Here is a 57,671-nt window from a genome sequence, read left to right as displayed (position 1 = left end):
GCCCCCAGGACCACCTCGTAGCCGGCCCGATCGGCCGCTGCGACGATGTGCTCGACGATCTCGGCGTGAAAGCTGTTGCGGATATTGGTGGTGACGCCGATCAGGTGCGTCCTTCGTGCGGTCATCAGCGCCGCCGTCCGGTTCACCCGGTAGCCGAGCTCTTCGGCCGCCGCCAGCACCTTCTCCCGCGTCTCCGCGCTGGGCCCGGGCGCCTTACGGAACACCAACGACACCAATGCCTTCGAGACTCCCACCTTGTCGGCGATGTCCTGCATGGTCGGCCGATCCTGGCGCTGCGGCATCCACCGATGATCCGCGACCGACCTAGACCGGTCAAGCCCGACACACGATATCGGCGCGACACCCCCGGGTCAGCCGGAGTGCCGCGCCGACTTCGTCAGGGACTACTTGCGTCCGAGCTCGTGGGACAGCGCCTCGAGTTCGTCGCCGCCGGCCATCTGCTGGGTCAGATGCTCCAGCGTGATCTCGTCGAAGGTGCAGTCCAGCTTCTGGCGACCGCGGTTCAGCAGCACGAAGTGATCGCCGACCATGTGCGCATGGTGCGGGTTGTGCGTGATGAACACGACGCCGAAGCCGGCCTCCTTGGCGGCGGTGATGTACTTCAGCACCACGCCGGACTGCTTCACGCCCAGCGCGGCGGTGGGCTCGTCGAGGATGAGCACCCGCGCCCCGAAGAACACCGCCCGCGCGATCGCGACACATTGGCGCTGGCCACCGGAGAGCGAACCGATCGGCGCATCGACATCGGGGAGCTCGATGCCCATCTTGGACAGCTCGGCCAACGTGGTGGCCCGCATGGCGTTCGCATCCAGCGACCACGGGAACGACTTCTTGCGGACCTCCTGGCCGAGGAAGAAGTTGCGCCACACCGGCATCAGCGGCACCACGGCGAGGTTCTGGTAGACGGTGGCGATGCCCTTGTCGAGTGCATCGGCCGGCGAGGAGAACTTCGTCGGCTCCCCGTCGACCAGGAGTTCACCGTCGCTCTGCTGGTGCAACCCGGCGATGATCTTGATCAGCGTGGACTTGCCGGCACCGTTGTCACCGAGGATCCCGGTCACCTGCCCGGCGTGCACCCGCAGGCTGATGTCCTTTAGCGCGTGGATGTGGCCGTAGGACTTGCCGACATTGCGCAGCTCGACCAGCGGCGTCTTTCCGCCGGCCGATGCTTCGTTGCTCTGGGTTTCGACTGTCGCGGTCATCGGATCACTTCTTCGCTGCGTAGTTACGGAAGGCGTTGTTGGCGATCACCGCGAAAAGCAGCATGCCGCCCAGGAAGAACTTGAACCAGTCCGGGTCCCAACCCGCGTAGACGATGCCCTGGTTCGTCATCCCGAAGATGAACGCACCGATGGCGGCGCCGATCGCGGTGCCGTAGCCGCCGGTGAGCAGACAGCCACCGATGACCGCGGCGATGATGTAGAAGAACTCGTTTCCGATGCCCTGACCGGACTGCACGGTATTGAAGGCGAAGAGCAGGTGCATGCCCACGAACCAGGCGCAGAAGCCGACGAACATGAACAGGCCGATCTTGACCTTGGTCACCGGGATGCCGATGGCACGGGCGCTCTCGGCGTCACCGCCGACGGCGAAGATCCAGTTGCCGATCTTGGTCTTGAACAGCACCCAGGTGGCGACGGCGGTGAACACCAGCCACCACAGCACCGTCACCCGGATGCCGACGCCGAACACGGTGAACGTCGAGGAGAACACCTTCTGCGCCGAGTCCCAGCCGGCCATATCGCTGACGCTCTGGGTGGCGACCTGTCCGGCAACGAGTTTCGTGACGGCCAGGTTGATGCCGGCGAGCATGAAGAAGGTACTCAGCGTGATCAGGAAGCTGGGGATCTTGGTCTTCATCACCAGGAACCCATTGAAGAAGCCGACCGCCAGTGCGAGCACCAGGGCCAGCGCGGCGCCGACCCAGAGGTTGAGGTGCAGGTTGTAGGCCAGCATCGAGGCGGCCAGCGAGCTGAACGTCACCGCCACACCCGCCGACAGGTCGAACTCGCCGCCGATCATCAGCACCGCGACACCGCAGGCCATGATGCCGATGGTGCTGCTGGCGTAGAGCACCGTCGCCAGCGAGGAGGCCTCACGGAACGGAGGGGCCACGATGAAGAACGCGATGAAAATGCCGATCGCACCGATACCGGCGCCCATCTCGGGCCGGATCAGCAGACGCTGTAGGCGATTTCGTTCCTTGACGCGTTCGTCGCGAACCACTTTGTGGTCGGCGACGTCCAGCGCTTCCTGGGTGGTCATGTCTGCGCTCCTGGCTTCTAGCGAGTTCCGCCCTTGGCCAGTTCGGCCACGGCGTCGATGTTGGACTTGTCGATGAACGACGGGCCGGTCAGCGTCGCCTGCCCGCCCCCGATCAGGTTCTTGTTGCTCAGGTACAGCCACAGCGAGTCGATGGCGAGGTAGCCCTGCAGGAAGGGCTGCTGGTCGACGGCCCACTGCACGTCACCGTTCTGGATGGCGTCCACCAGCGCGGCATTGGTGTCGAAGGTGGTCACGTTCGCATTGCTGCCGGCGTTCTTCTTGGACTGCACGGCGGTCAGCGCGATCGGCGCCCCGAGCGCGACGAGGGTGTCGACGCTGGGGTCCTGCTGCAGCTTCGCGGTGATGGTCGCCTCGACCGACGGCATGTCCTTGCTGTTGACGTTCAGGATCTCGGTCTGCCCCCCGAAGCCTTCCTTGACACCCGCACAACGGGATTCGAGGGCGACCTGGCCCTGCTCCTGAATGATGCAGACCACCTTCTTGGCGCCGTCGGCGTTCAGCCGCTCACCCGCCGCGATGCCCGCGAGCTTTTCGTCCTGACCGAAGTACTGCTGGACACCCATGTTCTTGAAGTTGTCGAAACCGGAGTTGAAGGCGACCACCGGGATGCCCCGGTCGAGCGCGGCCTTGACCGCGGGTGCCATCGCCTCGGGCTTGGCCAGTGTGACGGCGATGCCGTCCACCCCGCTGTCGATGGCGGCCTGCACCAGGTTGGCCTGGTTCGGCGCCTCCGGGTCGTTGGAGTAACGCAGTTCGATGTTGTCCTTCTTGGCCGCAGCCTCGGCGCCCTTGCGGATCAGATCCCAGAAGGAGTCACCGGGCACCTCGTGGGTGATCATCGCGACCGTCATGCGCGGGGTGTCGACGGTGCCGCCGCCGCCACCCTCTGCGGAGCTGTCCGGCCTGCCGCCGGTGGACGAACACGCCGCCATGCTCAACGCCAACATGCCCGCTCCGGCCAGAGCCGCAAGCCGCTTCAACGCCATCTTCTCTCCTCTTTTCACGATCGCCGTGCCGCCGGAGGCCCGGCCCGGTGGGCCGAGTGCCGGCCGCTACGCCTGCAGTCTTGATGTAATACGGCTCACACCGGAAAGTCAATACTTTGTCCTGACATTAGGACTGCAAGTCATTTGTTCGGCGGTGTTCCCGCAGGCCGCCGGCCCGGGGCGGCCGTCGAGCCGCGCACCACCAGCGTCGGCTCGCACACCACATCCACCGCGTCATCCGCCGCGTCGGCACCCTCGGACACACCGTCGAGACGGTCGACCAGGCGCCTCACCGCCGCGCCCGACAGCCCCATGGCGTCCTGGCGCACGGTCGTGAGGTTCACGTGGGCGAGCCCCGCCAACGGGCTGTCATCGAACCCGAGCACCGAAACCTGTTGCGGCACTGAGATACCTGCACGGATCAGCACGTCGATGACCCCGAGTGCGCAGCGGTCGTTGAAGGCGAACACCGCCGTGGGCAGCTCGCCGTCGGCCAGCATCCGGGCCGCCGCGGCAGCACCTTCGCGCTCGGTGAGCCCGCCGGGACGAACCTCCTCCACCACCCCGCCAACCCCGGCCGCGCGCCGATAACCCCGCAACCGTTCGGCAGCGCCCGGCGCCCGCCCGCCATCCAGGTAGGCGATCCGCCGATGGCCCAGCGCCAGCAGATGTTCGGTACCCAGGATCGCTCCCGCGGCATCGTCGCTGCGTACGGCGTCGACACCGCGGATCCGGCGGGCGAGCACGACCACCGGCAGGCGGTCGGCCAGCTCGCCCAGCTGCCGGGTCGGTGCCTGCGGGCCGATGAGCACCAACCCCTCGCACCGGTCATCCACCAGCGTGCGCAGCGCGCGGGGTTCGTCGCGGTGTGGGGTGACGCCGCTGAGTACCACGTCATAGCCGAGTCGCTCGGCCGCCACGTACACACCGTCGACCAGGTCGGCATGGAACTCCTGGCCGACCGCGAACGTCACTCCGATCAGCCTGGTGCGGTGCTGACGCAACCGGCGCGCACGGGGATCGGGCCGGTAGCCGAGTTCGTCAGCCACTTGGTGCACCCGGTCGCGGGTCTGCGCGCTGGCTCCCGGTGCGCCGCGCATGACGATCGAGACGAGCGCCCGCGAGACGCCGGCGCGCGCGGCGACATCCGCCAGAGTCGGCCTGCGTTCCACGGGATGATCCTAGATCGTTCTAGGAAAATCGTTGACGGAACTCGGCGAGCCGTTCTACCGTCACTAGAACGTTCTAGTAGATCGGAGTGCCCCATGGCCCCACCCCTGTCCTTCGGCCTCATCGGCGCCGGCTGGATCGGCGGCTTCCACGCCGAGACATTGGCCGCACGGCTGCCGAACACCCGGCTGGTCGCGGTCGCCGACCCGGTACCCGGTGCCGCAGAGAAGTTCTCGGGCGCGCGGGCCTATCGGGATCCGCTGGGGCTCATCGCGGATCCGGAGGTTCAGGCCGTAGCCATCTGCTCCCCCGCCACCAGTCACGCCGACCTGGTGGTCGCCGCCGCGCGGGCCGGTAAGCACGTGTTCTGCGAGAAGCCGATGGCGCTGACGCTCGATGACGCCGACCGCGCCATCGACGCGGCGCGCACCGCGGGCGTCGCCTTGCAGGTCGGCTTCAACCGGCGCTTCGCCGGCGACTTCGCGCAGATGCGGGCCCGCATCGATGCCGGTGCAATCGGCACGCCCCAACTGCTGCGGTCGCTCACCCGGGATCCCGGCATCTCCGCCGAGGTCGCGGCGCGGGTCAAGCCGTGGACGATCTTCAACGAGACGCTGATCCACGACTTCGACACCCTGTGCTGGCTCAACCCGGGTGCGCGGGCCACCGAGGTGTACGCCCAGGCCGATGCACTGGTTCACCCGCAGTTCGCCGAGCAGGGATTCCTCGACACCTCGGTGGTGCAGATCCGGTTCGACAACGGCGCATTCGCCGTCGCCGAAGCCAGTTTCCAGGCCGTGTACGGCTACGACATCCGCGGCGAGGTCTTCGGATCCGGCGGTGTACTGCAGGCCGGACGTGCACCCGAGCACGCCGGCCGGGTCAACACCGAACTGTTCGCCGATGCCTACACCGCGCAGTTCGCCCATTTCGCCGGGTGTGTACTGGCCGGCACCGAGCCCGCGGTCACCGGCGTCGACGCCCGCATCGCGCTGGAAATCGCCCTCGCGGCAAGGGAATCGGTCGAGACCAAGGCGCCGGTGGTACTGAACGGGGTGCGGGCATGAGACTCGCCGTGTGTTCAGAGATGGTCTTCACCGAACTGCCGCTGCTGGACCGGGTGCAGCGCATCCACGAGCTGGGTTTCGATGTCGAGATCTGGAGCTGGCACGACAAGGATCTCGACGCGCTGGCCGCGACCGGCGCGCAGTTCTCCTCGATGACGGGCTATCTGCACGGGGACCTGATCGATCCGGAGTATGCCGACGAGGTGGTGCGTACCGCCGAATTGAGCATCAAGGCCGCTGAGACGCTGGGTGTTCCGCGGCTCAACCTGCACACCGCCGAACTGGTCGACGGGCAGGCGGCCCGGCCGCGGCATCGTGCCACCGGCACGATGTGGGCTACCGCCCTGCGCACGCTGGAACGGATCGGCGATCTCGGCGCGGCCGCCGGGGTGACGTTCTGCGTCGAGAACCTCAACACCATCGTCGATCATCCCGGCGTGCCGTTGGCGCGGGCCAAGGACACGCTGGCACTGGTCGAGGGCGTCGGTCACCCGAACGTGAAGATGATGCTGGACCTGTATCACGCCCAGATCGGTGAGGGAAATCTCGTCGAACTCGTCCGCCGGTGCGGGCCGGCGATCGGCGAGATCCAGGTGGCCGACGTGCCCGGGCGGTGCGAGCCGGGAACCGGCGAGATCCACTACCCCGCTGTCGCACGAGCGTTGCGCGACACGGGATATGACGGCACCGTCGGCCTGGAGGCGTACGCCCGCGGTGACAGTACCGCCGCACTGCAGGCGTTCCGCGCCGCGTTCAGCTGAGGCGATTTCGGCGCGCTCGCGTTCGCATGGCCAACATCAGCGCGCCGAAATCACCGGGGTTGCGCCGCGTTCAGCTGAGGCGATTTCGGCGCGCTCGCGTTCGCATGGCCAACATCAGCGCGCCGAAATCACCGGGGTTGCGCCGTGTTCGGCTTCGAAGCGCTCTTCCAGTTCCTCCAGCGTGGTTCCCTTGGTCTCGGGCACGGTGCGCTGCACGAAGATCCATGAACCCACATTGACGGCCACGAAGAGCAGGAACGTACCGGTGGAGCCGAGCGCGGAGTTCAGCAGCGGGAACAGGAACGAGATGATCGCGTTGGTGCACCACAGCACGAAGACGGCGATCCCCATTGCGAAACCGCGGATGCTCAGCGGGAAGATCTCCGACAGCAGCAGCCACACGACGGTGCCGATGAACATCTGCACGAAGGCCACGAACAGGATCATGCAGGCCAGGATCACGTAGCTGCGCATCGTCGACGCCGGCAGCAGGAACACCAACGCCAGCGCGAGTTGTGAACCCGCGACACCGGCGAAGCCGATCAGCAGCATGAGGCGGCGGCCGACGAAACCGATCAGGATGATGCCGATGATCGTGGTGACCACCGAGGTGACGCCGACGGCGATGGTGGCGACCAGCGCGGCGCTGACCCCCAGACCGCTCTGCTCCAGGATGGTCGGCGCGTAGTAGTTCACGGTGTTGATGCCGGTGGCCTGCTGCACGACCGCGAGGCCGCAGCCGATGAGTACCACGCGACGGATCCACGGCACGTCACGGATGACGCTGAACGGCGCGGTCCGGTTCTTCAGCATGTGCGCGGTGTGTTCGGCGATGAGCTCGTACTCGGCGTCGGCTTCCGACGGTGCGCGGCTCAACCCCAGCACCGCGCGGGCCTCGGTCATCCGGCCCTTGAGGCCGTACCAGCGCGGCGAGTCCGGCAGCACCAGCATGCCCAGCAGCAGGGCGATGGCCGGCACGGTGGCCACCCCGAGCATCATGCGCCAGACGTGCGGGTCGTGAATCAGGTGATCCAGCAGGGCGTTGGTGGCGAAGGCCAGCATCTGCCCGGTGACGATCATCAGTTCGTTGATCGTCACCATCCGGCCGCGCCGATCGGCCGGCGCCATCTCGGCCAGGTAGAGCGGGCAGGTGACCGCCGCTGCGCCCACGCCGAGACCGAGCACGATCCGTGCGGCGACCATCAGCTGGACGTTGGGGGCGAGCGCGCAACCGAGTGCGCCGACCAGGAACAGGCCCGCGCAGACCAGCAGGCTGCGCTTGCGGCCGATACGGTCGGCCACCCGTCCGCCGAACAGCGCCCCGAGTGCGGCGCCCGGGAACAGCAGTGAGCTGACGACGGTCGCCTCACCGAATGCGCTGAGGTCGAGGTCGTCCTTCATGTAGAGCAGGGCGCCGGAGATGACGCCGGTGTCGTAACCGAAGAGCAGCCCGCCCAGGGTCGCGATGACCGTCAGCTTGGTGAGGAACTTGCCGGAACTGTGGGTCTCGGTCGTTGTCGCCATGAGAAAACTTCCTTGTGGACTAAAGCGCGTTACTAACGCGCGTTAGGTCTAATATGGGTGCCGACGCAGAACGTGTCAACCGTCACTTCCCGAGGAGATTGCGATGGCGAGCCCGCAGCGCCGGCCGACGATGACCGACGCGCGGCCTCGGCGGCCGACGACAGCCGACGCGCGGCCTCGGCGGCCGACGATGGCCGACGTCGCCACCCAGGCCGGGGTCTCCCGCACGCTGGTGTCGTTCATCCTCGACGGAAAGCCCGGCGCCAGTGAGGAAACCCGGCAGCGGGTGCTCACGGTGGCCGAGGAGATCGGCTACCGGCCGGACTCCGCGGCGCGACTGCTGGCCCGCGGCCGCAGCCGCACCCTGGGCGTGCTGATGGACGTGTGCCAGCTCTTCGAAGCCCAACTGGTCACCGGGATCTACCCGGCTGCCGAACACCTCGGCTACGAGGTACTGCTGTCGGCGAACCTGCCCGACCGCGATGAGGGCGTGCCGATCGACGCACTGCTCAGCCACCGCTGCGGAGGACTGATCCTGCTCGGCCCGTCCTCGGATGCGGACAAACTTGTCGCCCTGGCCGAGCGGGTCCCCGTCGTGGTGGTGGGGCGCCGGCTCACCGGCATCCCGCCGGAAACCCGGCTGACCACCGTGCGCACCGACGACGCGTCGGGCATCCGGGACGCGGTCGGCTATCTCGTCGAACTCGGCCACCGCGCCATCCACCACGTCGACGGCGGCTCCGATCCCGGTTCCGCGGACCGCCGCAAGGCCTATCGCGCCGCCATGCGCAAGCACGGACTCGCGGAGCACGCCAAGGTGATTCCGGGCGCGCACGACGAGGCGGCCGGCGCCGCGGCGGCGCGGGAGATCCTCGCCTCGGACTCGCACCCGACCGCGATACTGGCCGGCAACGATCGCTGCGCGCTGGGCCTACTCGACGGCCTGTCGCGCGCCGGCATCGACGTGCCCGGCGACATCTCCCTCATCGGCTACGACGACAGCCACCTGTCGGACAACCCGCGCATCGACCTCACCACCGTGCATCAGGACGCCGCCGAACTCGCCCGGCACGCGGTCCGGCTGGCCGTCGCCATGCTCGACGAAACGGCCGGCGCCGAGACGGATGTGGTCCTGGCGCCGCGCCTGGTGATCCGGGGCACCACCGCCGCGCCGCGTCAGCGGTCGACGAGCGTGGTCTCGAAGTAGTAGCGCGAGGCGCGATAGCAGTGACTGCCGAACTCGACCGCCCGGCCGGAGTCGTCGAACGCCGTCCGGCTCATGGTCAACAGCGGCGCACCGGCCTTCTCGTCGAGCAGCCGGGCCTCGTTGCGGTTGGCCGGCTTGGCGCCGATGCGCTGCCGGGCCAGCCGGATGTGCACGCCCCGCGCGCGCAGCGCCTGGTAAAGGCCGCTGGCTTCGAGTTCCTCGGCGTCCGGCGCGATCTCGACCGGCAGATGGTTGGTCATCACCGCGAGCGGCTCGCCGTTGGCGCGCCGGAGCCGTTGGATGGTGACGATCTCGTGGTCCTTGCCCAGGTTGAGCTCGGCGGCAATGTCCTCGTCGGCGATGCCGCACCGGTACTCGAGCAGCTGGGTCGTCGGGTCCTGCCCGGACTTGGCGAGATCATCGAACAGGCTGGTGAGCTCGACCCGGCGGTGCACGGGATTCTGCACGACCTGCGTGCCGACCCCCCGTTTGCGCACCAGCAGACCCTTGTCGACGAGTTCCTGGATCGCGCGCCGGGTGGTGGGCCGCGACAGCGCGAGCCTGCTCGCGAGCGCGAGTTCGTTCTCGAACCGGTCGCCGGGGGCCAGCTCGCCGTTGCGGATCGCAGCTTCGATGGCCTGGGCGAGTTGGTAGTAGAGCGGAACAGGGCTGGACCTGTCGAGCTCAACAGCTAAAGGCACGTCCACTCCGATCTCGGGGCAACTGATCAGACAGAGTAACCGAACCGTAGCACCATGACTGAAAGTTCGAATGTCAGGACAAACTATTGACATGAGTGAGTGACCCGAGGCACAGTCATAGAAGCAGAGCCCGCCCACGATCTTCGGGAGCCACAGTGTCCATTGAAGGGTCCATCGAGAGGTCCGCCGAAAGGCCGTCCGGCACGGAACCGTTCGACGCCATCGCCATCGGCCGCAGCGGCGTGGACGTCTACCCGCTGCAGACCGGCGTCGGACTCGAGAAGGTCGAAACCTTCGGGAAGTTCCTCGGCGGCAGCGCCGCCAACGTCGCGGTCGCGGCCGCCCGGCTCGGCAACCGGACGGCACTGATCTCCGGCGCCGGCGATGACCCGTTCGGCCGCTTCGTCCGCGACGAACTCGCCCGCCTCGGCGTCGACAACCGTTTCGTGCGCACCCACGGTGAATACCCCACCCCGGTGACCTTCTGCGAGATCTTCCCGCCCGACGACTTCCCGCTGTACTTCTACCGCAAGCCCTCGGCACCCGATCTGCGGATCAGCACCGAGGAACTCGACACCGACGCCATCCGCAGCGCCCGGCTGTTCTGGGCCACCGTCACCGGGCTGTCCGAAGAGCCCAGCCGCAGCGCACATTTCGCCGCGCTTGAGAGCCGGTCGCGCAGTCCGCTGACGGTCCTCGACCTCGACTACCGCCCGATGTTCTGGGCCACCCCCGCCGCGGCCACCGAGCAGGTGCAGCGCGCGCTGCAACACGTCACCGTCGCGGTGGGCAACCGCGAGGAGTGCGAGATCGCCGTCGGGGAGACCAGCCCACACAAGGCCGCCGACGCCCTGCTCGATCTCGGGGTCGAATTGGCCATCGTGAAGCAGGGCCCGCGCGGCGTGCTCGGCAAGACCAGGCACAGCTCGGTGACGGTGCCGCCCAACGACGTGGACGTCGTGAACGGGCTGGGTGCCGGGGATGCCTTCGGCGGCAGCCTCATCCACGGGCTGCTGCACGGCTGGTCGCTGGAGAAGACCCTGCGTTACGCCAACGCCGCGGGGGCCATCGTCGCCTCCCGCCTCGAATGCTCGACCGCGATGCCGACCGCCGTCGAGGTGGCCGATCTCGCCGAACAGACCGCTGTGGAGGCCGTCAATGTCTAGTCCCGCATCGGCCCCCGGCGTCGCCCGGGCCGAAACCTACGCCGACCTCACCGAGATCCGCACCGCCGATCCCGCCGCGGTCGCGCAGGCCTGGCAGGCCCGCACCACGCGGCCGACGGTCCGCGGCGACGGCCGGCTGATGATCGTCGCCGCCGACCACCCCGCCCGCGGTGCGCTCGCCGTCGGATCACGCCCGACGGCCATGAACAATCGTCTCGACCTGTTGGACCGGCTGCGTGCTGCACTCGCCGACCCGGGTGTGGACGGGGTGCTGGCCACCGCCGACATCCTCGACGACCTGGTTCTGCTCGGGGCGCTGGAGGACAAGGTGGTGTTCTCCTCCTTCAACCGGGGCGGGCTGGCCGGCTCCTCGTTCGAGCTGGACGACCGGATGACAGGTGCGACCGCGGCATCGACGGCGGCGGCCAACATGAACGGCGGAAAGATGCTGTGCCGCATCGACCTCGACGATCCGGGTACGGTGTCCACCCTCGCCGCGTGTGCACAGGCGGTCGACGAACTGGCCGCCCGCGGGCTGATCGCCATGCTGGAACCGTTCATGTCCTCCCGCGTCGACGGCAAGGTCCGCAACGACCTCTCCCCCGACGCCGTCATCAAGTCCGTGCACATCAGCCAGGGGCTGGGCTCCACGTCGGCCTACACCTGGATGAAGCTGCCGGTCGTCCCCGAGATGGACCGGGTGATGGAATCCACGACGATGCCCACCCTGCTGCTCGGTGGCGACCCCACCGACCCCGACGAGGCGTTCGCCAGCTGGGAGAAGGCGCTCTCGCTGCCCGCCGTCAAGGGTCTGATCGTCGGTCGCACCCTGCTCTACCCGCCTGATGACGACGTCGCCGGCGCCGTCTCGACCGCCGTGAAGCTGGTGCGCTGATGAAATCCAAGTGGTACATCCCGGCCGGCACCGCGCCCGCGCCCTACACCGTGGACGTCACCCCCGAATCGGCCGGCTGGGCCGAGTCCAGTCTGCACGTACTGGATCTCGACGCCGGTTCGGTCACCCGCAGCACCGGTGACAGCGAAGTGATGATCCTGCCGCTGGCCGGCGGCGGCACCGTCAGCTGCGACGGCGAGACCTTCGAACTGTCACCGCGCGCATCGGTTTTCGACGGCCCCGCGGACATGGTGTACATCGGCGTGGACCAGACCTACACGCTGGCAGGGCACGGCCGCGTCGCGATCTGCGGAGCGCGGGCCACCCGGTCGTTCCCGAATCGCCGGGTCGCCGCCGCCGACGTGCCCGTCGAACTGCGCGGGGCAGGCAACTGCAGTCGGCAGGTGCACAACTTCGGCACGGCCACCACGTTCGAGGCCGACTCGTTGATCGCCTGCGAGGTCATCACCCCGGGCGGCAACTGGTCGAGCTACCCCGCGCACAAGCACGACGAGAACACCGAGTTCGAGACCCAACTGGAAGAGATCTACTACTTCGAGATCGATCACAGCCCGGCCGGGACACCGGGTTTCGGCTACCACCGGGTGTTCGGCACCCCGGAACGCCCGATCGAGGTGCTCGAGGAGGTCCGCTCCGGCGACGTCGTGCTGGTGCCGCACGGCTACCACGGCCCGTCGATCGCCGCCCCGGGCCACCACATGTACTACCTCAACGTGATGGCGGGCTCCGGCCCGAACCGTGCGTGGCTGATCTGCGACAACCCCGACCACACCTGGCTGCGCGACAGCTGGGAGCACCAGGAAATCGATCCGCGCCTGCCGATGCGCAAGACCCAAGGAGCCTGACCCGTGGTTTCCACCGCGCCGAAATCGACCGAGAAGCTGGCCGACACCGAACCCACCGTGCGACTCACCGTGGCTCAGGCCACCATTCGATTCCTGGCCAACCAGTACGTCGAACACGACGGACAGCGCACCAAGTTCTTCGCCGGCTGCTTCGGCATCTTCGGCCACGGCAACGTGGCCGGCCTGGGACAGGCGCTGCTGCAGGACGAGGTCGAATCCTTGGAGGCGGGCTCCGAACCCGGACTGAAGTACGTGCTGGGCCGCAACGAGCAGGCCATGGTGCACAGTGCGGTCGCCTACGCCCGGCAGAAGGATCGGCTGCAGACCTGGGCCGTGACCGCGAGTGTCGGCCCCGGCTCGACCAACATGCTCACCGGCGCGGCGCTGGCGACCATCAACCGGCTGCCGGTGCTGCTACTGCCCGCCGACACCTTCGCCACCCGGGTCAGTTCCCCGGTGCTACAGGAGCTCGAGCTGCCGTCCTCCGGCGACGTCACCGTCAACGACGCCTTCAAACCGCTGTCCCGGTACTTCGACCGGGTGTGGCGGCCCGAGCAACTGCCCGCCGCGCTGCTGGGTGCCATGCGGGTGCTCACCGACCCGGTCGAGACGGGGGCGGCGACGGTGTCGATCCCGCAGGATGTCCAGGCCGAGGCGCACGACTGGCCGGAATCGCTGTTCGCCGAACGCACCTGGCACATCGCCCGGCCGTTGCCGGAGCGCTCGGTGATCGCCCGCGCGGCCGAGGTGATCGCCTCGGCCACCAAACCACTGATCGTGGCCGGCGGCGGCCTGCACTACTCGTTCGCCGAAGAAGCCCTGGCCGCGTTCTGCGAACAGACCGGGATCCCGGTGGCCGAGAGCCAGGCCGGCAAGGGATCGCTGAGCTACGACCACCCGCAGAGCGTGGGGGCCATCGGATCAACCGGTACCACCGCGGCCAACGCGCTGGCCGCCGAGGCCGATGTCATCATCGGTATCGGCACCCGCTACAGCGATTTCACCTCGGCCTCGCGGACCGCGTTCAACAACCCCGACGTGCGGTTCGTGAACATCAACGTGGCCTCGCTGGACTCGGTCAAGCAGGGTGGCATCAGTGTGGTCTCCGATGCCCGCGAGGCCATCGAGGCGCTCGGGCCGGCGCTGGCCGACTACACCGTCAACGACGAATACCGCAACCGGGTCACCGAACTGGCGAAAGAGTGGGAGGACACCGTCGCTTCTGTCTACGCGACCGAAGAGGGTGTTCAGCTCAACCAGAACCAGGTCATCGGTCTGGTCAACACGTTGTCCGATCCGCGGGATGTGGTGGTCTGCGCGGCCGGTTCGATGCCCGGTGACCTGCACAAGCTGTGGCGCACCCGGGACCGCAAGGGCTACCACGTCGAGTACGGGTTCTCCTGCATGGGCTATGAGATCGCCGGCGGCATCGGGGTGCGGATGGGCGCACCGGATCGCGACGTGTTCATCATGGTCGGGGACGGCTCCTACCTGATGATGGCCACCGAGATCGCCACGGCCGTGCAGGAGGGCGTCAAGGTCATCCCGGTACTGGTGCAGAATCACGGATTCGCCTCCATCGGTGGCCTTTCCGAGTCCCTGGGCTCGCAGCGGTTCGGCACCGACTACCGTTACCGCGGTCCCGCGGGACGACTCGACGGTGACAAGTTGCCGGTCGACCTGGCCGCCAATGCCGCAAGCCTGGGCGCCGACGTCATCAAGGTCGCCACCGCCGCCGAGTTCGCGGACGCGGTCAAGGTCGCCAAGGCCGCCGAGGTCACCACGGTGATCTACGTCGAGACCGACCCGCGGATCTACGCCCCGGACAGCTTCTCCTGGTGGGACGTCCCGGTCAGCCAGACCTCCACCCTGGAGTCCACCCAGCAGGCCTACCAACGCTATTCGGACTGGAAGAAAGTCCAACGCCCCCTCCTCCGTCCCTCTGATCGTTAAAAGGAAGCACCACATGTCGTCAATCCGCGTGGGATCCGCACCCGACTCCTGGGGCGTCTGGTTCCCCGACGATCCTCAGCAGACCCCGTACACCCGGTTCCTGGACGAGGTCGCCGAATCCGGTTACGAGTGGATCGAACTCGGCCCGTACGGTTACCTGCCCACCGACCCGCAGCAGCTGCTCGACGAGCTCGGCACGCGAAATCTGAAGCTGTCCGCCGGCACCGTGTTCGAGCACCTGCACCAGTCCGGGTCCCGAGGGGATGACGCCTGGAACTCGGTGTGGACCCAGATCGAGGACGTGGCGAAGCTGACCGCCGCGGTCGGCGGTAAGCACGTCGTCGTCATCCCGGAGATGTGGCGCGACCCGGCCACCGGCGCGGTACTGGAGGATCGCAACCTCACCCCCGAGCAGTGGCGGCAGAAGACCCAGGGCATGAACGAACTGGGCAGGGCCATGTTCGAGAAGTATGGTGTGCGTGCGCAGTACCACCCGCACGCCGACAGCCACGTCGACACCGAGGAGAACGTCTACCGCTTCCTGGACGGCACCGACGGCGAGTTCGTCAACCTGTGCCTGGACACCGGACACATCAGCTACTGCGGCGGCGACAACATCGCCATCATCCGCCGCGCACCGGAGCGGATCGGCTACCTGCACCTCAAGCAGGTGAACCCGGAGGTCCGCGCCAAGGTGGAGGCCGAGGACCTGCCGTTCGGCGAGGCCGTCAAGCTCGGCGCCATGACCGAACCCCCGCTGGGCATTCCGGAGATGCCGCCACTGCTCGCCGAGATCGAGAAGCTCGGCATCGACGTGTTCGCCATCGTGGAGCAGGACATGTACCCCTGCGAGGTCGACGCGCCGCTGCCCATCGCCAAACGCACCCGCGCATATCTGGGCTCGTGTGGCATCCCCTCCGTTCGTTTCAACTAGACCTGTAGGAGTACCGACTCATGTCCGAATTGCGTGTTGCCGTACTGGGTGTCGGCCTGATGGGTGCCGATCATGTGGCGCGAATCGATCGCAAGATCAAGGGCGCCCGGGTGGCAGTGGTGAACGATTTCATCGCGGAGAAGGCCGAGCAGATCGCCGCCGGCATCGACGGCTGCCGCGCCATCAGCGACCCGCTGGACGCGATCGCCGACCCGGACGTCGACGCGGTGGTGCTGGCCACCCCCGGTCCGACCCATGAGAAGCAGCTGCTGGCCTGCCTGGAGCACGGCAAGCCGGTGCTCTGCGAGAAGCCGCTGACCACCGATGTCACCACCTCCCTGGAGATCGTCAAGCGCGAGGCCGAGCTCGGTAAGCGCCTCATCCAGGTCGGCTTCATGCGCCGGTTCGACAACGAGTACGCCGCGCTGAAGGCCGCGATCGTGGCGGGCGAGCTGGGCACGCCGCTGGTGATGCACTGCGCGCACCGCAATCCGGCCGTCCCGCACGGCTTCGACAGCTCGATGGTGGTGCGCGACAGCCTGGTTCACGAAGTCGATGTCACCCGGTTCATCTTCGACGACGAGATCACCTCGATCCAGATCGTGAAGCCGGCCGCCAATCCGGCGGCCCCCGAGGGGCTGGCCGATCCACAGATCGCGATCCTGCGGACAGCCTCCGGCAAGCATGTAGACGTCGAGCTGTTCGTCACGACCGGTGTCGCCTACGAGGTGCGAACGGAGGTGGTCGGTGAGTTGGGCAGCGCCATGATCGGGTTGGACGTGAACCTCATCCGTAAGTCCGCACCGGGCACCTGGGGCGGGCAGATCACCCCCGGGTTCCGGGAACGATTCGGTCAGGCCTACGACACCGAGGTGCAGCGCTGGGTCGACGCGGTCCAGCAGGGGTGTCGAACCGGAGATTACACAGACGGTCCGAGCGCGTGGGACGGCTACGCCGCGGCTGCGGTGTGCGAGGCCGGCGTGGAATCGCTGGGCACCGGTCTGCCGGTCGAGGTCCAGATGGTCGACCGCGCATCCATCAAGGGGGCGTGAGATGAAGATCGCCCTGGATCCCACCCCGTTCCACCACGACTACGACCTGCTCGACTTCCCGAAGGTGGTCGCCGAGCTCGGTTATGAGTACCTGCAGCTGACCCCGCACCGGGACTTCATCCCGTTCTTCAATCACCCCCGCGCCGACGACGATCTGGTCGCCAAGTTCCGCAAGGCCTGCGCGGACGCGGGTGTCGGGATCGCCTCGGTACTGCCGGTGCTGCGTTGGTCCAGCCCGGACCCGGATGCCCGGGAAGCCGCGGTGCGCAACTGGAAGCGCGTCATCCAGATCACCGTGGATCTCGGTGTCAACGTCATCAACACCGAGTTCTCGGGCCGCCCGGAGAAGGCCGAGGAATCGGAGCGGGCGTTCTTCCGGTCCATGGAGGAACTGCTGCCGATCATCGAACGCGAGGGCCTCGACGTCCGGATCGATCCGCATCCGGACGATTTCGTGGAGGACGGGCTGGAGGCACTGCGCATCATCCGCGGTGTCAACTCGCCCAATATCGGGATGGTGTACGTGGCGTGCCACAGTTTCCACATGGGCGGCAACATGGCCGAGATCATCCGGGCCGCCGGTGACAAGCTGCGGCTGGTGCACGTCGCCGACACCATGGATCATCACCGCAGCCACGGGCTGCGTTACATCACCAACCCGCCGGGCAACCCGGTCCGGGTGCACCAGCACCTCAAGATCGGGGACGGCGACGTCGACTGGGACGTGTTCTTCGGCGGTCTGGCCGAGATCGGCTTCTACGACCGCGATGACACCGTGATGGTGTCCTCGGTGTTCGCCGAGGACGAGACCGCGCACGAGGTGTCCCGCTACCAACTCAAGACCATGACCGAATACGTCTCGAAGTACGGAAAGTAACCCCCCGCGAGCGTGCGTGTCTGCTGCGCGACACGCCGCTCGCGGCCAGAGTTTGTGCACGTTCGCTGGGAGGAGGGACACCGTGGCCGCACCCCGACTCGTGGCGTCCGCGTGGACCAGCGCCGGTGATGTGTCGCCGATGCACAACCCGGCGACCAGCCCGGTCCCCATCGCCGACCGGGTCGCGGCGATCGCCGAGGCGGGCTTTGTCGGGTTCGGGCTGATCGCCGATGATCTGGTCGCGGTGCAGGATTCGATCGGGTTCGCCGCCCTGGGCGATATGGCCGCCGAGGCGGGTCTGACGCACATCGAGATCGAATTGATCGAGCGGTGGTGGATCCCGCGCGGCCGGCTGGGACATTCCTACGATGTACGGGATCTGCTGTTCACCGCAGCCGACCATCTGCACCCCGCCTTCATCAAGATCGGGTCGGAACAGGGTGCGCGCAACACCGATCTCAGCGAGCTTGTCGTCCCGCTGCGCGAACTCGGTGAGCAGGCCCAGGCCCACGGCACCAGGATCGCGATCGAACCCATGCCGTTCTCGATCATCGATACCGTCCCGGCCGGTGCCGATCTGGCACACGCGGCGGCGCATCCGGCGGTCGGTCTGGTCATCGACGCCTGGCATGTGTTCCGCGCGGGCACCACGATCGGTGATCTGGCCCGGGCACTGTCTCCGGAGGTCATCGTCGGGGCGGAGCTGGATGACGCCGCCGAGGAAGTGGTCGGCACCCTGTTCGAGGACACCGTGCACAACCGGGAGTTGTGCGGCGACGGCAGCTTCGATCTGGTCGGGCTGGTGGATCTGCTGCGCTACTTCGGGTTCCAAGGCCCGTGGGGCGTGGAGATCCTGTCGCAGACGTTTCGCGAGCTGCCGGTCGCGGACGCACTGAAGCTGGCCGCGGAGTCCGCGCGCAGGGTGCTCTAGTCCCCGACCCCGACCCAGGCGCCGTTGGCGTGCATGGACTCGACGAGGGCGTCGGCCACCTGTGCGGCGCGCAGTGCGTCCGCCGCGCTCGCCACGGTCGACGGGCGGGCCTGCCGGATCGAGTCGATCCACTCCTGCAGTTCGAGACGGTACGCGTCGGCGTAACGAGGGATCCAGTCGGCGGGATAGTCGACGCCCCTGCGCCGTTCGGAATCGGTGACGACGTGGGCCGGCAGGGTCAGGGCGGACGCGCCGGTCTCCATGACCACCTCGCATCGGGTGTCGTACCCGTACCGGGCGTTCAGGAAGAGTTCGACCGTGACCAGCACATCGGATGCCGTCCGCAGCAGATAAATCTGCGGATCCTGCCTGGTTCCCGAGTGTTCCGATGTCCGGCCGTGCTGATAGCTCACCTCGACGATCGGCGAATCCAGCAGCCACGGCACGATGTCGAGTTCGTGGATCGCCGAATTCGTGATCGTGGAGGCGGAATCACCGCCCGGGTAGGTGCTGACCGTGCGGCTGACGCAGTGCGCGACCAGCGGTGCGCCGAACTGCCCGCCGGCCACCCGTTCGCGCAACGACACATAGGACGGGTCGAACCGGCGCATGAACCCGACGGTGATCAATTCGACCGAAAGATCCAGTGCCGCCTGCGTATCCACCAGCTGTCGGCTTTCCGCCGCGGTGGGGGCGAGCGGCTTCTCGCACATCACCGGTTTGCCGGCCGCCAACGCCCTGCGCACCAGATCGGCGTGGGTGTCGTCGCGGGTCGCGATGATCACGGCATCCACGTCGGGCGCTTCGATCAGTGCGGCGCCGTCGGCGTACACCTGGGCCTGCAGTTCGGCGGCTACCGCGCCGGCCACCGACCCGTTGAAGTCGCTCACCGCAACGGTATCCGCGCCGGACACCACCGTCGCGATCTTGCGGGCATGGTCGGCACCCATGACGCCGACCCCGACAACTCCCACGCGCACTGTCATGAGCGTGAGTATTACATACTAATGTCCTTACAAATAGCCTATTCTCGATTCATGACGATCACCGCCCTGCCGGAGCCCCGCACCCCCGATCCCCGGGACGCACCGAGCCTGCGTTGGGGCATCCTCGGCCCGGGCTGGATAGCCCACCGGTTCGTCGAGACACTGCAAGCGCGAACCGATCAGCGCGTGGTGGCGGTCGGATCTCGAGGCAAAGAGCGCGCCGAAGGCTTTGCCACGCGCTGGTCCGTGCCCGTCGCACACGGCAGTTACGAGGAGCTGTTCGATGACCCCGACGTCGACATCGTCTACATCGCCACCACCCACCCGAGCCACCGCGACAACGCCGTCGCAGCCCTGGATGCCGGCAAGCACGTGCTCGTCGAGAAGCCGCTCGCGGTGGACGCGGCCGGCGCCAGGGACATCGCGGCCGCCGCGGCGCGCAACAACCGGTTCGCCGGCGAGGCGATGTGGACGAAGTTCCTGCCCAAGTTCGACGTCATCCGACAACTACTGGACGACGGCGCACTCGGCGAGATCCTGACCGTGATCGCCGATCACGGCGAGTTCTTCACCCCCGATCACCGCATCTACGACGCCGGCCTGGCCGGAGGTCCACTGCTGGATCTCGGCACCTACACCATCGCGCTGGCACAATTCGTGTCCGATGGGTTCACAACCGTGCACGCGCAGGGCCAGGACGCGCTTCCGGGTTTGAACGGCCAGATCTCGGCCGTGCTGTCCGACGCAACGGGTAACCAGGCGTTGTTGCACACCACCATCCTGTCCGACACTCCCACGACGGCATCCATCATCGGCCGCGACGCGACCCTGCACCTCGACGGATCGTTCTACATGCCCGGTCCGTTCACGCTGACCCGGCACCGCGGCCACCCGACCGATCCGGGACGGGTGCTGCGATACGACGAGAAGCCCGGTGGCCACACCGATGGCCTGCACTACGCCGCGGTGGACGCGGCCCGCTCGATCGCGCAGGGCCGCACCGAATCGGCTATCCATCCGCTGCGTTACGCGATCTCGACGCTGGAGGTCGCCGACGAGATCCGTCGGCAACTCTCGACTCGCTAGGCCGGCAGGTTGTGCGGGGTGATGATCTGAATTGCCGATGACGCCTTCGGAATTGGTCCGGACAGCGCGCCGTGGTGCACCATGATCAGCCGGGCGACCTGGCGCATATCGGCGGCCAGGTCATGGTGCAGGACGGCGGTCAGCCGCCCGTCGGCCAACAGCTCACGGTTGGCCGGCGCCAGATCGTGCCCGATGAACGCTTCGCATATCCGTCCGGCGGCCGCGAAGGCCGATGCAATACCGGTGTTACCTCCGCCGATCGAATAGACCGCGACGACATCGGGATGAGCGGACAGAGCCGAGGCCACCAATGCCCGGCAGGTGTCATCGAGGCCGTCGGAGTTGGGAACGTCGACGATCCTGCGTCCTGGGTCGTAGTCCCCCAGCGCCGAGCGGAAGCCTCGCTCCCGCTCGCCCTCCCCGCGGAACAGTTCGCTGCTGGTGACCACCAGCACGGCACCGGGCCTGCCGCGCAGCGTCTGATGCATCAGGTAGGCAGCCGTCGCGCCGGCGGCCCGGTCGTCCATGCCGACGTGTGCGATGCGGGTGCTCGCCGGTATATCGGTCACCAGAGTGATCACCGGGACCCGCGCCGCCGTCAAGACTCCGATGGCACCGGCGACCTCGGGTACATCGGGCGCCTTCAGGACGACACCGTGACTCCCCTTACGCGCGATGGTATTCAGTCGGCTCACGAGATCCGTGATGTTCCAGTGCTCGTCGACGTGGAATCGGTAACGCAGCACGGCCGGTCCGAGGGCCGGCAGCTCACGCTCGAGGGCTCGCCGGACCAACGTGGAGAAGCGTTTGGGGGTGTCCATCACGACATCGACCATGAAGGCGCGCTCCGAGAGCCGCAGTTGGCTGCGCTGGCGCTCCAACTCGTCGACCGCGCGCTCGACCTGCTGCACCGTTCCCGCCCGCACCCCCGGGCGGCCGTTGAGCACACGGTCCACCGTCGCCTCGCTGACGCCGGCCTGCCGGGCGATCTCACGAATGGGAAACGGGTGGCGCATCGTGCATCGTTTCTGAGGTCGATTTGATGGGTTTGACCGGTTGTTCCGGTGCCGTCATCTTGTCATTCTCGAATCCATGACGACAACCATGACTGCCGGGACCGGCCGCATCTCCGAATCTGACTGCAACATCGATGATTTCGCTCAGCTCCTGGTGCAGGACACCGATCTGGCGGCCTACCCGTTCGCCGACGATACCCGCCGCGGGGTGCTGTTCTACTCCGCCGAGGCGATCCGCTCCCTGCGGGACCGGCGCGAGGAGATCGCCGACGAACTCGCCCGGGCGTTCCTGGACGGTCCCGGCATCGTCGTCGTCAAGGGCGCCTTCGGTGCCGAGCACGCGCTGGCCGAGACCACCGCACTGTTCACCCGGATCATCGCCGAGCAGCGGGCCTCCGGTGTGGTGGCCGGTGACCACTTCGCCAAGCCCGGCGCCAACGACCGGATCTGGAACGCGCTGCAGAAGCTCGCCCTGACCGCGCCGGAACTGTTCGTGCGCTACTACGCCAACGACATCCTGGCCCTGGTGTCCTACGCCTGGCTGGGCCCCATGTATCAGGTGACCTCGGCGATCAACGTGGTCAACCCGGGCGGGCAGGCCCAGAATCCGCACCGCGACTACCACCTGGGTTTCATGTCCACCGATACCGCAGCACGGTTCCGCAGGCACACCCATCGGTTGTCGCCGGTGCTGACGCTGCAGGGCGCGGTGGCTCACGTAGCCATGCCCTTGGAGTCCGGACCGACGATGTACCTGCCGTATTCGCAGCGCTACGAACCCGGGTACCTGGCGTTCAACCTGCCCGAGTTCCGCGCGTACTTCGACGCGCACCATGTGCAGTTGCCGCTGACGGCCGGCGATGCGGTCTTCTTCAATCCCGCTTTGTTCCACGCGGCCGGCACCAACTCCTCGACCGATATCGCGCGGATGGCGAATCTGTTGCAGGTGTCCTCGCCGTTCGGCCGGGCTCTTGACGCGGTGGACCGGGAGCGGATTGTCAACGCCATCTATCCGTCGCTGCAGATGCTCGACGCCGCTGCCCGTGAACACGTGATCGCCGCGGCCGCCGAGGGTTACGCGTTTCCCAGCAACCTGGATCTGGATCAGCCGATCTCGGGCCTGCACGGCGAGACGCAGGCCGAGTTGGTCCGCCGGGCTCTGTCGGCGGGTATGAGCTCGGGTGAGCTGGCCGCCGAGCTGGGTGCGCTCACCGCGCGTCACACCGCATGACTCAGCGGCGCACCGGGTCGGGGGCCACCCAGGACCCGGTGCGCACCGACTCGGTGATGGCTTCGATGATCTGTGCCGCCGCGACCGCATCCCAGATCGTCGCGCCGACCGGTGTAGCCGTTTCGATCGACTGCAGGAAGCGGTGCGCCTCGATGACCTTGAGTTCGTCGTAACCCATTGCCATGGCCGATCCCGGCTGGAACGCCGCATACTCACCGTCGCCGGGGCCGACGAACCGGGTGGTCACCGACTGGTCCTGGTACGAGGATCCGGTGCCGACACGCAATTCCCCGATCCGCCGAAAATCCCATGCGACGAATCCGGCGGTGCCGTGGATTTCGAAGCCGTAGGCATTCTGCTCCCCCACCGCGACCCGGCTCGCCTCGACACCGCACCGGGCGCCGGAGGCGAGTCGCAGTTGGGCGAACACATAGTCCTCGTTCTCGACGTCGCCGCGCGGGCCGCCGCTGGCCAGCTGATGACCGGCGGTAGCACCAGCAGGTTCGGGCCGCTGCCCGATGAACGTGGCGGTGTCGGCCACCACCGCATCGACCTCACCCAGCAGATGACGCACCAGATCGATTGCGTGCGAGGCCAAGTCACCGAGCACGCCGTTGCCTCCGCGATCACGCTGAAAACGCCAACTCAACGCACCGTCGGGGTGGGCGGCATAGTCGCTGAGGAAGTAGAAGCGGGCGTGCGTGACGTCTCCCAGCTTGCCGCCGGCGATCAGTTCCCGCGCGGCCGCGACGGCGGGTGCGTTGCGGTAATTGAAGCCAACCGCGGTCTGCACACCCTTGGCCTTTGCCGCTTCGGCCACCTCCAGGGCATCTGCGGCGTTGAGGCCCACGGGCTTCTCGATCCACAGGTGCTTGCCGGCATCGACGACGGTGGTGCCGATCTCGCGATGCAGGAAGTTCGGCGCGGTGACGCTGACGGCACGGATGCCGGGATCGTCGATGAGAGCCTTCCAGTCGGTGTACGCGGAGGCGGCGCCGAACTGCTGGGCGGCCTTCTCGGCCCGGCCCGGTGCGTCATCGGCGATCGCCACCAGCGCGGGTGCGGAGGCCTCCGGATAGTGGTGCCGCACCCGCGCATAGGCCTGCGCGTGCACGCGGCCCATCCATCCGAAGCCGATGACGCCGACGGGGGTGACGCTGTTCATGGCCGAAGACTAGCCACGACACCCGACATATGTCCATACGTTAAGACAAATGGCCACGGTCCGGCGGGCACGGCGGGTTGCCTAATCGGGCGGGCTCGCATAGGACAGTGTGGTGACCGAATCGCGAGCGCAGTCGCCGCCTGGTTTACCCCCGCAGATCTGGGAACAGGACTTCGAAGCCGTACTGCCCCGCCATCGCCACGATCTCTCCCGGGATCAAGTGCGCGCAGCACAGCTTGCGAGGGTCCGGGTGGCCACGGTGGAAGTAGTGGCCGAACGGGGTTACGCCGGCGCGAGTGTCCGCCAAATTTCTTCTCGCGCAGGCATTTCCACGAAGACATTCTATGAGCTCCATCCCGATAAAGAGGCCGCTTTCCTGGCGACCTACGTGGCCGTCGACATCGTGGTGGAGCGCATGCGGGTGGCGGCCGGTGCGGCGCAAACGGCCGCCGAGGTCGTCCACGCCGGGTTGACCGCCTACCTGGGCACGCTGGCAGCCCAGCCGGCCTTCACGCAGAGCCTGGTCATCGAGGCGGTCGCTTCCACCGATCGGATACGGGCGCGTCGGTCCCAGGGCCTGGCCGACTTCGCCGCCACGATGGTGGACAACCTGCGTCGCGTTCGCGGACCCGCCGGCCCGGACCCGGCACCGAACCCCACGGAGCGCGCGCTGATCATCGGCGCACTGGGTGGGGTCAACGAACTCGTCGTTCAGCATCTCGGGTCCGCACCGGCATCGACCCTGCTCGACGTGACACCGTTCGCCCAGGACCTGCTTGAGCGCGTGGTGCTGACCGCTGAAGAACGGCATTCCACCTCCGGGTAGCCATTCCCACCGGCCCGACGGGTTGGCCACCTCTCGCAACGGTGCTACCGTCGGCCCTATTGAGAAGACGGTCGTTTTCTCATTCAGACCGGAGCGACGGAGGAAGAATTCGATGACATCGGCCCGAGATATGGTCAACGCCGCCGAGGTATCGGTCGATCCCGAGACCGCCCGGCCCGCCGTCGCCTCGGCGGGCGAACCCGATGATCCGCTGGCCCCCGGCTCGTTCGGCCGATGGGTCGCCGGCCATCCGCTGGTGCTGCTCTACGCCAACGTCCCGGCGCTGATCATGCCGACGTTGCATCCGAAGATCGCTCATGTGCTCAGCGAGAAGGATCGTGCGCTGAACGGGACCGAGGAACTGCAGACTTTGCAGGCCGCGAGTCGCCGACTGTTCAGCACTTACGAGATGGTGATGGGCATCGTGTTCGCCGGCCCGGAAGCCGACGATGTCGCCCACGGTTTGCACGAATTGCACCGCCCGATTTCGGGCACCATGCCCGACGGTGCCTCTTACCATGCGTGGAACAAGGATGTCTGGAACTGGACATGGGGATCGATCCTGAAAGGCGGTTTGGACATCGCCGATGAATTCGGCCTGTTCCGTACCGCCGCCGAGCGTGAGCAGGGCTATCGCGGTCTGAACGAACTCGGACGGCGTTTCGGGGTGCGCCACCTGCCGGACACCTACGCCGGCTTCTTGAACTATTGGCAACCGATCGTCGACAACACCCTCGAGGTCAATCCGCAGGTCCGGTTCATCGTCGAACATGCGCTGCATCCACCCAAGCCGCGCGGCTGGGACCACGTCCCAGCACCGTTGTGGCGATTGCTCGCCCTGCCCATGACACGCACCCTGCGCGTCGGTGTGCTGGCAGGCGTCCCGCAGAAGTTTCACACCGACCTGGGCCTCCGCGTCTCGCTGATCGATCGCGCCGAACGCCGTATCCACGGCACCTTCTGGCGCTTTCTGCCCCGTCGTATCGTCGGCCGGTTCGGTCCGATCTACTTCGGGGTGCGCCGACGGTTCGGGCAGCCTGGCTGGCGAACGGTGTACTCGCGCAACACGTTGCAAGCCAATCGCGGCGCTGCGACTGCTGCGAGGTGATCGCCGGGTGCGGGGGCTGAGGTCACCAGGGGCCCGGACGGGCCTGCCTCCGCACCCGGCGACGTCATCGATCAGAGGATGTAGAGCATCTCCTGGTACGTCGGCAAGGGCCACAGATCGTCTGCCACCACGCCCTCCAGCGCATCGGCCGCCGCCCGGACCGCCTCCATCGCCGGCAGCAGGACCTCCTTGGCGTGTGTGGCCTCCGCTGTCGCCCCCTCCGCGTGATGGGACAACCCGTCCTTCAGCGTCGCCAGCGCGCCCGTCAGCTCACCGATCGGTTCCGAAACCATCTGCAACAGGGTCAGATCCGGGTCGATACCGGCGGTTTTGAGCGCGGCGACGTTCTGCGCCAGCTCGGTCTGGTAGCGCACCGCCGCGGGCAGGATGACGGTCGACCCGATCTCCAGCGCCAGCTTGGCCTCGACGGCGATGGTGAGCGCGTACTGCTCCATCCGTACCTCGTAGCGGCTGATCAGTTCCCGCTCGCTGAAGACGCCGTACTTCTCGAAGACCTCGATGGCCTCCGGCTTCACCAACTCCGGGATCGCGTCGAGGGTCGTCTTGAGGTTGGGCAGGCCCCGGGTGGCGGCTTCGATCTGCCAGTTCTCCGAGTAGCCGTCCCCGTTGAACACCACCGCGCCATGCTCGGTGATGATGTCGGTCAACAAGGTCTGGACCGCGGAGTCGAAATCCACCCCGGCCTCCACGGCGTTCTCCAACTCGGTGGCCATGTAGTCGAGCGAGTCGGCCATGATGGTGTTCAGGATGATCATCGGGACGTTGATGGTCTGCCCCGAGCCCGGGGCACGGAACTCGAACCTGTTGCCGGTGAACGCGAATGGGCTGGTCCGGTTGCGATCGCCCGGGTCGGTCGGCAGGTGCGGCAGCGTGTCGACGCCGATCATCATGGTGCCCTTGCCCTTCGACGATGTCGCAGCGCCCTTGGCGATCTGTTCGAAGACGTCGGCGAGCTGATCACCGAGGAAGATCGAGATGATCGCCGGCGGCGCCTCGTTGGCTCCGAGCCGGTGATCGTTGGTCGCCGAGGCGACCGAGACCCGCAGCAGCCCACCGAATTTGTGCACCGCGCGGATGACCGCGGCACAGAAGACCAGGAACTGCGCGTTCTCGTGCGGGGTGTCACCGGGCACCAACAGGCTGCCGAACTGCGCGTTACCCATCGAGAAGTTGACGTGTTTACCGGACCCGTTGACCCCGGCGAACGGCTTCTCGTGGAACAGGCATTCCATGCCGTGCTTCTTGGCGACGTTGCGGAAGATCGTCATCAACAGCTGCTGGTGGTCGGCGGCGATATTGGCCCGCTCGAACATCGGCGCGATCTCGAACTGGCCGGGCGCGACCTCGTTGTGCCGGGTCTTGGCGGGGATCCCGAGCTTGAACAGTTCCCGCTCGGTGTCCATCATGAAGCCGAGCACACGCTCGGGCACGGACCCGAAGTAGTGGTCGTCGAACTCCTGCCCCTTGGGCGGCTTGGCGCCGAACAGGGTGCGGCCCGCGTTCACCAGGTCGGGCCGGGCCAGGAAGAAGTGCCGGTCGATGAGGAAGTACTCCTGCTCGGGTCCGCAGAAAGAGACGATGTTGTCGAAGTCCTTGTGCCCGAACAGCTTCAGGATACGCTCGGCCTGCGCACCCATCGCCTGCTGGCTGCGCAGCAGCGGGGTCTTGAAGTCCAGCGCCTCCCCCGTCATCGACACGAAAACCGTAGGGATGCACAACGTGTTCCCGTTGGGGTTCTCCAGGATGTAGGCCGGGCTGGTCACGTCCCAGCCGGTGTATCCGCGCGCCTCGAAGGTGGTGCGCAGACCACCGGAGGGAAAGCTCGACGCATCGGGCTCACCCTGGATCAGTGTCTTGCCGGCGAACTCGGCCAGCGTCTGGCCGTCGGATACCGGCTCCAGAAAGCTGTCGTGCTTCTCGGCGGTCAGGCCCGTCATCGGGTAGAACACATGGGCGTAGTGCGTCGCCCCCTTGGACAGCGCCCAGTCCTTCATCGCCGAGGCGACCGAGTCGGCGATGGCCGGGTCGAGCGCTGCCCCCTTCTCGATGGTCGCGACGACCGACTTGTACACCGACTTGGGCAGCCGCAGCTGCATCTCGGCCTTGGTGAAGACGTTGCAGCCGAAGATCTCCCCGGGCGCCTCGGTCGGATCGAAACTGATCGCCGGCGGCACGTAGGCCTCGACGTTGTTGATGGCCTGCAGGCGCACCGCATTTCCGCTCAATGAAGTTCCTTTTCCTCGTGCTTGACCGGCCCACGGTAGGAACCTGCGATGCCGAATCTGTTACGCCGGAGTCAAGACCGCGAGTCGACCGGCCCGAGCTCGATCAATTGTCACTTTGACCTGTTCTGCCCCAGTGGCAACATATCGTCGCTATTTGTCGGACATAGCACGTATGTTCGAATCATGGACACGGGGGCGATGCGAGCGGTGACGGCGCTACGCGGCGCCTACCGGGCGTTCGCCGACTGCGATCTCGAGGCGCTCACCCGCGCGGAACTCCTGGCCGTGATGGACGAGTACGAAACCCTGACCTGTCAGCTTCCCGCTCAGACCCATCGGATGCTGGCCCGGTTGCAGGCCGACAACACACCGAAGGAACTGGGCGCCAAATCCTGGAATGAAGTGCTGCGTGCCCGCTGGCGACTGTCCACGGCGGACGCCGGGCGTCGCCTGGGAGAAGCGGTCGCCCTCGGGCCGCGCCGCACGCTCACAGGTGAAGCGCTGCCACCCACGCTGGCAGCCGTCGCTGCCGCGCAGGCCGCCGGGCTCATCAACGCCGATCACGTGAAGGTGCTGCGCGAGGCGATCAACAGCCTGCCGGGCTTCGTCGACGTGGCCGCCCGCCAGACGTTCGAAGTCGAGCTGGTGCGGCTCGCGGTCTCGGTCGGCCCCAAGGAGCTCAAGGACAGCGCGGAATTCCGGCTGTTCCTGCTGGATCAGGACGGGCCCGAGCCCGACGACGCCGAGCGGGAGCGTAAGCGCGGCGTCACCGTCGGGAAGCAGGGACGCGACGCCATGACGCCGATGACCGCCAATCTGAGTCCGGAGGCCTACGCGGTGTGGGAGGTGCTGTTCGCCAAGTTCGCCGCCCCGGGCATGTGCAATCCCGATGATGACGAGCCGTGTGTCTCGGGCACCCCGACCCAGGCACAGATCGACAACGACCACCGCACCCTGGCCCAGCGACAACACGACGCGATGCTCGTGGTCGGGCGGATGGCGTTGATGAGCGGGGACCTCGGTCAGCTCAACGGGTTACCGGTCTCGGTGATCATCCGCACCACGCTGCAGGATCTGGAGTCCCGGGCGGGGATCGGCGTCACCGGCGGTGGCACCAAGATCCCCATCAAGGACGTGATCCGGATGGCCGCGCACGCCAATCACCATCTGGCCGTGTTCGACAAGGCCACCGGATCGGCGCTGAATCACTTCCGGGCCCGCCGCACCGCAAGCCCCGGGCAGCGCATCATGCTGATCGCGCGGGACGGCGGCTGCACCAAACCGTGCTGCACCAAGGGCTTCTACTACTGCCAGGCGCACCACGCCAAGAAGGCCTTCGCCGACGGCGGCAACACCAATGTCGATGAACTGACCCTGGCCTGCGGCTGGGACAACCGGCTGGTGCACGACGACGGCGGCTACACCACGACGGTCAATGACCACTGCGTGGTCGAATGGCACCCGCCACCGGACCTCGACAACGGTCAGGCGCGGGTCAACTACTACCACCGCCCGGAATTGCTTGTGGACTCACTCGACGAGGGCGACACCGCCGAGTGCCTCGATGCTTCCATCGCTTCCGACGACGATGCGCAGGCCGACGCCGCCTACGAGTTCGATTTCAATACAGCCGGTTTCGACGATGGTTTCGAAGACGACTTCGACGTGTCCGCCGTGATCGCCGCGAACGCGGACATCCTGTGCTGGACCGAGCCGTGGGATCCGTGGCGGATCCCCGAAGTCGAATTCGGCGCCGCGAACGTACGGGGTCCGTAGCCACAGGTGCTGGGTCCCAGCCACGTGCCGGTTCCGTAGCGTCAGTGCGCCGCGGCAGCCGCCCATCCACCGTCGATGCGCGCCGCGAGGTCCAGGACCTCGGCCACCTCCACCAGCGCGGCCGACACGATGGACGACGGTGCGCGGTCGAGCACTACCAAACCGATCGCCGGCTGCGGTCCGTGTTGCACCATCGGTCGCGCGGTGAAGCCCGCCGGGACGCCCAGCTGCGGCAGCCACGCGGTGGACGCGATGGTCGCGCGCCGCGAATGCGCCAGGTGTGCGTAGAGCGCGTCCACCGAGTCCGCCTCGACGATGGGCCGGTACCGGACGCCCTCCACGGTCATGTTGGCGTCCAGGATGCGCCGATTGCGCATGGTGGGGGTCAGCACGCACAACTCGCGCGTCGCGGCATCCGCCCAGCTCACCTCCGGCTGCCCCATCAGCGGATCGTCGACGGGCGCCACCAGCACGTAGCACTCCCGGTACAGCTCGACCGAGCGCGTCCCCGGCGGCGCTTCGTCATCGAGATAGGTCAGCCCGGCGTCGATCTCGAAATCGGCCATACGACGGGCGATCTCCCGGGAGGACAACGCCTCGATGCGAACCGATGCGGCCGGGTTGCGTTTGAGGAATTCGGTGGTGATGAACGGGCTCGCCGGCACCGCGGTGGGGATCGCGCCGATGCGCGCGGTGGCGGTGAGCCGGCCCCGCATGCGTTCCAGGTCGGCCAGCATCTCATCGCGTTCGGCGATGATCCGCTGCGCCCACGTGACCACCCGGCGGCCCTCTTCGGTGAACCCCTCGAAGCGGTGCCCGCGCTGCACGATGACGATGCCCAGATCTTTCTCCAGACGCCGGATCGCCACCGACAGGGTCGGCTGGCTGACGTGACAACGCGCCGCCGCCCGCCCGAAGTGCCGTTCGGCGGCGAGCGCCAACAGGTAGTCCAGGTGCTGCAGGAGCATATCGCCGGCCATCAATAGATACCGTCTATCACTGCATGTGAAATGGCAAATACGAGCCGCCCGTCATCGGCACTTCGCATACCCCGCCGAGGGTTAGATTGGAACAATGAGCAGCGCCGATGTCGATGCCAGCTATGACGAGCACGATGTCGCCGTCACCGGTGCCAAGCAGGAGGCCGCCGGCGTCAAGGCGGTGATGGTCAGCCTGCGTCGTGGTCTCGCCGAGATGGGCGCGGTGCGCACGGCGGCCACCCTCGCCCGCCTCAACCAACGGCACGGGTTCGACTGTCCCGGCTGCGCCTGGCCGGAGGAGCACGGCGGCCGCAAGCTCGCCGAATTCTGCGAGAACGGTGCCAAGGCCGTCGCCGAGGAGGCGACGAAGCGCCGGGTCACCGCGGACTTCTTCGCCCGGCACTCGGTCGCCGAGCTGTCCGAGAAGCCCGAGTACTGGCTGTCCCAACAGGGCCGACTCACCCAACCGATGGTGCTGCAGCCCGGGGCCACCCACTACCAGCCCATCGAATGGGACGCGGCCTACCGGCTGATCGCCGACCACCTCAACGCGCTGTCCTCCCCCGACGAGGCACTGTTCTACACCTCGGGCCGTACCAGCAACGAGGCCGCATTCCTCTACCAGCTGCTGGTCCGCAGCTTCGGCACCAACAACCTGCCGGACTGTTCGAATATGTGCCACGAATCCTCGGGTACCGCCCTCATCGACTCCATCGGCATCGGCAAGGGATCGGTGACCGTCGACGATGTCATCCACGCCGACGTCATCGTCATCGCCGGCCAGAACCCGGGCACCAACCACCCCCGGATGCTGTCGACGCTGGAAAAGGCAAAGGCCAACGGCGCCACCGTCATCGCCATCAACCCGCTGCCCGAGGCCGGCCTGATCCGGTTCAAGGACCCGCAGAAGGTGCACGGGGTGGTCGGTCACGGTGTGCCGATCGCCGACGAATTCGTGCAGATCCGGATCGGCGGCGACATGGCGCTGTTCGCCGGACTGGGCCGGCTGCTGTTCGAGGCCGAGGACCGCGCCCCGGGCACCGTCGTGGACCGCGCCTTCGTCGAGGCACACTGCGCCGGGTTCGAGGACTACGAACGCCAGACCCGCGCGGTCGATCTGGATACCGTGCTGGAGGCGACCGGTATCGACGAGGGCCAGTTGCGGCGGGTTGCCGACGTCCTGATCCGTTCCGAGCGGACGGTCATCTGCTGGGCGATGGGCCTGACCCAGCAGCGGCACGCGGTGGCGACCATCGGCGAGGCCACCAACCTGCTGCTCATGCGCGGCATGATCGGCAAGCCGGGCGCCGGGGTGTGCCCGGTGCGCGGGCATTCCAACGTGCAGGGTGACCGCACCATGGGTGTCTGGGAGAAGGTCCCGGACTGGTTCCTGGACGCGCTGGATTCCCGCTTCGGCATCACCAGCCCCCGCAAGCACGGCCACGACACGGTCGACGCCATCCGCGCCATGCGCGACGGACACGCCAAGACCTTCATCGGGATGGGCGGCAACTTCGTCTCGGCCACCCCGGACACCGAGGTCACCGAGGCGGCGCTGCGCAATTGCGCACTCACCGTGCAGATTTCGACGAAGCTCAACCGCAGCCACCTGGTGCACGGCCGGACCGCGCTGATCCTGCCGACCCTGGGCCGCACCGACCGCGATGTCCAGGCCTCCGGCAAACAGCTGGTGTCCGTGGAGGATTCGATGTCCATGGTGCACCTATCCCGCGGCAGCCTGACCCCGGCCAGCGACGAGCTGCGCAGCGAGGTGGCCATCGTCTGCCAGCTGGCCCGGACCCTCCTCGGCCCGGAGCACCCGGTGGAATGGGAGGCCTTCAACGCCGACTACGACCTGATCCGCGATGCCATCGCCGATGTGGTGCCGGGCTGTGCCGACTACAACACCCGGGTCCGGCAGCCGGACGGGTTCCAGCTGCCACACCCGCCGCGCGACTCCCGCGAATTCCACACCAGCACCGGCAAGGCCAACTTCTCGCTGTACCCGCTGGAATGGGTGCCGGTGCCCGAGGGCCGGCTCATCCTGCAGACGATGCGCAGCCACGACCAGTACAACACCACGATCTACGGGCTCGACGACCGTTACCGCGGGGTCAAGGGTGGACGCCGGGTGGTCTTCGTCAACCCCGGCGACATCGCCGGCCTGGGATTCAACGACGGGGACCGGGTGGATCTGGTGTCGGAATTCACCGACAGCGAAGGACGCGTCCAGGAGCGTCGCGCCGCCGACTTCCGCCTGGTGGCCTACTCCACCCCCGTCGGCAACGCCGCGGCCTACTATCCGGAGACCAACCCGCTGGTGCCGTTGGATCATGTTGCGGCACGGTCGAACACGCCGGTCTCGAAGGCAGTCGTGGTGAGACTGGAACGAAGCCGGGGCGATGGGTAGGGTGACCGCGCGCCGCCGCGTGCAGCATGTGACCGCCGACATAGCGGTCGCCCGGCCGGAGACGCTCGCCGTCGAGGAACCACTGGAAATCCGCGTCAACGGTAAACCGCTGACCGTGACGATGCGCACCCCGGGCTCCGATGTCGAACTGGCCCAAGGGTTTCTGCTCACCGAGGGTCTGGTGTCCCGGCGTGAGGACATCGCCGCGGTGCAGTACTGCAGCGGTGCGGGGCCTGACGGCCTCAACACCTACAACGTGCTGGACGTGACCCTGGCCAACGGTGTCACGCCGCCGGACGTGGACATGACCCGCAACTTCTACATGACATCCTCGTGCGGGGTGTGCGGCAAGGCCTCCCTCGATGCGGTGCAGACCATCAGCAAACACGCGCCCGGCGACGATCCCGTCGTCGTCGACGCCGGCACACTGTCCGCGCTGCCCGACAAACTGCGCGACCGGCAGAAGCTGTTCGCGGCCACCGGCGGACTGCACGGTGCCGCCCTGTTCGACGCGCAGGGCACCGCCCTGGTGGTACGTGAGGACATCGGCAGGCACAACGCCGTGGACAAGGTGATCGGCTGGGCGCTGGAATCCGGGCGGGTGCCGCTGGGCGGCACCATCCTGCTGGTCAGTGGCCGGGCCTCGTTCGAGCTGACCCAGAAGGCGGTGATGGCCGGGATCCCGGTGCTGGCCGCGGTATCCGCCCCGTCCTCGCTGGCCGTCGACCTGGCTGCCCAGTCCGGGCTGACCCTGGTGGCCTTCCTGCGCGGCACGTCGATGAACGTCTACACCCGGCCCGATCGAATCGCGCGGGACTGACGTCCTCACAGCCGCGAGCCCGCGGTCTCGGGCAGCGCGAAGGTGCTGGCGAGACTCACCGACGCCAACGCGCCCATCATCACCGCCAGCGCCCACCCGCCGAAGGAGTTCAACAGCATCGGCGAGATCACCGGGGGCACAGCACCGCCCACCACCGCACCGAGGGTGTGTGACAGCGCGGCTCCCGAGTAACGGTGCTGCGGCGCGAAGATCTCCGGCAGGAACGCCGCCATCGGTCCCATGCACACCCCGATGAGCGCGTAGGTGGCCACGATGGCGACACCGAACACCGCCTGACTTCCCGTCTGCACCAACGGGAAGAGCACGAACGACCACGGCACCGCCACGGCGAACCCGATCGAAAGGACACGCCTGCGACCGTAGGTGTCGCTCAGGATGGCCGAGGCCAGGACGAACAGCAGCTGGATCAGACCGCCGAACACCCCCGTCAGCAGCACGAAGTTCATCGAGAAGTTCAGATGATCGGTGGCGTAATGGGTGAAGAAGGTGGTGGCCTGGAACACCAGCATCGGTGCACACACCGCGACCCCGGCGGCCAGCAGCAGTTGACGGCCCTGCCGCCGCACCAACGCAGCGATCGGGGTGGCCGGGTCGGTGGGCGGTTCGTCGAACACCGGTGACTCGTCGACCCGCAACCGGATGTAGAGCGCGGTCGCGATCAGGACCGCCGACAGCAGGAACGGGATGCGCCAGCCCCACTGCAGGAACGCCTCGCTGTCCGCGCCGAAGCCGAAGTGGACCACCAGGAACACCAGGTTCGCCAGCACCACCGCGGTGCCGAGCCCGAGTTGGGTGAACATGCCGAAGTAGCCGCGCCGGTGCGCGGGTGCGTTCTCCGCGCTGAGCAATACGGCGCCGGCCCACTCGCCGCCGACGGCGAAGCCCTGGATCAGCCGCAGTGCGATGAGCAGGAGCGGCGCGACGATGCCGATCGACGCGGTGCTCGGGATCAGGCCGACGCCGACGGTGGCAGCACCCATCAGCAGCAGCGTCACCACCAGGGTCTGCTTGCGCCCGATCCGATCGCCGAAGTGACCGAACACCGCCGCACCCACCGGGCGCGCCAGGAACGCGGCGGCGAAAGCGCCCAGGGCGGCGGTGGTGGCCATCACGTGGCCCAGTTCGGGGAAGAACACCGTCGGGAACACCAACGCGGCCGCCGTGCCGTAGATGAAGAAGTCGTAGAACTCGATGGCAGAGCCGACGTAGGACGCCATCGAGATCCGACGCAACGACGAGGATTCGGGGGCGGCCACCGCAACTGAAGTCATACCGGTGATCTTGTCCGTTCCGAGCGCGCCGGGCATCGGCCGATCGACCGTAAGAGCGGAGGAGACCCGTCGTCCCCCGATCGGTGGAGGTGCTGCCGCGCCGACCCCGACAATGCGTTCAGGGTCGTGATCCCGAAGGAATCACGACCCTGAATGCGGTCTCGGCGGGGCCGAGCTCAGGCGGTCTTCTCGCGGCGCTCGTTGCGCGGCGGCTTGCGCGGGACGATCGTCGGAAGCACATTGTCCTGCACGGTCTCCTTGGTGACGACGACCTTGGCGACGTCGTCACGGCTCGGGATGTCGTACATCGCCGGCTGCAGGACTTCTTCCATGATCGCGCGCAGGCCGCGGGCACCGGTGCCGCGGTGGATGGCCTGATCGGCGATCGCGTCCAGCGCCTCCGGGGTCATCTCCAGCTCGACGCCGTCCATCTCGAACAACCGGGTGTACTGCTTGACCAGGGCGTTCTTCGGCTGGGACAGGATCTGGACCAGGGACTGCTTATCCAGATTGGTGACCGAGGCGACGACCGGCAGCCGGCCGATGAACTCGGGGATAAGACCGAACTTGATCAGATCCTCGGGCATGACCTCGGCGAAGTGGTCCTGGGTGTCGATATCGGCCTTGGAGTGCACCTCGGCGCCGAAGCCCAGGCCGCGCTTGCCGACGCGGTCGGAGACGATCTTCTCCAGCCCGGCGAACGCACCGGCCACGATGAACAGGACGTTCGTGGTGTCGATCTGGATGAACTCCTGGTGCGGGTGCTTGCGGCCGCCCTGCGGGGGGACCGATGCCTGGGTTCCCTCAAGGATCTTCAGCAGGGCCTGCTGCACGCCCTCGCCGGAAACGTCCCGGGTGATCGAGGGGTTCTCGCTCTTGCGGGCGATCTTGTCGACCTCGTCGATGTAGATGATGCCGGTCTCGGCACGCTTCACGTCGTAGTCGGCGGCCTGGATCAGCTTCAGCAGGATGTTCTCGACGTCCTCACCGACGTAGCCGGCCTCGGTCAACGCGGTGGCGTCGGCGATCGCGAACGGGACGTTGAGCATCTTCGCCAGCGTCTGCGCCAGGTAGGTCTTGCCGCAACCGGTCGGACCGAGCATCAGGATGTTGGACTTTGCCAGCTCGACCGGCTCGGCCCGTGAATCCCGGCTCTTCTCCTGGGCCTGGATGCGCTTGTAGTGGTTGTAGACGGCGACCGCGAGTGTCTTCTTCGCGGTGTCCTGCCCGATCACGTAGCCCTCGAGGAACTCCCGGATCTCGGCGGGCTTGGGGAGCTCGTCCAGCTTGACGTCATCGGCGTCAGCCAGCTCCTCTTCGATGATCTCGTTGCACAGATCGATGCACTCGTCGCAGATGTAGACCCCCGGCCCCGCGATGAGCTTCTTGACTTGCTTCTGGCTCTTTCCACAGAACGAGCACTTCAGCAGGTCACCGCCGTCTCCGATGCGCGCCATGTGGGGGGGTCCTACTTCCTGTTCGCAGTCACTCTTTGTGGGTTGCCCCGGGTGTAATCCCGACGCTACCCGTTCGCTCCGTCACGGTGCGACCGAAGGGCCGAATCGCGTCGGTGGTATTTGTTCGCGTGCAGGAGAACATATCTCTCCTCATCGCTTGCCACCGGGCGGCACGCGGGCCGTGTCCCTGGCGTGTCGCTACCGTGACGCGATCGCGGTGGTCGGAACCTGGCCGAACGTGTTGTCCAGCAGTTCCCCACAGTACCGCGCCGTCCGCGTCGGTGACGGCGCCGTTTATCGAGTTGGCCCGATCCGCCCGCAGAAATGTGGGGCAACTGCCCCATGTGCGCGCGGATACCGGAGAGCAGCGTGAGTCACATGACATACACACCTCTGCAGGCCGCCACCGCGGTCCTCGATCATCCGGTCCTCCCGCACGGCGACGACGAACGTTTCGTCGGCTTCGGCGTGATGGGCTTCCCCTTTGCCAGTGGCCACTACCTCGCCCTGCGGTATTTCCCCGCGACAACGTTCTCCCCCGGCTACCGCTCGGTGTGGCATCGCGACCCGCACGGCGTCTGGACCTTCTATGCCACCACCCCCGGCCAGCAGAGCTGCGCCCGGTACTTCAGCGCCGCGACGCCGCAGGACGCGGTCCAGTGCGGAATCGACGTCGCCTGGGTGAACCCGTGGACGTTGTTCGTCTCGATCGACGGGCTGCTGGAGTGGACCGTCGACATCCGCGCCACGGCGATGACGCGGTTGGTCAGCGCGCTCGGCCGGGCCCTACCGGAACGGGCCTGGACCGACAAGACCGCCCTGCGGGTGATCAGCAGCACCGCCGGCACCATGCTGCGGGCCGGCACCATCCAGCTGGCCGGCACCGCCCCGAACGGTCAGCGCTTCATGATCGCCCCGCGCCAGGTCTGGCTGGCCTCCGGGCGGGCCACGCTGGACGGCGTCGATCTCGGGGTGCCCGGACCGCTGGGCGAGCAGGCCGAACTCGGCGACTTCCGTCCGCCGCAACGCGGCATCTTCGTGGTCGGATCGGGGCACTTCGACGTCTACGACCCGACCCGTCACGCGGCTGCCGAACGAACCCGGCCACTGCCCGGCACCGAGGCATAATCAGCCGATGGGCCCCACGCCGGCCGACACCCCGACCCGCGCCGAAATGCTCGCGGCGCTGTCGGTGGCCGTCGATCTGGGCCTGGGCCAGCCCGGTGAACACATGCTGCGGTCCGCGCTGATCGCCACCAGGCTGGCCGACCGGCTGGGGCTGACCGGCCCGCAGCGGGACGCCGTCTACTACACGACGCTGATCATGTGGATCGGCTGTCACGCCGATTCCCATGAGTACGCGCGTTGGTTCGGTGACGACATCGCCGTCCGCCACGACACCTATCTGTCCGAGGCGGCCGGCCTGCCGTTCCTGCGGTTCCTGGTGAGCAATATCGCCCGGGGTGAACCGCTGGGCCGCCGGCTCAACGTGATGACCACCCTGTTCGTCGACGCGCGCGGCCACCTGTCCCGAATGATCCACTCGCACTGCACCTCTGCGGCACTGCTGGCCGACCGGATGGGGCTCGGCCCCGAGGTGCAGGCCGCGCTGGGATTCGCCTTCGAACGGTTTGACGGCGGCGGCATGCCGACCGGGGCACGCGGCGAGACCATCCCGATCCAGATGCGAATCGCCCAGCTGGCGGATCTGGTGGAGGTGCACCACCGCACCCGCGGGGTGACCGCCGCGGTGGCGTTGGCCGCCGCCCGCCGCGGCGGGCAGTTCGATCCGCAGGTGGTCGACGTCTTCGTCCGGGACGCGGACGCGATCCTGGCCGGACCCGCTGCCGGGGACGTGTGGGCGGCCGCACTGCATGAGGCACCGGACCGCCACGTGCCGCTCGATGATCAGGGACTGGACACCCTGCTGGTCGCACTGGGTGACTTTGTGGACCTCAAATGCCCCTTCACCCTTGGTCATTCGCGCGCGGTGGCGCAACTGGCCGGCGATGCGGCCGTGACGGCGGGGCTGGACGCCGACGCCGTGGCCCTGACTCGTCGTGCCGGCCATGTGCACGACCTCGGCCGGATCGGGGTGTCCAACCAGATCTGGTCCAAGGCCGGGCCGTTGACCGCCGGTGAGTTCGAGCGGGTGCGGCTACACCCGTACCTGACGGTGCGCATCCTCAGTCAGGTCCCCGGGTTGGGTTCGGTGGCCCAGTTGGCCGGCAACCATCACGAATGCCTGAACGGCTCCGGCTATCCGCGAGGCCTGCCCGGCTCGGCACTCGGCCTCCCCGACCGTATTCTGGCCGCCGCGGTCAGCTACCAATCTGCCTGTGAACCAAGGCCTTACCGGTCCGAGCAGACTCCGGAGTCGGCGATGCGTCGACTTCGCAGCCGAGTGGCGGCCGGTGAACTCGATGCGGCCGCAGTGGAGTCCGTTCTACACGCCGCCGGGCATCGCACCCGCCGCGCCGGGGTCCGGCCGGACGGGCTGACACCGCGCGAGGTGGACGTCCTGCGGATGGTCGCCCGCGGGATGTCGAACAAGGAGATCGCCGAGACGCTGGTGATCAGCGCGAAGACCGCGCGCAACCATGTCGAGCGCACCTACGCAAAGATCGGCGCCTGCAACCGGATCGGAGCGAGCATGTACGCGCTGAAGCACGGTCTGGTCGAATCGATCTAGCGTTTTGTTCTGGGGCAAACGCCCCATGTGCCCCGGCGCTCGGGAGTAGACGATCAGGGTATGACGAATACGACGAACAGAGCGGCGATCAGCCTGACCACCGGCCTGGAGGACGCCGAACGTGTCACAGTTGCGTTCCTGATGGCCGTCGGCGCTGCCGAATCCGGCCGCCCGACAATCATGTTCCTCACGAAAGAGGCGGTGCGCCTGGTGGTTCCGGGCGTGGCGGTCGGCACGGCGTGCGAGGGTTGCCCGCCGCTGCCCAACTTGATCGAACGCTACGAGAAGGCCGGTGGGCGGTATCTGGTCTGCCCCATCTGCATCGACTCCAAGCAGCTGGATTCGGGCAGCTTCGTCGCCAACGCGCAGCCTGGTGGCACGGTGCAGTTATGGGAGTGGATCGGCGACGGCGCCACCACATTCAGCTATTAGCGCGGGCCTGGTCCGGCGGGGCCGGGGCCCACCGGGCCGACGACGCCGCCGACTCCGACGGGTCCTGCCGGCCCGACGACCGGGTTGACGCCGATCGGTAGACACTGCGAAACCACCTGATTCCAGTAGGTCCCGTACGGACACACGGGCTCCTCGGCCAGGCTGATGGCCGGCGAAATCCCTTGCGCGAACAGGCCGGCCGAGCACAGCAGCGCGCAGAGCATCGCGCGTCGTGGGTTGATCGTCATCGTTGCCTCCTCCCCGGAGATTCCCGACGAGGCAATGGTGGCACGCGCACCGGTTCACCGGGGCCTTTTGACGCTAGAGCCAGTTTGGACCGGACCCGGCCTCGAAGGAACCCTGACAAAGCACTCGGCCCCGGCTCGCAATGCGAGCCGGGGCCGAGTGTGGTGTCTTGGCGCTCAGGCGTTCTGCGCCGAGAGCTTCCGGTAGGCCAGGACCGTGTCGATGATCCCGTACTCCTTGGCTTCCTCGGCGGTCAGGATCTTGTCGCGATCGGTGTCCTTGCGGACCTGCGCCGGATCCTTGCCGGTGTGCCGGGCCAGCGTGGTGTCCATCAGGCTGCGCATGCGCTCGATCTCGGCGGCCTGGATCTCCAGATCCGAGACCTGACCCTGGATGGCACCGCCCACGGCGGGCTGATGGATCAGCACACGCGCGTTCGGCAGAGCCAGCCGCTTGCCCGGGGTGCCGGCGGCCAACAGCACCGCGGCGGCCGAGGCGGCCTGCCCGAGGCAGACCGTCTGGATGTCGGCACGCACGTACTGCATGGTGTCGTAGATCGCCATCAGCGAGGTGAACGAACCACCCGGGGAGTTGATGTACATGGTGATGTCGCGGTCGGGATCCAGCGACTCCAGGACCAGCAGCTGAGCCATGATGTCGTTGGCCGAGGCATCGTCAACCTGCACACCGAGGAAGATGATGCGCTCCTCGAACAGCTTGTTGTACGGGTTGGACTCCTTGACGCCGAAGCTGGAGTGCTCGATGAACGACGGCAGGATGTAGCGCGATTGCATCGGGTTCACTGTTCCGCCGTGCGGTTGAAAGTCGCGGTTCATTTGATTCCTGCTCCTGGTCCTTCGCCGTTGACGCTGACACTGGTGATGATGTGGTCGACGAAGCCGTACTCCAGCGCCTCGGGGGCGGTGAACCAGCGGTCACGGTCCGCGTCGGCCTCCACGCGTTCCAGGGTCTGACCGGTGAACTGGGCGTTCAACCGGTTCATCTCCTTCTTGGTCAGAGCGAACTGCTCGGCCTGAATGGCGATGTCGGCGGCGCTACCACCGATGCCCGCCGACGGCTGGTGCATCATGATCCGGGCGTGCGGCAGGGCGTAACGCTTGCCCTTGGTGCCGGCCGCGAGCAGGAACTGACCCATCGAAGCCGCCAGGCCCATCGCGTAGGTGGCCACGTCGCACGGCGCCAACACCATGGTGTCGTAGATCGCCATGCCCGCGGTCACCGATCCACCCGGCGAGTTGATGTACAGGTGGATGTCCTTGGTGGGATCCTCTGCGGCCAGCAGCAGAATCTGCGCGCACAACCTGTTGGCGATGTCGTCATCGACCTGGGTGCCCAGGAAGATGATGCGCTCGGCGAGCAACCGCTCATACACCGAGTCGATGAGGTTGAGCCCCGACGCGCCCGATCGCATCTCAGTCACGACTGAATACCTGCTTTCTCGTCTACGTACACACGAACACTAACCAACCGGCGCGATCGTGCACTCCCTGAAACGCGCGCTTTCGCTCACAGCGTCACGCGCGTCCGCGTCACTCGTCCTCGGAGTCAGCCTTCTTCTTGGCCTTCTTCTCGGACTTTTCGGCCTTCTCAGCCTTGTCGGCCTTCTTCGCCTTCTTGGCCTTCTTCTCGTCGGCGGCCTCAGCGTCGGTCTCGTCGGCTTCGGTCGCGTCCGTCTCGGCGGCTTCCACCTCGGCGGGGGCCTCTGCCGCCGCGTCGGGGCCACCGGCCGGGCCGAAGAACTCGGCGGTGTCGATGACGTTGCCGTCGGTGTCGGTGACGGTCGCACCGTCCACCACCGCGGCGATGGTCAGGCCGCGACGCACATCGGCGAACATCGCCGGCAGCTGGTTGTTCTGCTGCAGGACCTGCAGCAGCTGCTGCGGTTCGATGCCGTACTGGCGCGACATCAGGACCAGGCGCTCGGTCAGATCGCCCTGACCGACCTGGATCTCCAGCTTGTCGGCGATGGCGTCCATCAGCAGCTGGGTCTTGACGGCCTTCTCGGCGTTGCTCTGGTTGTCCGCGTCGAACTCTTCACGGCTGCTGCCCTGCTCGGTCAGCGACTCGTTGAACTTGTCCTCGTCGTGGTCGAGACCGTGGATCGCGTTGTGCAGGGTGTCGTCCACCTGCGCCTTGACGATCGCCTCGGGCAGCGGAACCTCGACGTCTTCGAGCAGCACCTCGAGCGCCTTGTCGCGGATCTGCTCGGCCTGCTGGATGCGCTTCACCCGGCTGACCTGCTCGACCAGGCTTTCCTTCAGCTCGGCAATGGTGTCGAACTCGCTGGCCAGCTGAGCGAACTCATCGTCGGCCTCGGGCAGCTCGCGCTCCTTGACCGAGTTGACCTTGACGGTGACCTCGGCTTCCTTGCCGGCGTGCGGGCCGGCGGCCAGGGTGGTGGTGAAGGTCTTGCTCTCGTCGGCCTTGAGGCCCACGATCGCCTCGTCCAGACCCTCGATGAGCTGGCCGGAGCCGATCTCGTGGGACAGGCCCTCGGTGGCGGCCTCGGGCACTTCCTCACCGTCCACGGTGGCGGACAGGTCGATGGAGACGAAGTCACCCTCGGCGGCCGGGCGGTCGACACCGGTCAGGGTGCCGAAGCGGGCGCGCAGGTTCTGCAGCTCGGTGTCCACCTCGTCGTCGCCGACCTGGATCGGGTCGACGGTGATCTTCAGCGAGCTCAGGTCAGGCAGCTCGATCTCCGGGCGGATGTCCACCTCGGCGGTGAAGACCAGTTCCTCGCCGTCCTCCAGCTTGGTGACATCGATCTCGGGCTGGCCGAGCGGCTGCAGTTCGGCGGAGGTGATGGCCTCGCTGTAGCGGCTGGGCAGCGCGTCGTTGACGACCTGCTCCAGGACGGCGCCGCGGCCGATGCGGGCTTCGAGCAGCTTGCGGGGGGCCTTGCCGGGACGGAAGCCGGGGAGCCGGATCTGGGTGGCCAGCTGCTTGAACGCGCGATCGAAGTCGGGCTCCAACTCGGTGAAGGGCACCTCCACGTTGATCCGAACCCGGGTCGGGCTCAACTTCTCGACGGTGCTCTTCACTGCGTTACTCCTTGTGTGTCTGGTTCGGTGTGCTCGTGCGGTCGGGGTGACAGGATTTGAACCTGCGGCCTTCCGCTCCCAAAGCGGATGCGCTACCAAGCTGCGCTACACCCCGTGCCTAACCGTGCTTGCGTGGTCGGCACGCACGTACGCCGACCACGCGAGATACTACGGGCACGTGTCGTGAGGCAATCAATTGGATTTGATTGCGCCACGGCCGGTACAGTCTCCGATGCACCGCATGCGGGCGTAGCTCAATGGTAGAGCCCTAGTCTTCCAAACTAGCTACGCGGGTTCGATTCCCGTCGCCCGCTCAGATGCAGAACGGCCCTACCGGCGGAAACGCTGGTAGGGCCGTTTTTCGTGGGCTACCCAGGCTCGAGTTCGTCGTCCCTAGCGCCGGTGTTTGGGGCGGGGCTCCCTGGGCCGCCTCACCTACTGGAGCCGCCTCACCTACTGGAGTTGCGCATACTCCGCTCACCCCGCGCATGCCGACAGTTCGGGTACCGCGCTACTCACCTCAGGTTGCGCTTACCCGCGACAGGATGGATGGAGGATGTCCAACCTGTCGCATGTGACGACCCATATCCGGACCACGTCGCTGCCGGTGACCGAGGGCGGGTGGTGCCGTGGACCGCTATGAACAGTGGCCTGCCGATCCCAGATCTCTGGATCCCGAGTACGCCCAGCGGTGGCTGCAGGGTGACTGGATCCACATGAACCAGCGCGAGCAGGAGGAGTTCCTGCGCTACTACGGGACCAGGCGACAACGTAGGGCCATCAAGAAACTCTGGCGGGAGCGCAATCGGGCACGCCAAGGGTGAGTGAGCGTCCCCCGGCCCGCCTCGACGAACATCCAACGGCTCCGGCGTCTCAGCCGACGCCCGAGGTGACGCGAGCCTTCGGGGCATGGATGTACTTGCGCTGGTGCTGCCGGCGCGCCCGGCGCAGCACGCGCTCACCGCTGCGGGACAGCTTCGTCCCATCGCGGTTCGTCAGGTACCGCGACAGTTCACCGAGCTTTTCGAACTCGCTGAGTTGAAACTCCTCGGTGGCCGGCATCCGGCCTGGGCCGTACCTGGCGGCCAGCCGTCGAATGAGCCGCCGCTTCCGTTGCGCCGGAATGGCGAACACCAGGATGAGGCAGAACGAGACGCCGAAGACGACCGAGAGAGCGAAGGACACGACCACCCACTCGTCAGGAGATTGACTGTGCACCGTCACAATGCCGATTGCCAGCGCGAGATACAGGAATCCGTAAACTGGCGACCACGCCGTGGCGATCCCGGCTGGATCGGTCAGCAGCCGCCGACGCCCGTCAACCGGACGCGGCCGAAGCCGATCCCCCGCCCAGACGGCGAACACGCCCCCGACCGCGGCAATGCCGACTGCGACAAGCAGTGCAAGCCAAGGATTCTCCGCGATGTCAGCCCACAGCCGCTCCCGCACGTACTCCAGAGCCAGGAACACCCGTTGGTGGTTGTGTGCGACCAACCATGTGAGCCCCGCTATGACCGCCGCCAACACGAATGTCCGAACGATCCGCCAAGGATCTTTCAACCAGGCTTTGACGTGGTGCACCGCGCGGGTGGCCACCTCCCGCAGCGAACGCAGCGGGGTCTTGTTGTGCGTGCGCATATTGGCGACCAGGACCGCACCGCCGATCACCAGTGCCAGGCACAGAAGTACGAACGCCATGCTGTTCGGCGACAGAGCCGCGGTGACCGTTGCGGTGCTCGCCTGTGTGTCAGACGGTTTGGCGTCAACTGCTGCTATTCGGTTGATACCGCACGCGGTGATGGGAATGAACAGCCCGAGAAGCGCGGCGCTGTGGACAACGGACTGCGTCCTGAATGCCGCATACACCAGAACGGTCAGCAGGGACGCGGCGCCGACGGTCGGCACGATGGCCGCCAGCACGCCGGGAAGCTCGGCGACCAGGGCCAGCACCAGCAGCGCGACTCCGAAAGCCAACGTGGTCGCCGACAGGGCTCGACCGAGTTGCCCCCGCCCACTGAGGCCGAACAGCACCCAGTAGGGCAACGCCACCATCCCGCGGAGGCCTCTGGTCAACGGCCGTGCCACACCCAGGCCAGATCGATCCGAACTCAGCGCGGTGACCGTCGCGGCCGCGGCGGTAGCCGCCGTACGAATCATCAAATCGGTCGGCAATTGTTCAGAAAGCGCTTCCTGACCGACTTTCGATTCGACGAACAAGTTCAACAGCGTGTAGCCCCGCGGGATATGGGAACTGCCCGCGCGGCGGTCCACCTCCTGCAACCGGTGCAGAAATGCCGTCGTCTGGAACCCGGACCCGCCGTCCGCCTCGTCATCGCGAATGGTCCCGGCAAGCCAGGGAACGTCCTCTTCGGCCGCACGAATCTGAAATCCGTACGCCGCCAGGCTCGCAACATCGGTCAACGGCGCGTCGTCGCCCGCCAGCGCCTCGACCACCTGCGCCACCGCACGCTTCCGTAACTCCTGCAGTTCTCCGGTCCGACAAAAGCACTGATACGTCAGTACGTCCTTGCTCGGCGCGGTGAGGGCGACGATTCTGTCGATGAACTTCTCGGCGCACTCAGCCGGAGCGAATTCCTTCCACCCCGGGCACTGGCACACGCCGCGCAGCACCGGCGGAGTCAAGGTCAGCAGCATCATCAACTTGATGGCGTCCAGGCGACCCCAGATCCAGTCGTTGGCTCGCCACGAGCGTTTGAGAAATGCCCCGAAGCGGTTGAGCGACATGCCGGCGAGCTTGTCGTCCGAGGAGAAGCGGTCGGCGAAGTCCTGCTGGATCTGCGCGCTCAGTTGGGCGAACTCGATTGGCGCGGTGTGCACAGTCTCGGCCATGTCGCGTTCGCCGAAAGAATACGAGATCAGCTCGATCCGGTGCAGCAGGCACAACAGTTCTCGACCCCTGTGCCTGGACTTCGAGATGCCACCGTTGCCGACCGCGACCCGCAACAGGTTGCCGGGGTCCAGCAATGACGACACCGACCGTCGATCGACGGACCGTCCCACGGCGTTGCCGACGCCCACCGCCGCGGCCGGTTGGACCCGATTGAGCTCGGCGATGACGTCGTATAGCGAGTTCGCGACCCCGTCGAGGATTGCCATCACCCTCGTGCCGTGATGGTCAGCGTCGCCGGGCACCGACGCAGCAGGTCCGTCAAGCTCGTCGTCAAGACGCCCCCGCACCAGCCCGATCAGCCAGCTGGGCCATCGACTGTCGGCTTCCGACAGCTGCTGAACCGCATCATCGCCATCGATCGGGACTTCCGGCGGCCCCATCCTGCGGCGGTACTTCGCGAGGACGGCCATGACGCGGGCCTCGACCCGCGTTCCCACCGACGCGTCGGGATCGATGACATCCCCGCGTGCTTGCCGCTCCTCGTGGTGACCGAGCCGGTCGAGCCGGACGCCGCCATTCACGGCGTGGTTCCAGGCGGTCACCGCAAGCTCAATGATCCCCTCCGAATCATCGAACTTGCGTCTGGCGGCGACGACAGTGCGCAGGAGATCGGTGGCCAATGTGGTGATTCCGGTCGCCAGATCGAGACCCCACTGCCATTCGTCGTCCCGATAGCCGCCCACGTCCGGTGGTTCCTTGGGCAGGAAAGGCAGCCGGCCCCGCGAATCTTCGTCTTGCAGAAGGGCATCGGCATAGGCCGTGACCTTCGTGAGCGGCACATTCTCGGTGTCTTTGATCTGGTCGGCCAGCACGAAGGCGGCTCGGCGCAACCGCAGGTGCCGGATCAACGGCCAGGTCATGAGGAGAAATTTGTCGACCTCGTCGGTCGACGGAAGTTTCTCCAACGTGGTGCGTCGGCCGTCGCGTGCCCGCAAGGCCTGCTCATTGTGCTTGTGGACGTCCTCGACGTAGCTCAGCGAGCCGACCGACGAGGACGCCCCCATCACCCCGGCCAACCCGCTGATCAGAGTCGGCGGTGATTTCGAGGAATCAGCTGGAATGACCACCGCGCCGGCGGTGACCGCATGTGGGTGGACGAGCACGAGCACCCGGCGCACGAGCGTGTTCGATACCCGCTGCTGATGAATCGCCCTGAGCGCGTGCCGCAGCGGTGTATTGGCCAGGACACCGCCATCGACGGCATAGCGCGAACGATCGGCTTTGAGGTCATCGGGGTCGAGCCAATCAGGGTCGACGTAGTCCGCCATGTCCGGTCGTCCGTCGGGACGTTCGCCGGTGCAGTTCACCGGGATCAGGGTCGGCTCGAACGCGGCGGGGAAACTCGCGGTGGCGCGAGCGGCAAGGGCAAGTGCCTCGACGGTACGGACAATCGAATGATCATCCGGATTCGACTTGTCCCATTCGGCGAACATATCGGGGACCCTGTTGCCATTTCGCGTCGACTCGGTGGTGAATCTGAACTGTCCCGCGTGCTTGGGTTGTTCGATCTTGGAGCCGAGGTCGTCCACCGAAATCGCCGGAACCGGAGACAGCAGGGTCGTCGTAATCGTCAGGTCCACCGGACGCCAAACAGGCCCGTCAAGGGCGTCGTGCACGTGACCATCATCCGCAGCGACGGTCGCACGTTCGTAATTCTTGATCAACTGCGCGAAGGCGTTCCGTATCTCTGGATACAAATAGTCGTCGCCCTTGAGAAGTGACGGCGCACCGCTGTGGAACGGTTCGCGCAGCAGATCCGAGATCTGTCCGCGGTCGACCCAGAGATCCCGCAATGCCGCAAAATCGGAGTTCACGTTCGCTTGCGCCAGCGCCAACGCCGCTGCGTTGATGCCGCCGGCGGAGGTGCCGGTGATGACATCGATGACCGGCGGGCTGTAACCGATCGCATCCAGCAGGTCAGCGTAGGGCTCGCTCCGCGTCAGTCGATTGAATTCGTGTGCGACGCCACCGATATAGACCGCAAGGCTGACGCCACCGTTCATGGTCATCGCGATCCGGAGTTCCTTCTTGACCTCAGGATCCTCGACCTCGGCAGTGAGATTGCGGACCGCGGTCGGCATCGCGGGCGAGGTGTTGGAAGTCTGGGTCGTCACGGGTCACCTCGGGTCTTCGGTTCATCACCACACTGCGGGCACGATCGAACGGTAACCGGCGACACCGCCGGCGCTATGAGTAGCGAACTACCTACGTCGTCTCACGATCTGGCCACACCTGGGCAGCCGGGTCGACCGCGCCCCGGCCCGCACCGAAAGTCGACCGACGTCGACCGTCCGGCGTTCCGACGACCTGGTACACCCTGCCGTCGCGGGCGACGGCATACCCGTCCTGTTCGCTGTGTTCGCCCTCAGGGAATCCGGCTTCCTGTCGGTACGCTGGACGCCATGAACGGCGTGCTGCTCATCCTCATCGTCCTGGTCATCGCGGCCATCGCGTTCGTCGTCTACACCTCGTCACAGGCCAACGGCCGGCGGTCCGCCGAGTCGCTGGCCGACGCCCAGGCCGATGCCCGCCGCGTCATCGAACGCCTCGGCGGTCAGGTACTGAACCTGACCGGCACGGACGAAGCATCCAAGCAGGCCATGGCCGACGCCTCCGAGCGCTACACCGCGGCGTCGTCGCAGATCGACCAGGCGACCACCGTCAAACAGGCGGAACTCGCCAAGGAGAGCGCCGTCGAAGGGCTCTACTACGTGCGCGCGGCGCGCGTAGCGATGGGCATGGATCCCGGGCCGGAACTGGAATCCCTTGCCGGCCAACGCTCCGCAGGCTCCGTCACCGAGGACCGGCGGGTCGAGTTCGAAGGCCGCCAGATCGAGGCCTCCCCCACACCGTCCGAGCGCACCCCCAACTACTACCCGGGCGGGCGCGTCGCGGGCCGCCCGGTCCCAGCCGGCTGGTACTCCGAGCCGTGGTGGAAGCCGGCCCTGGTGGCCGGCGCCTGGGGTCTCGGTTCGGCCCTGCTGTTTTCCACCATGTTCAGTGGCATGGCCGGGGTCGGTTATGACGCACAGGCCTTCGAGAACGGCTACGGCGACGGCTTCCAGGACGGCCTGGACCAGGGCCAGCTCGGCGATGGCGGAGGCGACGCCGGCGGCTGGGATGGCGGCGGTGACCAGGGTGGCTGGGACGGCGGCGGCTGGGACGGCGGCGGCGACTTCGGTGGTGGCGACTTCGGCGGCGACTTCGGCGGGTTCGACTTCTGATCCACCGCCGGTAGTCGGTCGATCGCCGATGCGAGAATTAGCCGACTCTTTGTAAACGCAATCAAATGCGCAATTGCCACGCTCAAATCGTCATGCTCCACGGTTATGAGTTCGATCACACCTTGGCGTTCGCCATAGGTTTTCTTGCCCCCATTCCTCATTATTTCGCTGATTCCTTTGTCGCAGTCCACCGCGGACTTGGCGCATTCGAAACAGGGGGGATGCGTGGATCTGAATCGCGAGCGCGTCAAGGAATGCGCATCGGCATGCGGCGCGCGGATCAAGTCAGGCTGGGCCCGCACATATAAATGGCTGCGGGTGGTTTCCAACGGTGGCCCGCTGGATGAGGATTTCGGGCACATCGCCACGCTGCTGCAGAGCCGGAACAAGACACTCAACGACTCCATGGGCGACTTGGCGAAGGCCTTCGGAACGGGCGGACCGAAACTCGCAGACGATGCGTTGTTCCAGCTTGCCGCAGTTGATCTGTTCGTCGAGAAGGCCCAGGCGGTCCTGACAGCCCGCGCTCGACGGATGTCGAGGGCCGGCGTGCTCGCGTCCCTCACCGCAGTGACCGCACTGGCGGTCCTCGCCGTCTACATCGTGCAACATGCCAGCGTGGTCCCCGAGGGGGCGGACCTCACCCGAAACGAACTCATCCTCCGCATCGTCTCGGCGATATCGCTCGGCGCAGTTGTCCTTGTCGCGGTGAAGTACCTGATTGCCCTCGCCCGTTCGTTCTTTCACGAGAGCGTGACATTGCTGTCACGCCGGCACGCACTTCGCTTCGGCCGAATGTACGTTTACCTCAACCACGGCGCGATGGACGTCAAAGAACTCCGAAAAGCATTCGACTGGAATCGGGGCGGCGAATCTTCGTTCCTCGACATCAAGCCCGAGGAAATCGGCAAGACACCGTGGTCGACTCTTTCCAAGAGCGTCGGTGACGCCGTCGAAAAGGGTTTTGAGAGAGGCACCGAAACCCTGGCGAAAAAACTGGAAGACAAAAAATCCGCACAAGCCGACACTGCCGCAGCGCCCTAGCGCGTCTCGATCACAGCCGGCTCTCCAGCCGCGCGGTCACGCCCGCCTCCTGTAGGTCGAGGCGCTCCAGCATGGCGCGCACCGCTTCGTCCTCGATCCGGCCCTCGTCGCGTTCGGCGATCAGGGCGCCGCGCTGGGCGGCCAGCACCGAGCGGTAGACCCGGGAGAACACCTCGGCGCGTTTGGTGTGCGCCTCCGGGTCCGGCATCTCGTCGGCGTCCTGGGCGTGCCGGGCGATCACCGCGCGGATCTCGCGGCCCAGTTCGGGATTGACCCCGGCCGGCGGGTTGGCCCGGAACTCGGCGAGCACCTCCTCGGCGGCGTCGTGCACCACCTGCTCACACTTGAGCTCCTCGGCCCGGTCTGCGGCGTGGTCGTCGTTGAACCGGGACAGCTGCAGCCGCTTGATCAACATGGGCAGGGTCCAGCCCTGGATCAGCAAGGTGCCGATCGCGACCACGAACGCAATCGCCTGGATGGTGGCCCGCTCCGGGAACGGCTGCCCACTGACCGTCGTCACCGGGATGGCGGCGGCAGCCGCCAGCGTGACCACCCCGCGCATCCCGGTCCACGAGACCACCACGTTCTCCTGCCAGGTCAAGGAGCGGCGGTCGATCCGGGACCGCCATTTCCTCGGCTCCCCGGACCTTCTCGCGCGGCCGCGCCCACCGCGGAGTTCACCCTCGGGGACGGGCACGCTCCATTTTGCCTCGACGTGCCGGGCCAGTTTGCTGCGACCGAACATCAGCAGCACCGACAGCGGCCGGATGGCCAGCACGATCATCAGCACGATGATGGAGCCGCCCAGCACCTCCCACACCGATTCGTGGGCCTGCTTCAGGTCTTCGAGCACGAACCGCAGGTGCAGGCCGATGTAGGCGAAGACGAACGCCTCCAGCAGAACGTCGACCGAGTTCCAGACGTAGCGTTCCTGCAGCCGGGTCTGGTAGCCGGCCGACAGCGTGCCGTTGCCGACCACAAATCCGGCCACCACCACCGCGAGCACACCGGAGGCGTGGATCTCCTCGGCCAGGATGAACGCGGCGAACGGCACCACCAGGCCCTGCACCGTCTCCAGGCCCGGGTTGGCCAGCCGTTTGCGGATCCACAGTGTGATGTAACCCAGCAGGCCGCCGACCACCGGCCCGAGCAGCGCGCTGTAGGTGAACAGCAGGAACGGGTTGGCGATGAAAGTATGCGTGCCGGCCACGTGCGCCACCGCGATGCTGAACAGGGTCAGGGCGGCGGCGTCGTTGATCAGGCTCTCCCCGGTCAAGATCGCCATCACCTTCTTGGGCAGGCCCAGCTTGCGCCCGACGGCGACCGCGGTGACGGCATCCGGCGGCGCCACGATGGCCCCCAGCACCAGTGCGGTCGCGAACGTCAGCGGCACCACCACCAGCCACGAGGACACCAACGCCACCGCGAACGCGGTCACCACGACCAGGCCGACACCCAGACCGAGGATCGGCCGGATGTTGCGCAGGAACGTCGGGAAGGAAAAGTTCAGCGCCGCTGTGTACAGCAGCGGTGGCAGTACCACGGTCAGCAGGATGTGCGAATCCAGTTCCGGCGGTTCGAAATCCGGCAGGAACGAGAAGGCGATGCCGACGACCACGATGATCAGCGCGGGTTCGAGCCCCCGGCGCTGCGAGATGGCGGTGACGACGATCGCTCCGACGACCACGAGAATGAGTTCCACATCAAGATTCTCCACGGTGGCCGGGATCGACGCTGACCTCGCATCAGGTCTGGCAGGTCGGGCACCAGAACACGTTGCGGGCCTCCAGTTCTGCGGTGCGCACCGTCGTTGCGCACACCCGGCAGGGATCACCGGCGCGCCGGTAGACGTAGGTGCGCGGCCGACCGGGTCGGTACGAAGGGGCACCGTGATCGTGCTCCGGACGGATCACCACGATCTTTCCGCGTCGCACGCCGACCTTCATCAACTCCACCAGATCCGCCCACATCGCCGCGAACTCGTCGGCGTCGACCTTGGTGCCGGGGCGGTACGGGTCGATCTGGTGCCGGAACAACAACTCGCTGCGATAGACGTTACCGACCCCGGCGATCACCGTCTGGTCCATCAGCAGCGCGCCGATGGTCCTGCGGGACTTGGCGATTCGGGTCCATGCCCGGGCCGGATCGGCGTCCGGACGCAATGGGTCCGGCCCGAGCCGGGCCGCCACGTCGTCGACGGCGCCGGCGTCGATCACCTCGCACACCGTGGGCCCGCGTAGGTCGGTGCCGTACTCGGTACCGATCATCCGCATCCGGACCTGCCCGACGGGTTCATCCAGCGGCAACGGCGCCTCGGTGAAACTGCCGTACAGGCCGAGATGGATGTGCACCACGTGGCCGCCGTCGTAATGGTGAAACAGGTGCTTACCCCAGGCGTCGGCCCGGCGCAGCACGCGGCCGTTGACCGCGGCCGCACCTTCCTCGAACCGGCCCTGCGGACTGGTCACGATGACCGGCTTACGGCCGAACCGTTTCTGATGCAGCCGGGCCAGCCGGTGCAGGGTGTGCCCCTCGGGCATGTATCAATCCGCGTCAGGCGGGCGCGCCGGGCACCGGCGGTGCGACGTGGTCCACCTCGTAGGCGGCCAGGATATCGATGCGCCGCTGGTGGCGCTCGGCCTCCGACCACGGGGTGGACAAGAAGGCGTCGACGATCGCCAGCGCCTCCTCCTCGCTGTGCATGCGGCCGCCGAGTCCGATCAGCTGCGCGTTGTTGTGCTCGCGGGCCAGCTTCGCGGTCTCCACACTCCAGGCCAGCGCACACCGGGCGCCGGGCACCTTGTTGGCCGCGATCTGCTCGCCGTTGCCCGAGCCGCCGAGCACGATGCCCAGGCTGTCTGGGTCGGCGACGGTCTTGACCGCGGCGTCGATGCAGAACGCCGGGTAGTCGTCGTCGGCGTCGTAGGTGTAGGCACCGCAGTCGATCGGCTCGTGGCCGCTCTTCTGCAGATGATCGATGATGGTCTTCTTGAACTCGAATCCGGCGTGATCGGCACCGATGTAGACGCGCATGGCGCCTACCCTACTTCGCGGCGCAGACCGTCCCCGGTATCACCCGACTTGTCCCGCCGGCGCCTGGCGAACAGCCGGGCACCTCCCCCGTCCCGGATCATGGTGTCCAGGATGCGCATCTTGCCGAGCACCGGAAGACCCAGCCGTCGCCGGGTCCGGAAGTCGAGCACCTGGAGCCGGTAGGCCACCTGCATGGCGTACGGGTTGATGACGGTGTCGACGACGCGAAGCACCGCGAGCACCCGCCGCAATCGGCGTTCGTCGGCAGCGGTCCAGTCCCAGCCCATCATCTCGCGGAACTCGGGCGGCAGCGTGGCGCGGGTCATGAACCGGTAGGGGCGCGCGCCGATCCGGGCCAGCAGGTAGCCGATCGGCCCCCACGCCTCCCCGACGAAGGACAGGTCCGACAGGGTCAGGAACTCGTGGTGCACGACCGGGTCGATGGACAGGTTGGGCAGCATCGCATCCCACCGGCGGCGGTATTCAGCCCAGGTCTGCGGCCATTCCGAGGACCGCACGTTGACCCCGGTGGCCAGCGGCTCGGCCGCCCGGACCAACTCGTCGAGGGTGTCGTCGTCGAGGTCGCCGTGCACCAGCGTGTACTGATCGAGGAAGAACCGGAACAGGCACATGGCAACCCAGACCTGCAGCTCGCGGCTGTTCCCGCTGTAGCGCACCGGGCTGTCGGCGGTGGAGTGCACATGATTGTGCACTCCGGCTACGGCCTGCCGCATGACATCACGGTCGGCCTCGCTGCCCATGACCGCCAGCGCGAGGTACTGGCCGGTGGTGCGGGCCCGTTTGAGCGGATATCGGCGCGGACTGCCGGACCCCACCCGGCTCTCGCTGACACCGTGCCCCACCGGCGGCAACGAGAGCTGCATGATGATGTTGGCCACACCGTTGGTGAGCCCCACGGTCGTCAGCAGATCGCGCAGTTCACGCGGCGGCCGCCGACGCGATGTCATTGGCCGCGGGTTGCCCCGGGTCGGCACGCTCATGTTGCACCCCACAATCTGGAAACGCTTGTTTCCTGATTGTGCGTGGCGGTACGGCCGACGTCAATGCCCGTCTTGGGCGGGCGCTTCCCGGTCAGCCCACCGTGATGGCGTCGAGGCGCTCCTTGATGAAATCGGCCGATGTCACCGGGTCCAGCCCGGCGACCCGGCCGACCGGCGGTTCCAGCGGGGTGACCAGAGCGTCGTGGTTGGCCTCGTAGAAGTAGATGAGCGAGACCAGGTCCTCCTCGGGGGCATGCGGCTGCGGGGGCAGTACCCGGTGCCGGCCGGATGGCCAGCGCCGCCCACTCCAGTACTCCAACAGATCGCCGATGTTGACGGTCAGCGCGCCGGGTTCCCACGGCGCGTCCTCCCAGCCGGCCTCTTCCGAATACACCTGCAGCCCACCGGCACCCGGCTCCCGATCCAGCACCGTGACGGTGCCGAAGTCGGTGTGCGGGCCGATCCGGAACTGTCCGGGTTCCGGCTCGCCGACCACGCTCACCGGCGGGTAGTGATTGATGTTCATCGTCCAGGTCGGCCGGCTCGCCAGCGCCGCAAACGGGTTGTCCGGCAGCCCAAGGGCTTTGGCGAACAGGGCGAGCAGGTCATCGGAGAGTCTGCGCATGGCAGCGGTGTACTCGTCGACCAGCGCCTGCAGGTGCCCCACCTCGGACGGCCAGACATTGGGCGCGAACCAGATCCGATCGACCTCGGGATCACCGGTCTGCGTCTCGGCGCCCAGACTGAAACTCTCCTTGAGATCCGGCGGGGTCTCGGTACCCTCGGCGTAGGCGTTGGCTTCCGCGCCGGGACCGATCCAGCCGTGACCGCCGACGGGCACGGAGTAGCGTTGCTTCACCTCGGTGGGCAGGGCGAAGAATTCTCGGCTGGCCGCGCGTACCGCCGCGGCAAGGTCGGGGTCCACACCGTGCCCGGTGACGACGATGAACCCGGCCCGCTGCAGCCCCTCGTCCACCTCGGCGGCCAACGCCTCGGCGGCCGGACCGCCGGCATACCAACGCGAGATATCAACTGTCGCAATCGTGCTCATTCGGCCACTCCGATGTCCTCGTTCCAAAGGTCGGGCCGCGCCGCGATGAACTCCTCCATCATCGTCACGCACCGCTGATCGTCGAGCACGGTCACCTGCACCCCGTTCTCGGCCAACCAGTCATGGCCGCCGGTGAACGTGCGGCTCTCCCCGATCAGCACCGCCCCGATGTTGAACTGCCGCACCAGCCCGCTGCAGTACCAGCACGGCGACAGCGTGGTCACCATGATCGTCGAGCGATAGTCGCGTTGCCGGCCGGCCTTACGGAAGGCGTCGGTCTCACCGTGTACCGACGGGTCGTCGTCCTGCACCCGCTTGTTGTGGCCACTGCCCAGCAGCACACCGTCGCTGGTGAACAGCGCCGCACCGATCGGAATACCACCCTCCGCCAGTCCTTTTCGCGCCTCGTCGACGGCGACGTCGAGCATCTGCTCCGGGGTCATACGGCGACCTTCTCGGCCTCGACCTTGGATCGGCAGAGCACCAGGTAGCTGCCCGCAGCCAGCAGGAAGCCGACGAAGAATCCGATATCACCGAGCTCGGGCAACGCCCGCACCACATAACCCACGAACAGCTCCTGATTGCAGAACAACAAGAACGACACCACCAGGCCGATCAGGAACGACAGTAGTCCCGGCCAGTTGGAATACGTGCGGTCATACAGGAATCCGTCGACGCGGTGACCGCGGCGCAGGAACTGGTCGGCGAACACCACGCCGAGCCACGGGCCGACCCAGTAGGCGATCAGGAACAAGAAGCTCTTGTAGCTGGTGGCGGCATCGGCCAGCGCCCACCAGGCGACCAGGAAACCGGCCAGCCCGAAGAACGCCGTCGCCAACGCGCGGGCGATGTGCGCCGGCAGTTTCACACCGGTCGTCACGAAAGCCATCCCGGCCGAGTAGACGTTGATGGCGTTGGCCGCGACCGCACCGATCGCGATGGCCAGCAGCGTCGCGGCCGCCAGCCAGCCGGGCAACGAACTGGTGAATGCATCGGTCGGGTTGTCGGTCACGGTGGCCGTCACGATGGTGACCGAGGCGGCCCCGACGATCGCCAGGATGGTGCAGGCTCCGAACAGCCCGGCGGCGGCGAACAATCCGGTCCGGATCGGCGAAACGCTGCTGGGCAGGTAGCGGCTGAAGTCCGCGGCATAGGGTGCCCACCCGGCGACGTAGCCGAAGGTGGTGCCCACGGTGAGCAGGAATCCGCCCAATCCGCCGACCCCGCCGTCGAGTGCGGGGGCACCGAGGTCGGCCTTGGTCATGATCAGCACCGAGGTGATGGCGAAGATGACGGCCAGCACGGGGAAGGCCCAGCGCTCGAACGCCTGAACCAGGTTGTGCCCGAAGAAGGCCAGCGCGGTCTGCACGGCCACCACCAACAGCAGGGCCAGCAGCGGTGCAAGTTCGAACAACGTCGACAGCGCGAAGGCGGCGCTGATGCTGTTGGTCGCGAACCAGCCCACACCGGCGGTGATCGCCATCAGCGTCGAGGGCACCGCATTGCCCTTATAGCCGAAGGACAGACGTCCCAGCACCATCTGCGGCACACCCAGCTGCGGTCCGCGGGCGGACAGGAAGAAGTGCGCCACCGCTCCCAGCCCGGCCCCGACGATGATGCCGGCCGCGGCCTGCCAGAAGTTCATCCCGAAATAGGACACCGCGAGCACGCCCAGAAAGATGGTGGCGAACTCCAGATTCGGCGACGCCCAGGTCCACAACAGCTGACTGGGCCTGCCGTGCCGGTCGGCCTCGGCGATGAATTCGTTGCCGCCGGGTTCGACCGCGACGATCCGGTCCCGGTAGGTGCCGTCGGTGGTGGGTTCAGCCGCTGTCATTCTGAGCACTTTGACGCGCCCGGCACATGCTTGCAACCGGAACGAGCGAATTTCACACCTACGGATTTCGTTGCCGTGCGCTTCCCGGACACCCGCACGACAGCCTTTGTTCATCCGAAAATGCCCTGTCGGACAGTCCATCCCGAACGTCGTCACCCCGCGACGGGCACGTTAGATTGTCTTCGCAATCGAGAAGATTTGGAGTCCCGGATGGGCAGCACCACCGCACCGTCGATACGGCAGGCCATTGCCGGCGAGAACGTGACCGACTGGCTGGATTCGGTCAGGGATCCCGCCGAGCGCTCCCGCCAGCTGGCCAAGTTGGCCGCCGACGAATTG

General features: G+C 67.0%; 51 protein-coding genes and 2 tRNA genes (2 of these 53 only partly in view). 26 read left to right on the top strand and 27 right to left on the bottom strand.

Annotated elements, in window-relative coordinates:
* From V4U86_RS08810 to V4U86_RS08790, 5 genes are all read right to left on the bottom strand, one after another.
* On the bottom strand, window positions 1–302 hold the 5' portion of the coding sequence (locus V4U86_RS08810) for a LacI family DNA-binding transcriptional regulator (RefSeq protein WP_395310872.1). Its footprint begins 718 nt before the window's first position; 302 of the gene's 1,020 nt are visible here — the first part of the coding sequence; its start codon is at window positions 300–302; the stop codon falls past the left edge of the window.
* A 102-nt stretch (window positions 303–404) separates the two neighbouring features.
* Complete coding sequence (locus V4U86_RS08805) at window positions 405–1,223, bottom strand: ATP-binding cassette domain-containing protein (RefSeq protein WP_395310871.1); 819 nt, start codon at window positions 1,221–1,223, stop codon at window positions 405–407.
* A 4-nt stretch (window positions 1,224–1,227) separates the two neighbouring features.
* On the bottom strand, window positions 1,228–2,286 hold the full coding sequence (locus V4U86_RS08800) for an ABC transporter permease (RefSeq protein ID WP_395310870.1): 1,059 nt from the start codon (window positions 2,284–2,286) through the stop codon (window positions 1,228–1,230).
* A gap of 17 nt (window positions 2,287–2,303) precedes the next feature.
* Window positions 2,304–3,293 (bottom strand): substrate-binding domain-containing protein, encoded by a 990-nt coding sequence (locus tag V4U86_RS08795; RefSeq protein ID WP_395310869.1) that lies wholly within the window; start codon window positions 3,291–3,293, stop codon window positions 2,304–2,306.
* Window positions 3,294–3,433: 140 nt separating this feature from the next.
* On the bottom strand, window positions 3,434–4,465 hold the full coding sequence (locus V4U86_RS08790; RefSeq protein WP_395310868.1) for a LacI family DNA-binding transcriptional regulator: 1,032 nt from the start codon (window positions 4,463–4,465) through the stop codon (window positions 3,434–3,436).
* A gap of 93 nt (window positions 4,466–4,558) precedes the next feature.
* Here V4U86_RS08790 and V4U86_RS08785 point away from each other — a divergent pair, with 93 nt between their 5' ends.
* Together V4U86_RS08785 and V4U86_RS08780 are read left to right on the top strand one after the other, a co-directional pair.
* Window positions 4,559–5,530, top strand: coding sequence for a Gfo/Idh/MocA family oxidoreductase (locus V4U86_RS08785; protein WP_395310867.1), 972 nt, complete (start codon window positions 4,559–4,561; stop codon window positions 5,528–5,530).
* On the top strand, window positions 5,527–6,291 hold the full coding sequence (locus V4U86_RS08780) for a TIM barrel protein (RefSeq protein WP_395310866.1): 765 nt from the start codon (window positions 5,527–5,529) through the stop codon (window positions 6,289–6,291). Before V4U86_RS08785 ends, V4U86_RS08780 begins: the two co-directional genes overlap by 4 nt.
* A 114-nt stretch (window positions 6,292–6,405) precedes the next feature.
* Here the strand turns inward: V4U86_RS08780 and V4U86_RS08775 are convergent, their stop codons facing one another.
* Window positions 6,406–7,815, bottom strand: coding sequence for a sugar porter family MFS transporter (locus V4U86_RS08775; RefSeq protein ID WP_395310865.1), 1,410 nt, complete (start codon window positions 7,813–7,815; stop codon window positions 6,406–6,408).
* A 130-nt stretch (window positions 7,816–7,945) separates the two neighbouring features.
* Between V4U86_RS08775 and V4U86_RS08770 the strand changes: the two genes are divergently transcribed.
* On the top strand, window positions 7,946–9,022 hold the full coding sequence (locus tag V4U86_RS08770; protein ID WP_395311967.1) for a LacI family DNA-binding transcriptional regulator: 1,077 nt from the start codon (window positions 7,946–7,948) through the stop codon (window positions 9,020–9,022).
* Here the strand turns inward: V4U86_RS08770 and V4U86_RS08765 are convergent.
* Complete coding sequence (locus tag V4U86_RS08765) at window positions 8,992–9,729, bottom strand: GntR family transcriptional regulator (protein ID WP_395310864.1); 738 nt, start codon at window positions 9,727–9,729, stop codon at window positions 8,992–8,994. The two genes, V4U86_RS08770 and V4U86_RS08765, sit on opposite strands and share 31 nt — an antisense overlap.
* Window positions 9,730–9,884: 155 nt before the next feature.
* Here V4U86_RS08765 and iolC point away from each other — a divergent pair, with 155 nt between their 5' ends.
* From iolC to V4U86_RS08725, 8 genes are all read left to right on the top strand, one after another.
* Entirely contained in the window at window positions 9,885–10,889 is a 1,005-nt protein-coding gene (gene iolC, locus V4U86_RS08760) for a 5-dehydro-2-deoxygluconokinase (RefSeq protein ID WP_395311966.1), read from the top strand.
* Entirely contained in the window at window positions 10,882–11,784 is a 903-nt protein-coding gene (locus V4U86_RS08755; protein ID WP_395310863.1) for a Cgl0159 family (beta/alpha)8-fold protein, read from the top strand. The genes iolC and V4U86_RS08755 overlap by 8 nt, the downstream gene beginning before the upstream one ends.
* Window positions 11,784–12,650, top strand: coding sequence for a 5-deoxy-glucuronate isomerase (iolB, locus tag V4U86_RS08750; RefSeq protein WP_395310862.1), 867 nt, complete (start codon window positions 11,784–11,786; stop codon window positions 12,648–12,650). The genes V4U86_RS08755 and iolB overlap by 1 nt, the downstream gene beginning before the upstream one ends.
* Window positions 12,651–12,653: 3 nt before the next feature.
* The gene (gene iolD / locus V4U86_RS08745) at window positions 12,654–14,603 is read left to right on the top strand and encodes a 3D-(3,5/4)-trihydroxycyclohexane-1,2-dione acylhydrolase (decyclizing) (protein ID WP_395310861.1); all 1,950 of its coding nucleotides are present in this window, start codon (window positions 12,654–12,656) and stop codon (window positions 14,601–14,603) included.
* A 13-nt stretch (window positions 14,604–14,616) separates the two neighbouring features.
* A complete protein-coding gene (locus V4U86_RS08740; RefSeq protein ID WP_395310860.1) occupies window positions 14,617–15,537 on the top strand; it encodes a sugar phosphate isomerase/epimerase family protein in 921 nt (306 codons plus the stop codon).
* Window positions 15,538–15,557: 20 nt separating this feature from the next.
* Window positions 15,558–16,589 (top strand): Gfo/Idh/MocA family protein, encoded by a 1,032-nt coding sequence (locus tag V4U86_RS08735; protein WP_395310859.1) that lies wholly within the window; start codon window positions 15,558–15,560, stop codon window positions 16,587–16,589.
* Between the two features lies 1 nt (window position 16,590).
* The gene (locus V4U86_RS08730) at window positions 16,591–17,466 is read left to right on the top strand and encodes a sugar phosphate isomerase/epimerase family protein (RefSeq protein ID WP_395310858.1); all 876 of its coding nucleotides are present in this window, start codon (window positions 16,591–16,593) and stop codon (window positions 17,464–17,466) included.
* Between the two features lie 82 nt (window positions 17,467–17,548).
* Entirely contained in the window at window positions 17,549–18,397 is an 849-nt protein-coding gene (locus tag V4U86_RS08725) for a sugar phosphate isomerase/epimerase family protein (RefSeq protein WP_395310857.1), read from the top strand.
* Here V4U86_RS08725 and V4U86_RS08720 read toward each other — a convergent pair.
* Window positions 18,394–19,383, bottom strand: coding sequence for a Gfo/Idh/MocA family oxidoreductase (locus V4U86_RS08720; RefSeq protein WP_395310856.1), 990 nt, complete (start codon window positions 19,381–19,383; stop codon window positions 18,394–18,396). The two genes, V4U86_RS08725 and V4U86_RS08720, sit on opposite strands and share 4 nt — an antisense overlap.
* A gap of 51 nt (window positions 19,384–19,434) precedes the next feature.
* On the opposite strand from V4U86_RS08720, the gene V4U86_RS08715 reads away from it, so the two are divergent.
* Complete coding sequence (locus tag V4U86_RS08715) at window positions 19,435–20,469, top strand: Gfo/Idh/MocA family protein (protein WP_395310855.1); 1,035 nt, start codon at window positions 19,435–19,437, stop codon at window positions 20,467–20,469.
* Here V4U86_RS08715 and V4U86_RS08710 read toward each other — a convergent pair.
* Complete coding sequence (locus V4U86_RS08710) at window positions 20,466–21,485, bottom strand: LacI family DNA-binding transcriptional regulator (protein ID WP_395310854.1); 1,020 nt, start codon at window positions 21,483–21,485, stop codon at window positions 20,466–20,468. The two genes, V4U86_RS08715 and V4U86_RS08710, sit on opposite strands and share 4 nt — an antisense overlap.
* Window positions 21,486–21,561: 76 nt before the next feature.
* Between V4U86_RS08710 and V4U86_RS08705 the strand changes: the two genes are divergently transcribed.
* Complete coding sequence (locus tag V4U86_RS08705; RefSeq protein ID WP_395310853.1) at window positions 21,562–22,716, top strand: phytanoyl-CoA dioxygenase family protein; 1,155 nt, start codon at window positions 21,562–21,564, stop codon at window positions 22,714–22,716.
* Window position 22,717: 1 nt separating this feature from the next.
* On the opposite strand, the gene V4U86_RS08700 is transcribed toward V4U86_RS08705, so the two are convergent.
* Window positions 22,718–23,881: a Gfo/Idh/MocA family protein gene (locus tag V4U86_RS08700; RefSeq protein WP_395310852.1), complete on the bottom strand. Its 1,164-nt coding sequence runs from the start codon at window positions 23,879–23,881 to the stop codon at window positions 22,718–22,720.
* Window positions 23,882–23,993: 112 nt separating this feature from the next.
* On the opposite strand from V4U86_RS08700, the gene V4U86_RS08695 reads away from it, so the two are divergent.
* Together V4U86_RS08695 and V4U86_RS08690 are read left to right on the top strand one after the other, a co-directional pair.
* Window positions 23,994–24,707 (top strand): TetR/AcrR family transcriptional regulator, encoded by a 714-nt coding sequence (locus V4U86_RS08695; RefSeq protein WP_395310851.1) that lies wholly within the window; start codon window positions 23,994–23,996, stop codon window positions 24,705–24,707.
* Between the two features lie 112 nt (window positions 24,708–24,819).
* Entirely contained in the window at window positions 24,820–25,815 is a 996-nt protein-coding gene (locus tag V4U86_RS08690; RefSeq protein WP_395310850.1) for an oxygenase MpaB family protein, read from the top strand.
* Between the two features lie 71 nt (window positions 25,816–25,886).
* Here the strand turns inward: V4U86_RS08690 and V4U86_RS08685 are convergent, their stop codons facing one another.
* A complete protein-coding gene (locus tag V4U86_RS08685; protein WP_395310849.1) occupies window positions 25,887–28,061 on the bottom strand; it encodes a glutamine synthetase III in 2,175 nt (724 codons plus the stop codon).
* 183 nt (window positions 28,062–28,244) lie between these two features.
* On the opposite strand from V4U86_RS08685, the gene V4U86_RS08680 reads away from it, so the two are divergent.
* Window positions 28,245–29,837: an HNH endonuclease signature motif containing protein gene (locus V4U86_RS08680; RefSeq protein WP_395310848.1), complete on the top strand. Its 1,593-nt coding sequence runs from the start codon at window positions 28,245–28,247 to the stop codon at window positions 29,835–29,837.
* 41 nt (window positions 29,838–29,878) lie between these two features.
* Here the strand turns inward: V4U86_RS08680 and V4U86_RS08675 are convergent, their stop codons facing one another.
* Window positions 29,879–30,817, bottom strand: a complete 939-nt coding sequence (locus V4U86_RS08675; RefSeq protein WP_395310847.1) for a LysR family transcriptional regulator — start codon at window positions 30,815–30,817, stop codon at window positions 29,879–29,881.
* Window positions 30,818–30,911: 94 nt separating this feature from the next.
* Between V4U86_RS08675 and V4U86_RS08670 the strand changes: the two genes are divergently transcribed.
* A complete protein-coding gene (locus V4U86_RS08670) occupies window positions 30,912–33,227 on the top strand; it encodes an FdhF/YdeP family oxidoreductase (RefSeq protein WP_395310846.1) in 2,316 nt (771 codons plus the stop codon).
* The gene (gene fdhD / locus V4U86_RS08665) at window positions 33,220–34,047 is read left to right on the top strand and encodes a formate dehydrogenase accessory sulfurtransferase FdhD (protein WP_395310845.1); all 828 of its coding nucleotides are present in this window, start codon (window positions 33,220–33,222) and stop codon (window positions 34,045–34,047) included. Before V4U86_RS08670 ends, fdhD begins: the two co-directional genes overlap by 8 nt.
* Before the next feature lie 5 nt (window positions 34,048–34,052).
* On the opposite strand, the gene V4U86_RS08660 is transcribed toward fdhD, so the two are convergent.
* A complete protein-coding gene (locus V4U86_RS08660; RefSeq protein WP_395310844.1) occupies window positions 34,053–35,339 on the bottom strand; it encodes an MFS transporter in 1,287 nt (428 codons plus the stop codon).
* A gap of 176 nt (window positions 35,340–35,515) precedes the next feature.
* Window positions 35,516–36,796: an ATP-dependent Clp protease ATP-binding subunit ClpX gene (clpX, locus tag V4U86_RS08655; RefSeq protein WP_395310843.1), complete on the bottom strand. Its 1,281-nt coding sequence runs from the start codon at window positions 36,794–36,796 to the stop codon at window positions 35,516–35,518.
* Window positions 36,797–37,174: 378 nt separating this feature from the next.
* Here clpX and V4U86_RS08650 point away from each other — a divergent pair, with 378 nt between their 5' ends.
* From V4U86_RS08650 to V4U86_RS08640, 3 genes are read left to right on the top strand one after another with little or no spacing between them, the layout of a single operon-like run.
* A complete protein-coding gene (locus tag V4U86_RS08650) occupies window positions 37,175–37,924 on the top strand; it encodes a hypothetical protein (RefSeq protein WP_395310842.1) in 750 nt (249 codons plus the stop codon).
* A gap of 7 nt (window positions 37,925–37,931) precedes the next feature.
* On the top strand, window positions 37,932–39,488 hold the full coding sequence (locus tag V4U86_RS08645) for an HD domain-containing phosphohydrolase (RefSeq protein WP_395310841.1): 1,557 nt from the start codon (window positions 37,932–37,934) through the stop codon (window positions 39,486–39,488).
* A gap of 60 nt (window positions 39,489–39,548) precedes the next feature.
* A complete protein-coding gene (locus V4U86_RS08640) occupies window positions 39,549–39,920 on the top strand; it encodes a DsrE family protein (protein ID WP_395310840.1) in 372 nt (123 codons plus the stop codon).
* Here V4U86_RS08640 and V4U86_RS08635 read toward each other — a convergent pair.
* The 5 genes from V4U86_RS08635 to V4U86_RS08615 form a co-directional block, all read right to left on the bottom strand.
* Window positions 39,917–40,168: a hypothetical protein gene (locus V4U86_RS08635; protein WP_395310839.1), complete on the bottom strand. Its 252-nt coding sequence runs from the start codon at window positions 40,166–40,168 to the stop codon at window positions 39,917–39,919. The two genes, V4U86_RS08640 and V4U86_RS08635, sit on opposite strands and share 4 nt — an antisense overlap.
* A 174-nt stretch (window positions 40,169–40,342) precedes the next feature.
* A complete protein-coding gene (locus V4U86_RS08630) occupies window positions 40,343–40,960 on the bottom strand; it encodes an ATP-dependent Clp protease proteolytic subunit (RefSeq protein ID WP_395310838.1) in 618 nt (205 codons plus the stop codon).
* Between the two features lie 38 nt (window positions 40,961–40,998).
* Window positions 40,999–41,598, bottom strand: a complete 600-nt coding sequence (locus V4U86_RS08625; protein ID WP_067995168.1) for an ATP-dependent Clp protease proteolytic subunit — start codon at window positions 41,596–41,598, stop codon at window positions 40,999–41,001.
* 118 nt (window positions 41,599–41,716) lie between these two features.
* Complete coding sequence (tig, locus tag V4U86_RS08620) at window positions 41,717–43,231, bottom strand: trigger factor (protein ID WP_395310837.1); 1,515 nt, start codon at window positions 43,229–43,231, stop codon at window positions 41,717–41,719.
* Between the two features lie 41 nt (window positions 43,232–43,272).
* Window positions 43,273–43,346: transfer RNA gene (locus V4U86_RS08615), tRNA-Pro, on the bottom strand.
* A 128-nt stretch (window positions 43,347–43,474) separates the two neighbouring features.
* On the opposite strand from V4U86_RS08615, the gene V4U86_RS08610 reads away from it, so the two are divergent.
* Window positions 43,475–43,545, top strand: a tRNA-Gly gene (locus tag V4U86_RS08610).
* 315 nt (window positions 43,546–43,860) lie between these two features.
* Complete coding sequence (locus tag V4U86_RS08605; RefSeq protein WP_395310836.1) at window positions 43,861–44,055, top strand: hypothetical protein; 195 nt, start codon at window positions 43,861–43,863, stop codon at window positions 44,053–44,055.
* Window positions 44,056–44,104: 49 nt separating this feature from the next.
* Here the strand turns inward: V4U86_RS08605 and V4U86_RS08600 are convergent, their stop codons facing one another.
* On the bottom strand, window positions 44,105–48,256 hold the full coding sequence (locus V4U86_RS08600; RefSeq protein WP_395310835.1) for a patatin-like protein: 4,152 nt from the start codon (window positions 48,254–48,256) through the stop codon (window positions 44,105–44,107).
* Between the two features lie 288 nt (window positions 48,257–48,544).
* On the opposite strand from V4U86_RS08600, the gene V4U86_RS08595 reads away from it, so the two are divergent.
* Window positions 48,545–49,366: a DUF1542 domain-containing protein gene (locus V4U86_RS08595; protein ID WP_395310834.1), complete on the top strand. Its 822-nt coding sequence runs from the start codon at window positions 48,545–48,547 to the stop codon at window positions 49,364–49,366.
* 225 nt (window positions 49,367–49,591) lie between these two features.
* On the top strand, window positions 49,592–50,410 hold the full coding sequence (locus V4U86_RS08590) for a hypothetical protein (protein ID WP_395310833.1): 819 nt from the start codon (window positions 49,592–49,594) through the stop codon (window positions 50,408–50,410).
* 10 nt (window positions 50,411–50,420) lie between these two features.
* Here the strand turns inward: V4U86_RS08590 and V4U86_RS08585 are convergent, their stop codons facing one another.
* The 7 genes from V4U86_RS08585 to V4U86_RS08555 form a co-directional block, all read right to left on the bottom strand.
* Window positions 50,421–52,112, bottom strand: a complete 1,692-nt coding sequence (locus V4U86_RS08585) for a cation:proton antiporter (protein ID WP_395310832.1) — start codon at window positions 52,110–52,112, stop codon at window positions 50,421–50,423.
* 43 nt (window positions 52,113–52,155) lie between these two features.
* A complete protein-coding gene (locus V4U86_RS08580; RefSeq protein ID WP_395310831.1) occupies window positions 52,156–52,950 on the bottom strand; it encodes an Fpg/Nei family DNA glycosylase in 795 nt (264 codons plus the stop codon).
* Window positions 52,951–52,963: 13 nt separating this feature from the next.
* Complete coding sequence (locus tag V4U86_RS08575) at window positions 52,964–53,443, bottom strand: ribose-5-phosphate isomerase (RefSeq protein ID WP_395310830.1); 480 nt, start codon at window positions 53,441–53,443, stop codon at window positions 52,964–52,966.
* Between the two features lie 5 nt (window positions 53,444–53,448).
* A complete protein-coding gene (locus V4U86_RS08570) occupies window positions 53,449–54,411 on the bottom strand; it encodes an oxygenase MpaB family protein (protein ID WP_395310829.1) in 963 nt (320 codons plus the stop codon).
* A 124-nt stretch (window positions 54,412–54,535) separates the two neighbouring features.
* Entirely contained in the window at window positions 54,536–55,495 is a 960-nt protein-coding gene (locus V4U86_RS08565; protein WP_395310828.1) for an isopenicillin N synthase family dioxygenase, read from the bottom strand.
* Window positions 55,492–55,938: a nucleoside deaminase gene (locus V4U86_RS08560; RefSeq protein WP_395310827.1), complete on the bottom strand. Its 447-nt coding sequence runs from the start codon at window positions 55,936–55,938 to the stop codon at window positions 55,492–55,494. The genes V4U86_RS08565 and V4U86_RS08560 overlap by 4 nt, the downstream gene beginning before the upstream one ends.
* Window positions 55,935–57,332: a purine-cytosine permease family protein gene (locus V4U86_RS08555; protein WP_395310826.1), complete on the bottom strand. Its 1,398-nt coding sequence runs from the start codon at window positions 57,330–57,332 to the stop codon at window positions 55,935–55,937. Before V4U86_RS08555 ends, V4U86_RS08560 begins: the two co-directional genes overlap by 4 nt.
* Before the next feature lie 210 nt (window positions 57,333–57,542).
* Between V4U86_RS08555 and mgtE the strand changes: the two genes are divergently transcribed.
* On the top strand, window positions 57,543–57,671 hold the beginning of the coding sequence (mgtE, locus tag V4U86_RS08550) for a magnesium transporter (protein WP_395310825.1). 1,233 nt of this gene lie beyond the right edge of the window; only the first 129 of its 1,362 coding nucleotides appear in the window; its start codon is at window positions 57,543–57,545; the stop codon falls past the right edge of the window.

This window comes from Mycobacterium sp. AMU20-3851, assembly GCF_043974665.1.
Lineage (GTDB): Bacteria > Actinomycetota > Actinomycetes > Mycobacteriales > Mycobacteriaceae > Mycobacterium.
The sequence above is the reverse complement of the archived record's forward strand: the minus strand, read 5'-3'. Positions and strand labels throughout refer to the sequence as shown.

Excerpts from the sequence above, each read along its gene's own strand:
- V4U86_RS08805 (WP_395310871.1), bottom strand. The coding sequence starts at position 1,223 with ATGACCGCGACAGTCGAAACCCAGAGCAACGAAGCATCGGCCGGCGGA.
- V4U86_RS08800 (WP_395310870.1), bottom strand. The coding sequence starts at position 2,286 with ATGACCACCCAGGAAGCGCTGGACGTCGCCGACCACAAAGTGGTTCGC.
- V4U86_RS08795 (WP_395310869.1), bottom strand. The coding sequence starts at position 3,293 with ATGGCGTTGAAGCGGCTTGCGGCTCTGGCCGGAGCGGGCATGTTGGCG.
- V4U86_RS08785 (WP_395310867.1), top strand. The coding sequence starts at position 4,559 with ATGGCCCCACCCCTGTCCTTCGGCCTCATCGGCGCCGGCTGGATCGGC.
- V4U86_RS08780 (WP_395310866.1), top strand. The coding sequence starts at position 5,527 with ATGAGACTCGCCGTGTGTTCAGAGATGGTCTTCACCGAACTGCCGCTG.
- V4U86_RS08775 (WP_395310865.1), bottom strand. The coding sequence starts at position 7,815 with ATGGCGACAACGACCGAGACCCACAGTTCCGGCAAGTTCCTCACCAAG.
- V4U86_RS08770 (WP_395311967.1), top strand. The coding sequence starts at position 7,946 with ATGACCGACGCGCGGCCTCGGCGGCCGACGACAGCCGACGCGCGGCCT.
- V4U86_RS08755 (WP_395310863.1), top strand. The coding sequence starts at position 10,882 with ATGTCTAGTCCCGCATCGGCCCCCGGCGTCGCCCGGGCCGAAACCTAC.
- iolB (WP_395310862.1), top strand. The coding sequence starts at position 11,784 with ATGAAATCCAAGTGGTACATCCCGGCCGGCACCGCGCCCGCGCCCTAC.
- V4U86_RS08740 (WP_395310860.1), top strand. The coding sequence starts at position 14,617 with ATGTCGTCAATCCGCGTGGGATCCGCACCCGACTCCTGGGGCGTCTGG.
- V4U86_RS08735 (WP_395310859.1), top strand. The coding sequence starts at position 15,558 with ATGTCCGAATTGCGTGTTGCCGTACTGGGTGTCGGCCTGATGGGTGCC.
- V4U86_RS08730 (WP_395310858.1), top strand. The coding sequence starts at position 16,591 with ATGAAGATCGCCCTGGATCCCACCCCGTTCCACCACGACTACGACCTG.
- V4U86_RS08720 (WP_395310856.1), bottom strand. The coding sequence starts at position 19,383 with ATGACAGTGCGCGTGGGAGTTGTCGGGGTCGGCGTCATGGGTGCCGAC.
- V4U86_RS08715 (WP_395310855.1), top strand. The coding sequence starts at position 19,435 with ATGACGATCACCGCCCTGCCGGAGCCCCGCACCCCCGATCCCCGGGAC.
- V4U86_RS08710 (WP_395310854.1), bottom strand. The coding sequence starts at position 21,485 with ATGCGCCACCCGTTTCCCATTCGTGAGATCGCCCGGCAGGCCGGCGTC.
- V4U86_RS08705 (WP_395310853.1), top strand. The coding sequence starts at position 21,562 with ATGACGACAACCATGACTGCCGGGACCGGCCGCATCTCCGAATCTGAC.
- V4U86_RS08700 (WP_395310852.1), bottom strand. The coding sequence starts at position 23,881 with ATGAACAGCGTCACCCCCGTCGGCGTCATCGGCTTCGGATGGATGGGC.
- V4U86_RS08690 (WP_395310850.1), top strand. The coding sequence starts at position 24,820 with ATGACATCGGCCCGAGATATGGTCAACGCCGCCGAGGTATCGGTCGAT.
- V4U86_RS08680 (WP_395310848.1), top strand. The coding sequence starts at position 28,245 with ATGGACACGGGGGCGATGCGAGCGGTGACGGCGCTACGCGGCGCCTAC.
- V4U86_RS08675 (WP_395310847.1), bottom strand. The coding sequence starts at position 30,817 with ATGGCCGGCGATATGCTCCTGCAGCACCTGGACTACCTGTTGGCGCTC.
- V4U86_RS08670 (WP_395310846.1), top strand. The coding sequence starts at position 30,912 with ATGAGCAGCGCCGATGTCGATGCCAGCTATGACGAGCACGATGTCGCC.
- fdhD (WP_395310845.1), top strand. The coding sequence starts at position 33,220 with ATGGGTAGGGTGACCGCGCGCCGCCGCGTGCAGCATGTGACCGCCGAC.
- V4U86_RS08660 (WP_395310844.1), bottom strand. The coding sequence starts at position 35,339 with ATGACTTCAGTTGCGGTGGCCGCCCCCGAATCCTCGTCGTTGCGTCGG.
- clpX (WP_395310843.1), bottom strand. The coding sequence starts at position 36,796 with ATGGCGCGCATCGGAGACGGCGGTGACCTGCTGAAGTGCTCGTTCTGT.
- V4U86_RS08650 (WP_395310842.1), top strand. The coding sequence starts at position 37,175 with ATGACATACACACCTCTGCAGGCCGCCACCGCGGTCCTCGATCATCCG.
- V4U86_RS08645 (WP_395310841.1), top strand. The coding sequence starts at position 37,932 with ATGGGCCCCACGCCGGCCGACACCCCGACCCGCGCCGAAATGCTCGCG.
- V4U86_RS08640 (WP_395310840.1), top strand. The coding sequence starts at position 39,549 with ATGACGAATACGACGAACAGAGCGGCGATCAGCCTGACCACCGGCCTG.
- V4U86_RS08635 (WP_395310839.1), bottom strand. The coding sequence starts at position 40,168 with ATGACGATCAACCCACGACGCGCGATGCTCTGCGCGCTGCTGTGCTCG.
- V4U86_RS08630 (WP_395310838.1), bottom strand. The coding sequence starts at position 40,960 with ATGCAATCGCGCTACATCCTGCCGTCGTTCATCGAGCACTCCAGCTTC.
- V4U86_RS08625 (WP_067995168.1), bottom strand. The coding sequence starts at position 41,598 with ATGCGATCGGGCGCGTCGGGGCTCAACCTCATCGACTCGGTGTATGAG.
- V4U86_RS08595 (WP_395310834.1), top strand. The coding sequence starts at position 48,545 with ATGAACGGCGTGCTGCTCATCCTCATCGTCCTGGTCATCGCGGCCATC.
- V4U86_RS08580 (WP_395310831.1), bottom strand. The coding sequence starts at position 52,950 with ATGCCCGAGGGGCACACCCTGCACCGGCTGGCCCGGCTGCATCAGAAA.
- V4U86_RS08575 (WP_395310830.1), bottom strand. The coding sequence starts at position 53,443 with ATGCGCGTCTACATCGGTGCCGATCACGCCGGATTCGAGTTCAAGAAG.
- V4U86_RS08570 (WP_395310829.1), bottom strand. The coding sequence starts at position 54,411 with ATGACATCGCGTCGGCGGCCGCCGCGTGAACTGCGCGATCTGCTGACG.
- V4U86_RS08565 (WP_395310828.1), bottom strand. The coding sequence starts at position 55,495 with ATGAGCACGATTGCGACAGTTGATATCTCGCGTTGGTATGCCGGCGGT.
- V4U86_RS08560 (WP_395310827.1), bottom strand. The coding sequence starts at position 55,938 with ATGACCCCGGAGCAGATGCTCGACGTCGCCGTCGACGAGGCGCGAAAA.
- V4U86_RS08555 (WP_395310826.1), bottom strand. The coding sequence starts at position 57,332 with ATGACAGCGGCTGAACCCACCACCGACGGCACCTACCGGGACCGGATC.